General features: G+C 45.3%; 48 protein-coding genes (1 of these 48 only partly in view). 14 read left to right on the plus strand and 34 right to left on the minus strand.

Features of this window, described 5'->3' with window-relative positions; all coding sequences use genetic code 11:
• The coding region (locus tag AS888_RS19280) for a peptide deformylase (RefSeq protein WP_155645561.1) at positions 1-449 on the minus strand (449 nt) is incomplete at its 3' end.
• Positions 450-697: 248 nt separating this feature from the next.
• Between AS888_RS19280 and AS888_RS19285 the strand changes: the two genes are divergently transcribed.
• Positions 698-2,431 carry an AAA family ATPase gene (locus AS888_RS19285; RefSeq protein WP_061143768.1) on the plus strand — a complete coding sequence of 578 codons (1,734 nt, stop codon included), beginning with the start codon at positions 698-700 and terminating at the stop codon, positions 2,429-2,431.
• Between the two features lie 79 nt (positions 2,432-2,510).
• Here AS888_RS19285 and AS888_RS19290 read toward each other — a convergent pair whose 3' ends face one another.
• From AS888_RS19290 to AS888_RS19340, 11 genes are all read right to left on the minus strand, one after another.
• The gene (locus tag AS888_RS19290; protein WP_061143769.1) at positions 2,511-2,762 is read right to left on the minus strand and encodes a hypothetical protein; all 252 of its coding nucleotides are present in this window, start codon (positions 2,760-2,762) and stop codon (positions 2,511-2,513) included.
• 44 nt (positions 2,763-2,806) lie between these two features.
• Positions 2,807-4,168 (minus strand): MFS transporter, encoded by a 1,362-nt coding sequence (locus AS888_RS19295; protein WP_061143770.1) that lies wholly within the window; start codon positions 4,166-4,168, stop codon positions 2,807-2,809.
• A 76-nt stretch (positions 4,169-4,244) separates the two neighbouring features.
• A complete protein-coding gene (locus AS888_RS19300; RefSeq protein ID WP_061143771.1) occupies positions 4,245-4,961 on the minus strand; it encodes a 4'-phosphopantetheinyl transferase family protein in 717 nt (238 codons plus the stop codon).
• 100 nt (positions 4,962-5,061) lie between these two features.
• A complete protein-coding gene (locus tag AS888_RS19305; RefSeq protein WP_061143772.1) occupies positions 5,062-6,510 on the minus strand; it encodes an MDR family MFS transporter in 1,449 nt (482 codons plus the stop codon).
• A gap of 8 nt (positions 6,511-6,518) precedes the next feature.
• The gene (locus AS888_RS19310; protein ID WP_061143773.1) at positions 6,519-6,740 is read right to left on the minus strand and encodes an MbtH family protein; all 222 of its coding nucleotides are present in this window, start codon (positions 6,738-6,740) and stop codon (positions 6,519-6,521) included.
• Positions 6,740-13,939, minus strand: coding sequence for an amino acid adenylation domain-containing protein (locus AS888_RS19315; protein WP_397252199.1), 7,200 nt, complete (start codon positions 13,937-13,939; stop codon positions 6,740-6,742). Before AS888_RS19315 ends, AS888_RS19310 begins: the two co-directional genes overlap by 1 nt.
• A 28-nt stretch (positions 13,940-13,967) precedes the next feature.
• Positions 13,968-14,864: an isochorismatase gene (locus AS888_RS19320; RefSeq protein ID WP_061143774.1), complete on the minus strand. Its 897-nt coding sequence runs from the start codon at positions 14,862-14,864 to the stop codon at positions 13,968-13,970.
• Positions 14,865-14,895: 31 nt separating this feature from the next.
• Positions 14,896-16,518: a (2,3-dihydroxybenzoyl)adenylate synthase gene (locus AS888_RS19325; protein WP_061143775.1), complete on the minus strand. Its 1,623-nt coding sequence runs from the start codon at positions 16,516-16,518 to the stop codon at positions 14,896-14,898.
• Positions 16,519-16,538: 20 nt separating this feature from the next.
• Positions 16,539-17,762, minus strand: a complete 1,224-nt coding sequence (gene dhbC, locus AS888_RS19330) for an isochorismate synthase DhbC (protein ID WP_061143776.1) — start codon at positions 17,760-17,762, stop codon at positions 16,539-16,541.
• A 55-nt stretch (positions 17,763-17,817) separates the two neighbouring features.
• Positions 17,818-18,603 (minus strand): 2,3-dihydro-2,3-dihydroxybenzoate dehydrogenase, encoded by a 786-nt coding sequence (locus AS888_RS19335; protein ID WP_061143832.1) that lies wholly within the window; start codon positions 18,601-18,603, stop codon positions 17,818-17,820.
• A 216-nt stretch (positions 18,604-18,819) separates the two neighbouring features.
• Entirely contained in the window at positions 18,820-19,689 is an 870-nt protein-coding gene (locus AS888_RS19340; protein WP_061143777.1) for an alpha/beta hydrolase, read from the minus strand.
• A gap of 480 nt (positions 19,690-20,169) precedes the next feature.
• Between AS888_RS19340 and AS888_RS19345 the strand changes: the two genes are divergently transcribed.
• From AS888_RS19345 to AS888_RS19360, 4 genes are read left to right on the plus strand one after another with little or no spacing between them, the layout of a single operon-like run.
• Positions 20,170-21,147, plus strand: a complete 978-nt coding sequence (locus AS888_RS19345) for an iron-hydroxamate ABC transporter substrate-binding protein (RefSeq protein ID WP_061143778.1) — start codon at positions 20,170-20,172, stop codon at positions 21,145-21,147.
• Positions 21,148-21,169: 22 nt separating this feature from the next.
• Positions 21,170-22,177 (plus strand): FecCD family ABC transporter permease, encoded by a 1,008-nt coding sequence (locus tag AS888_RS19350; protein WP_061143779.1) that lies wholly within the window; start codon positions 21,170-21,172, stop codon positions 22,175-22,177.
• Complete coding sequence (locus AS888_RS19355; RefSeq protein ID WP_061143780.1) at positions 22,170-23,192, plus strand: FecCD family ABC transporter permease; 1,023 nt, start codon at positions 22,170-22,172, stop codon at positions 23,190-23,192. The genes AS888_RS19350 and AS888_RS19355 overlap by 8 nt, the downstream gene beginning before the upstream one ends.
• A 15-nt stretch (positions 23,193-23,207) precedes the next feature.
• The gene (locus tag AS888_RS19360) at positions 23,208-24,035 is read left to right on the plus strand and encodes an ABC transporter ATP-binding protein (protein WP_061143781.1); all 828 of its coding nucleotides are present in this window, start codon (positions 23,208-23,210) and stop codon (positions 24,033-24,035) included.
• A gap of 47 nt (positions 24,036-24,082) precedes the next feature.
• Here the strand turns inward: AS888_RS19360 and nagE are convergent, their stop codons facing one another.
• Positions 24,083-25,999 carry an N-acetylglucosamine-specific PTS transporter subunit IIBC gene (nagE, locus tag AS888_RS19365; protein ID WP_061143782.1) on the minus strand — a complete coding sequence of 639 codons (1,917 nt, stop codon included), beginning with the start codon at positions 25,997-25,999 and terminating at the stop codon, positions 24,083-24,085.
• Between the two features lie 298 nt (positions 26,000-26,297).
• On the opposite strand from nagE, the gene nagA reads away from it, so the two are divergent.
• The 4 genes from nagA (at position 26,298) to AS888_RS19385 (ending at position 29,741) form a co-directional block, all read left to right on the plus strand.
• Complete coding sequence (gene nagA / locus AS888_RS19370; RefSeq protein WP_061143783.1) at positions 26,298-27,479, plus strand: N-acetylglucosamine-6-phosphate deacetylase; 1,182 nt, start codon at positions 26,298-26,300, stop codon at positions 27,477-27,479.
• The gene (nagB, locus tag AS888_RS19375; RefSeq protein WP_061143784.1) at positions 27,476-28,210 is read left to right on the plus strand and encodes a glucosamine-6-phosphate deaminase; all 735 of its coding nucleotides are present in this window, start codon (positions 27,476-27,478) and stop codon (positions 28,208-28,210) included. The genes nagA and nagB overlap by 4 nt, the downstream gene beginning before the upstream one ends.
• A 15-nt stretch (positions 28,211-28,225) precedes the next feature.
• Positions 28,226-28,948: a GntR family transcriptional regulator gene (locus AS888_RS19380; protein ID WP_061143785.1), complete on the plus strand. Its 723-nt coding sequence runs from the start codon at positions 28,226-28,228 to the stop codon at positions 28,946-28,948.
• Between the two features lie 67 nt (positions 28,949-29,015).
• Entirely contained in the window at positions 29,016-29,741 is a 726-nt protein-coding gene (locus AS888_RS19385; RefSeq protein ID WP_061143833.1) for an SIS domain-containing protein, read from the plus strand.
• Positions 29,742-30,086: 345 nt separating this feature from the next.
• Here AS888_RS19385 and AS888_RS19390 read toward each other — a convergent pair whose 3' ends face one another.
• Both AS888_RS19390 and AS888_RS19395 read right to left on the minus strand, forming a co-directional pair.
• The gene (locus tag AS888_RS19390; RefSeq protein WP_061143786.1) at positions 30,087-33,203 is read right to left on the minus strand and encodes an MMPL family transporter; all 3,117 of its coding nucleotides are present in this window, start codon (positions 33,201-33,203) and stop codon (positions 30,087-30,089) included.
• Entirely contained in the window at positions 33,204-33,668 is a 465-nt protein-coding gene (locus tag AS888_RS19395; protein WP_061143787.1) for a MarR family winged helix-turn-helix transcriptional regulator, read from the minus strand.
• Between the two features lie 168 nt (positions 33,669-33,836).
• On the opposite strand from AS888_RS19395, the gene AS888_RS19400 reads away from it, so the two are divergent.
• Positions 33,837-34,358 carry a hypothetical protein gene (locus AS888_RS19400; protein ID WP_061143788.1) on the plus strand — a complete coding sequence of 174 codons (522 nt, stop codon included), beginning with the start codon at positions 33,837-33,839 and terminating at the stop codon, positions 34,356-34,358.
• Between the two features lie 287 nt (positions 34,359-34,645).
• Here AS888_RS19400 and AS888_RS19405 read toward each other — a convergent pair whose 3' ends face one another.
• The 10 genes from AS888_RS19405 to AS888_RS19450 form a co-directional block, all read right to left on the minus strand.
• Positions 34,646-35,536, minus strand: a complete 891-nt coding sequence (locus AS888_RS19405) for a peptidylprolyl isomerase (RefSeq protein ID WP_061143789.1) — start codon at positions 35,534-35,536, stop codon at positions 34,646-34,648.
• A 217-nt stretch (positions 35,537-35,753) separates the two neighbouring features.
• Positions 35,754-36,827, minus strand: a complete 1,074-nt coding sequence (locus tag AS888_RS19410; protein ID WP_061143790.1) for an ABC transporter substrate-binding protein — start codon at positions 36,825-36,827, stop codon at positions 35,754-35,756.
• On the minus strand, positions 36,824-37,627 hold the full coding sequence (locus AS888_RS19415; RefSeq protein WP_061143791.1) for an ABC transporter permease: 804 nt from the start codon (positions 37,625-37,627) through the stop codon (positions 36,824-36,826). Before AS888_RS19415 ends, AS888_RS19410 begins: the two co-directional genes overlap by 4 nt.
• A 1-nt stretch (position 37,628) precedes the next feature.
• Positions 37,629-38,432, minus strand: a complete 804-nt coding sequence (locus AS888_RS19420; RefSeq protein WP_061143834.1) for an ABC transporter permease — start codon at positions 38,430-38,432, stop codon at positions 37,629-37,631.
• A complete protein-coding gene (locus AS888_RS19425) occupies positions 38,422-39,531 on the minus strand; it encodes an ABC transporter ATP-binding protein (protein ID WP_061143792.1) in 1,110 nt (369 codons plus the stop codon). Before AS888_RS19425 ends, AS888_RS19420 begins: the two co-directional genes overlap by 11 nt.
• A 74-nt stretch (positions 39,532-39,605) precedes the next feature.
• Positions 39,606-40,148: a helix-turn-helix domain-containing protein gene (locus AS888_RS19430; protein ID WP_061143793.1), complete on the minus strand. Its 543-nt coding sequence runs from the start codon at positions 40,146-40,148 to the stop codon at positions 39,606-39,608.
• Between the two features lie 166 nt (positions 40,149-40,314).
• Positions 40,315-41,700, minus strand: coding sequence for a protoporphyrinogen oxidase (locus AS888_RS19435; RefSeq protein WP_061143794.1), 1,386 nt, complete (start codon positions 41,698-41,700; stop codon positions 40,315-40,317).
• A 306-nt stretch (positions 41,701-42,006) separates the two neighbouring features.
• Complete coding sequence (locus AS888_RS19440) at positions 42,007-42,276, minus strand: hypothetical protein (RefSeq protein WP_185113136.1); 270 nt, start codon at positions 42,274-42,276, stop codon at positions 42,007-42,009.
• 56 nt (positions 42,277-42,332) lie between these two features.
• Positions 42,333-44,366: a Na+/H+ antiporter gene (locus AS888_RS19445; protein WP_061143796.1), complete on the minus strand. Its 2,034-nt coding sequence runs from the start codon at positions 44,364-44,366 to the stop codon at positions 42,333-42,335.
• Positions 44,367-44,741: 375 nt separating this feature from the next.
• Positions 44,742-45,641: a diacylglycerol/lipid kinase family protein gene (locus AS888_RS19450; protein WP_061143797.1), complete on the minus strand. Its 900-nt coding sequence runs from the start codon at positions 45,639-45,641 to the stop codon at positions 44,742-44,744.
• A 464-nt stretch (positions 45,642-46,105) separates the two neighbouring features.
• Between AS888_RS19450 and AS888_RS26935 the strand changes: the two genes are divergently transcribed.
• The 4 genes from AS888_RS26935 to yhfH (AS888_RS25290) are packed head-to-tail and all read left to right on the plus strand — an operon-like array spanning position 46,106 to position 46,738.
• The gene (locus tag AS888_RS26935; RefSeq protein WP_260320315.1) at positions 46,106-46,240 is read left to right on the plus strand and encodes a hypothetical protein; all 135 of its coding nucleotides are present in this window, start codon (positions 46,106-46,108) and stop codon (positions 46,238-46,240) included.
• A 27-nt stretch (positions 46,241-46,267) separates the two neighbouring features.
• The gene (gene yhfH / locus AS888_RS25280; RefSeq protein WP_081092533.1) at positions 46,268-46,405 is read left to right on the plus strand and encodes a protein YhfH; all 138 of its coding nucleotides are present in this window, start codon (positions 46,268-46,270) and stop codon (positions 46,403-46,405) included.
• Between the two features lie 27 nt (positions 46,406-46,432).
• Complete coding sequence (gene yhfH, locus AS888_RS25285; protein WP_081092534.1) at positions 46,433-46,570, plus strand: protein YhfH; 138 nt, start codon at positions 46,433-46,435, stop codon at positions 46,568-46,570.
• 27 nt (positions 46,571-46,597) lie between these two features.
• The gene (gene yhfH, locus AS888_RS25290) at positions 46,598-46,738 is read left to right on the plus strand and encodes a protein YhfH (RefSeq protein WP_081092535.1); all 141 of its coding nucleotides are present in this window, start codon (positions 46,598-46,600) and stop codon (positions 46,736-46,738) included.
• 135 nt (positions 46,739-46,873) lie between these two features.
• Here the strand turns inward: yhfH (AS888_RS25290) and AS888_RS19455 are convergent, their stop codons facing one another.
• The 9 genes from AS888_RS19455 to AS888_RS19500 all read right to left on the minus strand — a co-directional run.
• The gene (locus AS888_RS19455; protein WP_061143798.1) at positions 46,874-48,508 is read right to left on the minus strand and encodes a PucR family transcriptional regulator; all 1,635 of its coding nucleotides are present in this window, start codon (positions 48,506-48,508) and stop codon (positions 46,874-46,876) included.
• A gap of 227 nt (positions 48,509-48,735) precedes the next feature.
• Complete coding sequence (locus AS888_RS19460) at positions 48,736-48,951, minus strand: hypothetical protein (protein WP_057915016.1); 216 nt, start codon at positions 48,949-48,951, stop codon at positions 48,736-48,738.
• Positions 48,952-48,968: 17 nt separating this feature from the next.
• Positions 48,969-50,447: an NCS1 family transporter gene (locus AS888_RS19465; protein ID WP_061143799.1), complete on the minus strand. Its 1,479-nt coding sequence runs from the start codon at positions 50,445-50,447 to the stop codon at positions 48,969-48,971.
• A gap of 44 nt (positions 50,448-50,491) precedes the next feature.
• Positions 50,492-51,910 (minus strand): dihydropyrimidinase, encoded by a 1,419-nt coding sequence (gene hydA / locus AS888_RS19470; RefSeq protein WP_061143800.1) that lies wholly within the window; start codon positions 51,908-51,910, stop codon positions 50,492-50,494.
• Positions 51,911-51,924: 14 nt separating this feature from the next.
• Positions 51,925-53,211, minus strand: coding sequence for an NAD-dependent dihydropyrimidine dehydrogenase subunit PreA (gene preA, locus AS888_RS19475; RefSeq protein ID WP_061143801.1), 1,287 nt, complete (start codon positions 53,209-53,211; stop codon positions 51,925-51,927).
• A gap of 26 nt (positions 53,212-53,237) precedes the next feature.
• Positions 53,238-54,596: an NAD(P)-dependent oxidoreductase gene (locus tag AS888_RS19480; RefSeq protein WP_081092537.1), complete on the minus strand. Its 1,359-nt coding sequence runs from the start codon at positions 54,594-54,596 to the stop codon at positions 53,238-53,240.
• Positions 54,597-55,256: 660 nt separating this feature from the next.
• Positions 55,257-56,519: a GTPase HflX gene (hflX, locus tag AS888_RS19485; protein WP_061143803.1), complete on the minus strand. Its 1,263-nt coding sequence runs from the start codon at positions 56,517-56,519 to the stop codon at positions 55,257-55,259.
• Between the two features lie 375 nt (positions 56,520-56,894).
• Positions 56,895-57,626, minus strand: coding sequence for an anti-sigma factor (locus tag AS888_RS19495; protein ID WP_061143805.1), 732 nt, complete (start codon positions 57,624-57,626; stop codon positions 56,895-56,897).
• Positions 57,619-57,671: the 3' portion of an RNA polymerase sigma factor gene (locus AS888_RS19500; RefSeq protein WP_061143806.1), read on the minus strand. Its footprint extends 511 nt past the window's final position; only the last 53 of its 564 coding nucleotides appear in the window; its start codon lies off the right edge, out of view — the gene reads right to left on this strand; its stop codon occupies positions 57,619-57,621. The genes AS888_RS19495 and AS888_RS19500 overlap by 8 nt, the downstream gene beginning before the upstream one ends.

Genomic DNA, 57,671 nt, shown 5'->3' on the forward strand with positions numbered 1-57,671 from the left:
CGCAACTCTATTTCCTTACCATTACCATCCACCGCTTTAATTTTCACGCGTTCATATCGGGGTACATAGCCTTTGATGTCACGGTCTACAGAAAGGCAGCCTTCACTTTGGGGTAAATAGATCATTGTGGCCGAATGGCTGATGATCTTAGGATTCACAAGGGCGTATTCATACTGCTTCCCTTTTTCATCTGGAAAATACATGACGAACATGCGCTTGTTCAAACCTATCTGATTGGCAGACAATCCTACTCCTTCACGCAGGTTATACTTCTTTTGCAGTTTTGGATCCTGGCTATTTTTCAAATATTGCATCATACATTCCAATGTTTCACGATCTTCATCTGAAATCGGCAGGCTGACTTCCTCCGTTACTTGCCGCAGAATGGGATCACCTTCCCTAACGATATCCTTCATCGTGATCATATAGTCTTTTATAAATTTACTCATAGAAATTCACACTCTTCTACCATTTTATTTTTTCATCACTTAGACCATTACACTTTAGCATTTCAGATTTAAAAAGTCTAATGTGCAGGTTGGATGTCCCTAACGCATGACTTCACGCTTATCTCTTCAATAATAAATACTTTTTCTTGACTTTAACATTATTTACCTTTAATTTAGGGCATAAAGACCCATAGATTACAGGTTTAAAAATTTTATACTGAAGTTATATTCTTAAAGGAGATGAAAAATTGAATTCGAACTCTAAATTAGTTTCGAAGTTGCTGCCGTTCCTGACGGCTTTCATTGTGATAATCGGTGGTATCAGTTGGTATGTTGTAACTCAGTCAAAGGATAAGGTCATTCCCTTTTCTTCGGTTGAAAAGACGATCAAAGCCCAAGATGGGGCCCTGGTCTCCATAGAAGAAAAAAGAAACGGGACTCTCCACATCACGACACCTGATGGAGAATATGTTTCTAACATCCCTCCCAATAGTCAAATGATTAACAAACTAGTCGAAACTTATAATGTTCAATATTCTTTTTCATCAACCAATAAGTCGGCAATATGGATTCTAGGCGCATTGATGGCAGCTCTCGCCGCAACCGCGGTGATCATCAAAAAAAGAACCAAAGGCGGACTGCGCATCGGCAGTAAGAAACAAAGCCTTTCCGCCCCCAGGCCTTTACCAGAGATAACCTTGGCTGATGTAGGCGGCTTGCAGAACGAGATCAAGCAAGAAATCCTCCAGACCCTCACTACATTGAAGGAACCTGAGCGTTCGGAAAAGATTGGAATCAAGCCGCCTCAAGGCATTTTATTATACGGACCTCCCGGAACCGGGAAAACGCTGCTTGCACAGGCAATTGCCAAAGAACTGGGTGCCAATTTCTTCTCAACGAGCGGCTCTGCCTTCAACGAAATGTTTGTCGGAGTCGGTGCAGCACGGGTCCGCAGCCTTTTTCAAAACGCACGCAAGCAATCGCCGGCCGTCATTTTCATTGATGAGGTGGACGCACTGGCTGGCAAAAGGAAACCCCATGGCGGGGAGGAAGCCGAGAAAACGTTAACGGAACTGCTTGTCCAATTGGATGGAGGTCATCCTAATGAAGGCATTCTATTCATTGCCGCGACAAACCGCAAAGATATGCTTGATGAAGCTTTTCTACGGCCGGGCAGGATTGATTTCTCCTTCCAGGTTCCACTTCCTGATACTCAAGGACGGAAGGAAATCATCGATATCCATACGAAGGGAAAACGACTGGCAACTGACGTCCTTGCATCCCTTGATGAATTGGCTGAAAGTACATCCGGTTTCTCCGGCGCGGACTTATCCTCCCTGTTCGATACGGCATCACGCCACGCCCTTAGGAATGAACAGGATATGATCCGTAAACAAGATCTGGATTATGCAATTGACCGCACGATTCTAGGTGCCACATCACGGACATTGAACGATGTCGATACAAAACGGCGAGTGGCGATCCATGAAAGCGGACATGCCTTGATCGCCGCTTTGACAAAGCCCGGCTCTGTTCGAAAAGCGACCATCATTCCCCGGGGCGAGGCCCTTGGATATGTCGCACCTATACCAAAAGAGCTCCATTTGGCAACGGCAAGTGAATTGCTTGATCAAGTCAAAATGATACTGGCCGGTGGTGTAGCCGAAAGGATGTATTTAGGGGAGCACAGCATTGGTGTCGGCGGTGATGTCCAACAGGCGAAACAGCTTCTTGAGCAGATGGTCGATACGGGAATGCTTCAAGACGGATTTACCCTTACTTTCAATAAAAGCGATAAGGAACACAAGATGCAGGAATTATTCACCAGGGCGATTTCGGAAACGGAAATGTTGATTGACGCGAATCGCCCACAATATGAAGTTCTGGTTGAGGAGCTATTGAAAAAAGAGACACTCGAGGGATCGGTTGTACAGCGAATCGTTGATGCTTCCGAATTCACCAAGGCATGCTCCAACGCTTAATATTATACTTTGCATGACTAGGGGCCTGGACAGGCCCCTTTTTTTCGTTTCCCCTTATGTGTTCCATATAAGGGGGCATTCATTCAAACGGAACGCCTATGCAATCCGCTTGTTTATTGGCAGCTTTATTTTTCCTGCCGATATTACTGCATTCCAATGAACAATATTTACTGCTTGCCTTTCTTGGTTTAAACTCTTTCCCGCAATGTTCACATTTCTTCCATTGATATTTTATATAGGCTGTCCCTTTGCATGTTTGGGAACAGTATTTAGCATTTTGATTGTAACTTTTAAATTCACGACCACACACCATGCAATCGAATTGTGCCATTATCTTTCCTCCATATTATTAGTCTAATAGCAGGGAACCATCGATCAATCCACTTTTTCGTGTCGCTGCAGACGTTCACCATTAAAAACGTCTTCCTTTGCACTCCCGGAGCTTTTATACTTGTCCTGAATTAAACTTATCGCCACTGCCGCAATCACGGCTGGAATCGCGAAGCTAATGAAATTCATATAAATGGGTAGCTTTAGCTCGATTAACATACCACCCATCGCAGGTCCGAGAATGGCACCGAACCTCCCTATTCCGAGGGCCCATCCTAAAGCTGTTGATTTGATATCGGTAGGATAAAAGATCGATATAAATGCATTGTTCAAATTTTGGGACCCGATCGAGGCTGCTCCGGCAACGGCAACCAATCCATATAAAATGATCGTACCTGGTTTAAAGCCGAGTAAGGTCAAACAAATGGCGCCAAAGGTAAATAAACTAATGAGCACCTTTTTCGATCCAATCCTATCAGCCAGCCAGCCACCGCAAATCGACCCGATTATCGCCCCGATATTCAAACTGAAAAGGAACAGCAAGCTGGACCTTAATGGATAACCTGCTTCCATCATCAATTGAGGTAACCAAGTCCCCAATCCGTAAACCATTAATAACCCCATAAAACAGGCAATCCAGAACATGATGGTGGTTCTTCCTCTCCGATTTTCAAAGAGCTTGGCGACCGAAACGCCTGTCGTCGATAATTCGTTTATGAATCTATCGTTTTTTTGCGGGACGTAGGAAGGGTTCAAACGCTTCACTATCGCACTGGCTTTTTGATAATCCCCTTTTTCAACATAATAATAGAGGGACTCCGGTAAAAATTTAATTAAAAAAGGGATCGATAACAGCGGAATCGCCCCGATGAAGAACATCCATCGCCAACCTAAAGCCGGAATCACATTCATTCCTAATAGCGACACCAAAATGCCGCCTATCGAATAACCGCTAAACATGACGGCCACCATGATATTTTTTATTGATTTTGGCGAATACTCGGACGTCAGGACGACTAACAATGGAGGAATTCCGCCCAGTCCCATCCCGGCAATAAACCGGTATACAGCAAAATCAACCGGTCCCTGTGCAAAACCTGTCAATAATGTGAATGTGCCAAAAAGGGCCACACAAGTAATGATGACTGCCTTTCTCCCCACTTTATCCGCCAATATCCCACAGAAAAGAGAACCGATAAGACCGCCTACCAAAGTCAAACTTCCAATCATGCCCAAAACGCTTGGCGCTGTGCCCCAAGCTTCACCTACACTCGGGATGACGGCTCCATAAACGACTAAATCAAACCCATCAAAAAGAATGAGAAAAATGCACCATAATAAAACGGAAAGGTGAAAAGAATTAAATTTACTATTTTCGATGACGTGTGCAATATGAATATTCTGCAAGTTTATTCCCCCGTATATGTTTGGTATCCACTTCCTAAGGCCAGCTAGTGGTATCACCGATATGGAATCTTGCTCCTTATGTCTTGGGGGTTATTTTAAGACCCTCGCATATCCCTTCGATGGTGACAAATAGGGGCTGATCGATGAATCCTGCGGCACTTCCTTGATGTGCACAAACGGCAAGACTATATTCGCTGTCTACCCTATATTGTTTACAGGTATAATCAGCTATTGGTTTATTGCTATGTACATCTGTCAGTTGAATGTCATCCATGCCATTCCTGCTCACATTAAAAGCGCGTAAAGGCATGGATAAACCTTTACCGACTGCCTTGATATAGCTTTCCTTCAGGGTCCACATATCATAAAAGGCTGAAAGTCTATCTCCCGCTTCCCAGACCTCGGCATATTCTTCTTCTGTAAAGAAACCTTTTGCCAGCTCCAAATCGAACGGACCGTTTTTCTCGATGTCCACTCCAACCTCAGCATCATGGAAGGCACAAACCACATACTCTCCGGAATGGGAAATATTATAATGGATGGATGGATGCTTGGGTAAAAAAGGCTTTCCATATGCATTAGTCTCCACTTCCAAATTTCCCCTAACCGATCCATGCCGTTTTTCAAGAATGAATCTCAGCAGCAAGTCCCCTATAAGGGACCGGTATGCATCATCCACCTTATGGTATCTTTTCAGACGAACCTGCCTTTTTGTTGAAACATGGGCAAACAGTTCGTCCAAGTCTCCCTCACTTCTCTTGGCAGGCAAAGTACATATATACACCTCTACCATTCTTCTTCCTCCTTTCTCTCTTCTGGCAAAATGAATAGGAGGTCACTGTATAATCACAGCGACCTTCCCTTTAATGAAATCTCCAGGCTAACTGGATGAGTCACTCACTGACGCTTCTGACCTGTTTTACATCATGGGGCTTGGCAGTATCCTTTGCTGGCATGATGGCTTTGAAATCATCCTTCCTCAAACGCAGGGCCCACAATAATGCAGCGACGAGGAACAAGGCTGAGCCGAGGAGGGCGAATTGATAAGAGGCTAAATGAACCACCATATCCCCATTCGCTCCCGTCATGCTCGTACCGGCTGCCCCGAGAATGCTCGCCAGGATGGCTACACCAACGGCGGAACCCATTCGGTTTTGCACATTGAACAATGTCGTTGCCCTTCCCATGGAAGCCGAGTCGATATTTGTGAAAGTAGAGAATTGTACCGCAACGACCGTGTGTCCCAAGCATATCCCGACGCTGAATAATAAAGCACGCAGGACCCATGGGTTGGCTGTCGGCCCAACCAGGCTTATCACTGTGAATATGATGATCGTGCCAAGCAGGCCTATCCGGATCACCTGATGGATTCCCCATTTTTTAGTGGTCCAAGGCATCAGCCGCGACGCCACCATTAAACCCAGCGCTTCCGGAAAAGTTGTCAGGCCGCTTTCTAAAGCTGAAGCCTGAAGCGAACTTTGATACATTAACGGGAATACAAAGAGCATCCCCAATAACCCTGCCATTGAAAATAAAGAAATGATGCCCAACGTCCGAAATAATCGGTCGGATAATAAACGCAAATCAAGCATCGGTTTGTCCACTTTTAACTCCACTACAATGAATGTGCAAACAAGAATCGCTCCAGCCATTCCTGTATACAGGACCACGGGGGAATCCCACCCTTTAGCCGGCCCTGCGTTCAGTGCATACATCAGCATGGAGAATCCAGATGCCGAAAGCAAGAATCCCGGGAGGTCCAGCCTGCCTGCGGTTGGTTCCTTGTGTTCTTTTAAAAAAAGTAAGCCGAATAATATAACGAGAATGCCGAAAGGGACATTTATATAAAACGCCCAGCGCCATGACAGCTGTTCGGCAAAGAATCCGCCAACTATAGGACCAATGGCTGGCGCGAAGGCAATCGGCAGCACAAGCGACCGGGATACCTTCGGCCGTTCTTCAGGAGAGAATGTCCTAAATAAAAGCGCCATTCCAACCGGTGTCAGGACACCGCCCCCTGCCCCCTGCATAACCCGGAACAAGTTCAAGGTTTGGAGATCATTCGCGAATCCGCATAAAAGGGAGGCGGCCGTGAAGACACCCAAGGCCATCAAGAAGATTTTCTTGGTGCCAAAGCGATCACCAAGCCAACCAGCTACCGGGAGGAATACGGCCAGACTTACTAAATACCCGGTGTTGATTCCACTCGTCGACGAAGGCTCGATGTTAAATTCCTTGCTGATCGTTGGCAGGATCACATTGACGATCGTCCCGTCCATCGAAACCATGAACATCGCTATGACATAAACGATGCTCACTACTGCTTTAGGATCAAGCTGCATTCTTGCCTTCACTTTGTTCCGTCACTGCTGGCAACTAGCTTCAAGCTTTTTGGCTGCAAGTCCGTCCAGTTCGTGTTGATGTACTTCAAGCAATCCTGCCGGCTTTCCTCCTGGTATATGACGGACCAGCCGGATGGAATAACAAGAAAAGCGGGCCAAAGGGAATGCTGACCTTCTTCATTTATTAACACATTGTAGATGCCGTTTTCATTCTCGAAAGGGTTGGTCATCAGTTATCTCCTCCTTCATAAATCTTTGCTGACTTCTGCAGATTGATGAGTTTTTCAGCAATTACTTGGCCAATTTCAGCAAGCGGTCCTGGCTGACACATATCCTTATGGCGGCAATGGATATTATGCTGTTCTATTTCACCGTGAATGAATGGCTTCCAAGTCTCTGGGTGAATCGGATCGAACCAATCCGGGATGATCGTCGACCTAAAGAAGAGCACATCCCCTTTAAAGGTCTTTGGTTTATACTCACTCATGATCCGGACTGAATTCACATATGTCTCTTTCAGGTTCAGGATCGTTTCCTCTTCTAAACTGGCCAATGCACTTCCGTCACGACGCAGGATTTCTATGGCACTAGCATTATCCAACGGCTGGTCTCCTAATGTATCAGGATCGTATCCACCCAATGCAAGCAGCGCGATTAAAGCTTCCTCATCATCCGGCGCCTCATTTATAGGCAGGAAATGACTTGGATATGCATCTAGGATTGCAACAAGGCGTACGTCCTCTCCCTCATTTTGCAGTTGGGTTGCCATTGCATGAACGACATTGCCTCCGAGAGACCAACCCAATAGATGGTAAGGGCCTTTTGGCTGGATCGTCCGCAACTGTTCAATATAGTCGGCCGCCATTTCAATCAGCGTTTTCGGGAATGCCTCTTTCTGAGCTATGCCTCGTGCTTGTAACCCGTAGATTGGATAGTCAGGTCCAAGCGCAGTCATCAATCCAGCGTAGCACCAGCTAAGTCCGCCCGCCGGATGTACGCAAAACAACGGAAGTTCCCTCCCATTTTTCCTAAGTGGCAGCAGGACGTCCAATGCACTTTGGCTCGTGCCCATTTCCAAGCGTTCTGCCAGCCCCGCAACAGTCGGAGCTTCGAATAGGTTACCAATACTAAGCTCGACCCCAAGTGCTTCACGGATTTTGCTCATCAAATGGACAGCTAGCAGCGAGTGACCGCCTAGATCGAAGAATCCATCATCTATTCCGACATGAGGTAAATCTAGAACCTCCATAAACAGATCGCAAAGAATCTCCTCCTGCGGCGTTCTCGGCCCGCGTCCCGATTGTACGGCACCGAATTCCGGCGCCGGCAATGCTTTACGGTCCAACTTGCCATTCGGTGTCAAAGGCAGTTCTTCCATTTCAACGAAAGCGGAAGGAACCATATAATCCGGAAGGCCTTCAGCTACTGAACGACGTACATGTGCAGCATCGAAGGTCACATTTGATCCAGGTACGACATATGCGACCAGTCGCTTATCACCGGGGTTATCTTCACGAACCACTACCGCAACTTGTTCAATATCGGAGTGTTGGGCGACCGTTGCCTCTATTTCACCCAATTCAATACGGAATCCGCGGATTTTGATTTGATGATCGGCACGCCCCATATAATCCAATGATCCATCCTCGCGCCAGCGAGCCAAATCCCCGGTACGGTACATCCTCTCACCTGATGAACTGAATGGGTTGGCGACAAAACGGTCCGCCGTCAAGCCAGGGCGTCCCAAATACCCACGGGCAAGGCCTGGCCCGGAAACATAGAGTTCCCCCACTACCCCTGGCGGAACAGGCTGTAAGACGGCATCCAACACATACACCCCAAGATCGGGTATGGCGCACCCAATGAGGCTATTGGCTTTTATGGATGTAATATCACGATTAAGCTCTAGATAGCTGACATGAACGGTCGTTTCCGTAATTCCATACATGTTGATGAGATATGGTGCATTTTCCGGATGACGGCCATACCAATCCTCCAAACGGCTTAGTTCTAGTGCCTCCCCGCCATAAATCACATAGCGCAAAGCAAGTTGCTGCCCAATTTCCGGCATTTCCCGATCGGCCTGCATCAATTGATAAAATGCCGATGGGGTCTGATTCAGGACCGTTACTCCTTCTTTAACCAATAGCCCTAAAAATTCCATAGGTGATCGGCTGATCGAGTGCGGCACGACAACAAGCTTGCCTCCGTGGAGTAATGCTCCCCAAATTTCCCACACCGAAAAGTCAAAAGCATAGGAGTGGAACATCGTCCACACATCATTGGAATCGAAACCGTACCAATACTGCGTCGACCCAAATAGTCTGATTACATTCTGGTGCGGAACGACAACCCCTTTTGGTACACCGGTCGAACCGGAAGTATAGATGATATACGCCGAATTCAGGGGTGATAACGGGCGGATGCGGTCAACATCCGTTGGATTGATCGGCGAATGATGCTCTAATTCTTCAATGGTACTCGCTTCATCCAGGATGATTTGGCTGATATCTTTCATATCAGGCAGCTTCGATGCTACACTCGAATCGGTCAGAACACATGCAGGCTGGGCATCAGAGAGCATGAACGATAACCGGTCCGCCGGATACTCTGGATCCAGCGGCAGGTATGCGGCTCCTGCCTTGAGTACAGCCAGCAGGCCGATAACCATTTCCAATGATCTAGGCAAGGCCAATGCGACAAATTGCTCCGGTCCTATCCCTTTCGCAATGAGTAGGCGGGCAAGCTGGTTCGCCTTTTTGTTCACCTCTTCATATGTCAATGAAGTTTCACCAAATACCAAGGCAATATGTTGAGGATACTTTTTCACCTGTTCTTCAAGCAGTGAAGGTATGCTCGCATGCTCTATTTCATCGGAACTTCCATTCCAGTCCACTAGGATTTTTTGACGCTCTTCAGGTGCCAGTATATCCAAAAGCCCTATATGCTGATCGGGTTCCGAAAGGGCGCCGTCCAATAGTCTTAATAAACGATAGATTAGCATTTCGGCAGTTTCCCGTTTAAAGAGATCTGTACTATATTCAAGGAACCCGCTGATTCCATCTGGCCTGCCATTTTCAGCGTGCACTTCTCGGAATTCCATGGTCAAATCGAACTTCGAAGCACCTACGCTGTATAGCTTCAGGTTGGATTGCACCCCTGGAAGCTCCAATTTAGGATCTGGTGTATTCTGCAGCGCAAGCATGATCTGGAATAACGGATGCCTAGAGCGTGACCGGACTGGATTCAGCACCTCCACCAGTCGCTCAAACGGCAGGTCCTGGTGCTCATAAGCTTGTAAATTGACCCTCCGCACCCTGTCAAGAAGCTCCCGGAAAGTAGGATCACCTGATGTATCCGTCCTTAATACCAAGGTGTTGATGAACATCCCTACCAGGTCGCTTAAAGCATCATCACTGCGACCCGCTATCGGACTTCCGATCGGAATATCGTTACCGGCGCCAAGGCGAGTGAGAAGTGCAGTCAGGCCGGATTGCAATACCATGAATAAGCTGACGCCATTTTCACGAGCCAAATCCAATAAACGCCGATGCATGTCGGGATTTATCGAAAAATCGATCGTATCGCCGCGATAGCTGGATTCGAGTGGCCGCGGAAAATCGGTTGACAATTCCAATTGGTCTGGCAGGTTTGCTAATATCTCTTTCCAATAATCGATTTGTTCATTGGCTAAACTGGCTTCATCACGTTCGCTTCCTAAAAGATCATCCTGCCAGATTGCATAATCGGCATACTGTACAGGCAACGGCGGAAGGTTCGGTTCGTCACCTTTAATTCGCGAAGCATAAGCTGCGGTCAGATCGCGAGTAAGCGGTGTTAACGACCATCCATCTCCTGCAATATGATGTAATAATAAAACCAATACATGCTTGTCAGGGGCCATTGTGAAAAGCTGGGCACAAATGGCCGGTTCTTTCGCAAGATTGAAACTATATCTCGTAGCCGTCGCGATTTCCGCTTCAAGCTCGGCCTCTTTTATATGCGATACCAATAATTCCACTTGCGCCTCGGAAGGATCGAGCACATATTGATGAGCTGTACCCAATGTAACGGGAAAGAGTGTACGCAAAGCTTCATGGCGCTCGACTACATCATTGAGCGCCGCTTCGAGTGCCCCGGTATCGAGTTCGCCGGACATTTCAACCACGAGCGGAATGTTATACGTCGGGCTCGGACCTTCCAGGCTATGAAGGAACCATAATCGCCGCTGGGCAAAGGAAAGAGGCACCTGTTTTGGCCTTTTTGCCTTTTTAACAGGCAACCTTGCACTTCTCCCGTTGGAAAGCTGTTTGACAAGACCGGAAACGGTCGGTGTCTCGAACAATTTACCAATGCCTATTTCAACTCCGAATGTTTCTCTTATTCGAACCATCAAAGTCGAGGCAAGCAGAGAGTGACCGCCTAAATTAAAGAAGCTATCATCGATACCCACCCTTGAAAGGCCTAGGACCTCGGCGAAAAGATCGCTGACGATTTCCTCCTGCGGTGTTCTGGGAGCACGTTCGGAAACAAGGCCAGAAAGATCAGGCGCGGGCAATTCCTTCCTGTTGAGCTTTCCATTTGGAGTCAATGGCAACTCCTCAAGCTCAACGATAGCGGATGGGACCATGTATTCCGGCAAAACACTACCTACAAATTCCCGTATTTCCACAACATCGACCGTCACTCCCAAAGAAGGAACGATATAGGCAACGATCCGTTTCTCGCCCGGCTGATCTTCGCGTACGATGACTGCCGCCTGCTCGATGTCAGGATGCCGGGTAAGCCTTGCTTCGATTTCCCCTAATTCAATGCGGAACCCTCTTATTTTGATTTGATGATCGGCACGGCTGATATAATCCAGTGTGCCATCACTACGCCAACGAACAAGATCACCGGTGCGATACATGCGGCTGCCCTTTGGACCATACGGATTAGCGACAAACCGCTCAGCAGTTAAATCCGGGCGTCCTAAATATCCACGCGCAAGCCCTGTACCCGCGATATATAATTCCCCTACAGTCCCTTTAGGAACGGGCTTCAAGGCTGCATCAAGCACATATACCTGTGTATTCCAAAGTGGCTTGCCGATCGATGGCATACCGCTCTGTTCCGGATCAAGGGTAAGGGCTGAAGACCATATCGTTGTTTCCGTCGGTCCGTACAGGTTCGTCACTTCACATCCTAATTCATGTAAAGCGTTTGTCAGGCTGATCGAAAGGGCCTCTCCGCCAACTAACACCCGGAAATTCTTTATCACATCAGGATAATTCGCTACAAGTGAATGCCAAAGCGTTGGTGTGGCCTGCATGATGCTTATCTCATGCTGAACGATCATCTCGGACAAGGTCTTCGGATCTTGAATCGTTTCCTTAGCGGCAATGACACAGCTTGCCCCATTCAAAAGCGGCAGGAAGATTTCCAAACCGGATATATCAAAGGCAATGGTTGTAACAGCCAGGAGACGGTCGCGATGATCCAAGGAAAATTCGTTTTGCATTGAAGATAGGAAATTGATAAGGCTTTGCGATTGAATCACGACACCTTTTGGCTTCCCGGTAGAACCCGAAGTGTAAATCATATAAGCCGGGTTAAGCGGGGACATCGTTCCCTTCCTGTTTCCATCCTCCACATTTGCATCCGGCTGTTGCGCTAGCGCTAGAGCGGTCTCTTGCTCGTCCAATAAGATGCGCTCCGCTCCTTTGGCATCCGTTAGTTTCGAGGCAATCCCTTTACTGGTTATGATGGCTGCTGGCCTGGCATCTTCCAGCATGAATTCGATTCGATCTGATGGATAATCCGGGTCGATAGGCAAATATGCCGCTCCCGTCTTTAAAACCGCTAACATGGAAATGACCATATCCACCGAACGCGTCAAAGCGATCGCCACGAATTTCTCAGGTCCCAGCCCCTTCTGCAAAAGGAGGTGTGACAGTTGATTGACCCGCCTGTTTAAATCTTTATATGTAAGAACTTCGTTATCATCGATTACGGCCGTCCAATCAGGGGTTTTTCGCACCTGGTACTCGAACAATCGGGGTAAAGGTCCAGTTGGGAGCTCTGTTGCCGTACAATTCCATTCAAGCAGGACCTGCTGGTGTTCCTCGGGCAATAGAAGTTCAACTTCACCGATCGAACGATCTTCCTCTGCAATCGCAACCTTTTCAAGAAAGCTCAAAAACCGTGCATGATGGGTACCTAAATCTTCGAGGCCATATACTTTCGGGTTCGCATCAATATCGATCCTCAGCCCTTTTCCATCAGACTTGTCATAGATGTTAATCGACAAATCATCGACAGGACCGGTGGCAAGCTTATGTGTGATCGCCTTGATTCCTGAAAAATCGAGGCCATAGTCAAACGGCATGACATTGATTTGCGGTCCGAATAATCGCTGGTTATCACCCAGCAATTTAAGATCTCGGCGCAATTCCTCATGACGGTAGTTTTGATGGCGGCGGATATTGCGGACCTCCTTGGACACTTGCTGCACCAATTCTTTGAAGCTCATCTCAGGCTTTACAGACAAACGCAGCGGCAACAGATTCATGACCATGCTCGGGATGTTCAATGAGGAAGACCCCAACCGTCCCATCATCGGTAAACTGAGGATGACGTCTTCCGATCCTGTCAAACGGTTCACATAAGCGGCCGTCACCGCAATCACCACTTCATGCCAGCTTCCCGAATATGTATGGGCGTTCGCTTTTAAAGCTTGTGTAGCGGAAGGTGATAAATAACCCGTTTGGCTAAGAAAGCCTTTAGAGGTCCTGGGTGCACGATCCGCTAGGCTCATGACCTCCGGCTGATCGGCAAAACGTTCTAGCCAAAACTGGCGATCACTTTCGAACTTTTCGGAATTCCTATATGCCTTCTCTTCCTCAAGCAGTGTACGTAGGGGGGAAAAGGCAGCTTCGTTCACATTTCCCCCTTTTTGAAGTGCCGTATATAATTTGGCTACACGTTGTGAGATAAGGGAAAACCCAAATGCATCCATGACAATATGGTGAATGCGTTGATACCAGAAAAAGCGGTCCGATTCCACCTTGAATAAAACTTGATTGAAGAGCGGGTCATGTTTCAAGTCTATTGGATGAGCCAAATCTTCCTTCATCCATTGGATGGCCTTGTGCCGGGAGTTTTCCTCTTCGCTTAAGTCCATGAATGTAAAAGGAAAATCAAGCGATTCCCCACTCATTTGAAACGGACCTTCATGATCTTCGCCAAAGCGGACATGTAAAAACTCCGCCTCCTTGACCGCCTGCGTCAGTGCCTGTTCAAAATGCACGATATCAATTTGTCCGGCTATTTCTATGTATTCCCCTGTGTTATATATCGGGTTATCCGGCTCCAGCTGCTGAGCGAACCAGATACCGGATTGTGCGCCGGTCAAATTCCAGCGCACATCTTGATCCTGAATATTAAGCACTCCGAATTACCTCCTTCCTGTTTCTAATTCAAGCTAACACCTTTTGTGACGATAATAGTTCCCACCACGCGGCGAGTGTCGGTTTTTCAGCCATCTGCATGAAATTGATTTCCGCCCCTTTTCCTCTTAGGATTTCAACAAGGCTCATCATTCTAATCGAATCCATTCCTATATCCACTAGATCTTCATGGTCACCTATATCCGATGGCGATTCGCCCAGAAGGTCAGCGATGGTAATCCTCAGGCCATCCAACGTCAAACCTTGATCTTCTTTTTCTTGCTCTCTGCCGTTATTCAATTGTTCGAGCAATCGTGCTGTCGATGTTGTGACGGCACAGCGTTCAGCTGCGTATTTGATCGCCATTTTATGTTCATCCAACGAAAAGTCCGCTACTGCATCGGTTATCAGGAATGGCTCGATATCCTGCATGAAGGCCTCGCTTGCCGTCAGAAGACAGCCGATATGTGCATAGACCCCGCAGATGATAAGTTGATCACGTCCCTGCTCCCTCATCATTTCAAGGAGATTCGTCCGTTTGAATGCACTGTAGCGCCATTTAGTAAGGACAATGTCATCCTCGCTTGGAGCAACCTCGTCAACGACTTTAGTTTGATTGATATCGTCATCAAGTCCCGGGCCCCAGAAATCGGTAAGCAGTGCACGATCGTCAGGGTTCTGATTGCCAGGCTGAGCTGTATAGACAACAGGGATTCCCAGGTCCACGCAACGGCTTTTTATTGCCTGTATATGCGAAATCAGTTCCGTTATCGGTGATTCGGTTACTGTATAGTAATCGAGGAAATATTGTTGCATGTCATGAACGAGAAGCACCGCACGCGATGGATCGACTTTCCACGAAACTTTATTCTTTGGTAACTCGGATTCTACAGGCATTGCGTATGGTGTGATAGCAGGAATAGCCATCATAATCACTCCTTCTATATAGGTTATTTAGTCACTTCAGTGTAAGTTGATTGTTCAGTTTATCTGATATGATTTGCCGCAAGGCTTTTTTACTCACCTTACCTAACGGCGTTTTTGGAAAGGACGCGGTGAACTCAATCCGATCAGGAATTTTAAAAGCGGCAAGTCCCCGCCCCTTCAGGAATAGTTTAAGTTCCTTTGCCGTCGGAGCCTTCTCGCGCGGTATCACGAAGGCGCAGGATCTTTCGCCTAAATAATCATCGGACATGGAAACGATGGCGACATCATGTACAGACTCATGTGCCAGGAGATGGTTTTCCACTTCCTCGGCGGCGATCTTTTCACCGCCGCGGTTGATTTGATCCTTATCCCGCCCTTCAACGACGATATAGCCCGTCTCGGTCATACTTACCAGGTCACCCGTTCGGTAAAATCCATCTATCGTGAACGCCTTCGCATTATGCTCTTCCGCTTTGTAATAGCCACGGATGGTGTAAGGCCCCCGCGTTAACAAATGCCCCACCTCACCCTGCTCAACATCTCTGTCTTCCTCATCGACAATGCGCACTTCATCATATTTTGACATTGGCCTGCCTTGAGTATTGACGATGATTTCTTCCGGATCGTCCAATCTTGTATAGTTAACCAGTCCTTCGGCCATGCCGAATACTTGTTGCAATTTACACCCAAAAGCTGGAGATACCCGACGGGCAGCTTCCGCACTGAACTTCGCTCCCCCCACCTGCAGCACCTGGAGACTGGATAAATCATGGTCGCGGGTGGATATCGCATCAAGCCATCTCAAAGCAAGGGGCGGTACAAGTGCCGTAATCGTCACGCCTTGTTTTTCAATTAGCGGAAAGGCTTCGTCAGGACTAGGGCCTGGTGAAAGAACCACTCTGCCGCCTGCATAAAGGGTTCCGAGGGTCCCAGGCGAGCTCATTGGAAAGTTATGGGCGATCGGCAGCACAGCGAGGTAAACACTATCCTTGTCCAACCCGCAAACTTCGGCGCTAACCTCCAAGCTGTACATATAATCATCATGTGTTCTTGGAATCAGTTTGGAGAGCCCCGTACTTCCTCCGGATAATTGAAGAAAGGCAATGTCACTTGAAGCCACTTTTGCTCCGGTTTTTTTGGGATCGATATATAAATCAGCCAAATTCACAAATTCCGCGGCATCCCCCGTGACAATGACGTTTAATTTTTCATTCTTACGTTTTGCACCTCTTGCCAGCGTACGGTGGTCGAAACCAGCGTGCTTATCAGGGATGATGTAGGCAACCGCCTCAGCGAATTCGCAAAAATAGTTAATTTCACTGCTTCGGTGTGATGGAAGGGCAAACACTGGCAATGCGCCTAATCTGAATAATGCAAAACAAACTTCAAAAAACTCGATTACGTTGGGGAGCTGGACGACTACCCTGTCCATTTGCTTGATTCCTAGTTCCTGGAAACCAGCAGCCAACCGGTCGGCGCGATCATCCAATTCCGCATAGCTCATGTTTCTGTCCCCGCTGGTAATGGCGATCTTGTCAGCTTGTTTTTCGGCACGATCACGCAACATTTCCCCGAAGGTTTTCCCTTTCCAACACCCCTCCCGTTTATATAAATCCGCATAATCCGCAGGCCATGAAGAACACCCTGTTAACATTCTTTATCCCCCCACACTCTTTAGTTTAATGACTTTGCATCTATTCCCATTGCACGCAGCATCGTTTGGAATTTAGCCGATGTTTCCGCCAATTCCTCTTCTGGCTTGGATTCCGCAACGACTCCTGCCCCAGCAAATAAGCGAAGAACCTGTTTTTCTACCTCCGCACACCGAATGGTAACGATCCATTCGCCGTCTCCTTCTGCATTGCACCAGCCGACCATGCCCGTAAAGAAGCCACGATCAAACGGTTCGATTTCCTGAATGGCCTCCCGGGCCAATTCGGACGGAGAGCCGCAAACGGCCGGAGTCGGATGAAGCGCAATCGCCAGCTCCAACGAGGAAGTTTCAGGATCTTGAAGCTCTCCTCTTACTTCCGTAGATAGGTGCCACATGGTTTCTGTATGTATCACTGATGGTTTTTCCGGCACGTCCATCTTTTTGAAAAATGGGCGCAGGGCCTCTGCCACAGCTTGGACGACAACAGCATGTTCATGTAAATCCTTAGCGGAGGAGAGTAACTCTTCCGCCCGTCGCTTATCCTCGATTGGATCGTCACTCCTAGGCCTCGACCCTGCCAAAGGATTGGCCACCACTTGTAATCCCGTTCTTGAAACAAGCAATTCAGGACTAGCCCCGATTAGTGTTTTCAGGTTATCGGGATCCGCGTTTTCCGTTTCCGGCTGCGGTAAATCCACGGCAAAGGTATACCCGTTCTTATTGTGCCGCGCCAAATTTTGAAGCAACCGATTGATATTCACCTGCTCCGATGAAGTGAGATGCAACGATCTTGATAGGACGATCTTGTCAAGATGGCCGCTTTTAATATGAGTGAGACCTTGTTCCACACCATCCATATACCGAGAAGGTTCCGGTACGGATTCGATTTCATAGTCCGGCTTCGAAGTTCCAGCTTGCTGACTTGTGCCTAAGTCTTGCAAAGGTACTGATGTCCATATCATTCCTGGTACGATGAGCTGGGCATCCTTTTCATAATCGAATGGTACGGCTCCCGTTACCATTGGATTGGGGTGACCTTGCTCTTTTGCAGTTTTTAATGCAGCCGCCACTCGTGCTGCAAGGCTTGTCATTTGATCACGGTTTTCCCTATCATTTGGAACTGTCAGAAAGGAACCTTTTCCCAGTATTGTTTGAGAAGGCGATGCCAGAAAAAAGTCCCCGACCTCATAATCGTCCAACAGCTGTTTTTCCAATACGGTTGAATTCTCTTTGCTCTTGATCATATATATAAAACCTCCAAATTCACGTAATATTCAGACCGGAAATGAATGTGCTGCATCAAGCCCCTAAAGTGGCCCCGCCATCCACACATAAATTACTCATCGTAATATGATTTGATTGATTGGATATGAAAAACAGAATGGCGTCGACTATATCGGAAGGAGCAGCTATTTTGTTCAGTGGTATTCCCACTTTGAATGTCTCAGGCATCCCATTTATAACCGCTTGTGCACCATTTTCGTCATTCCACATCGACCACTGCATCTCCGTATCCGTTGATCCGGGCGAGACGATGTTACAGCGAATATTATATTGGGCCAATTCCAGCCCTAAACATTTAGTGAACATGACGGCAGCTGCCTTTGATGCTGCATATGCACCCAGTGAAATTCTTGGGACGCTTGCTGCATTGGATCCCACCGTGACGATCGAACCTCTTTTTCTCGTCATCATGTATGTGCTCACTGAACGTGAGACATTAAAAACACCAGTGGTATTGACGGCAAAGATCTTTTCCCAATCCTGATCACTGAATGATTCGATCAACCCTGTGCGAAGCACCCCTGCAACATTGACCAGTGTCTCTATGGGACCGATATCACGTTCGATTTCATCGACTATGCCAACGATTGCACGACCCTCACTTACATCAGCCGCAAAGGCATGTACATCCAAACCTTGAGACTTCCATTCACTTACTTGGCCATTAAGTTTTTCGGCATTATAATCAATTGCCGCAACGACCATACCCAGCTTTGCCAAAGCCTGGACGACTGCGGCCCCGATTCCTTGGGCACCTCCCGTTACAAGTGCAACCTTCCCACTGCATTCCAAAAAGTCCACCATGACACTCCCTTTCTTACTCCAAGATCTCAATATATAGTAGCCCGAATACCATCTCCCTCGAATATGGGGAGGTACTCACGGCTTAACCCATTACGCTGCAAAACGCAAGATTCCAACTAATAATGATAATCATTATCAACTGGAATCTACAGGTAATGATATATATTAAAAACTTGGTGGTCAAGTACCATTTGGCGATTTACTCAGATAGTCCTATTCCTCATCAGGAATATTTCGCTTCAATGCAAAACGCAGGCCCCTGTTAATCAAAGGCGGCAAAACGGATAAGTGACCTTCCTCTTCGAACTCCTTGAATTGAACATTTATTCCGCTATCGATCATCGATAAACGTGTTGATAACTTCCGTGCATTTTCATTCATGCCGCTTTTATGCGTGCCTTCCTGCTCCCCTACTCCCAGCATTAAGGAGATATCCCCGTTTCCTTGTTTCAACCGGGAAAGGAACCTCCCCTCTTCCTCGTGGAACCAATTTTTGTTCCAATGAAGTGATGGACTTCCAGCTATGTAATTTTGGAATGCATATGGATTTGTATAAAGAACATATAAAGCGAAAAGGCCACCAAGGGAATGCCCGAAGAGGGTCTGGCTATTATGGTCGATCTTGAATCTGTTACCGATTTCCGGTTTTAAATCCTCTTCAATGAATTTCAGGAAGTTCTCCGCACCCCCATGTGCAGGCCATGGACTTCCATCCGGTCTTTCAGGTAGCTCGGCAGCTGCAACCGGTAATGTAAAATCATAATACCGTTCAGAAGAAAATGGTCCATTCGTGTGATAACCAATGCCCACGATGATGGCCGGAACTACACCCGACTTCTCCGGCCGGCGCGATTGCAACCTCACCGCCTCAACCATTGTTCCAAACACCGAGTTGGCATCGAGTAAATAAATGACCGGATATCCTGACGGAGGCGGCTCTTCCTGCGGCCGCGATACAAAGATTTGAAACTCACGATTCCCATTGCTTGAATGCATGATGCTCCGTTCGGTGCCTTTAATCGTGACCTCTCCGCTGCCAGCCGTTATATCCGTTGCATTTGTATCGATTTTTTTATGTATCATCCTATCGAATTCCCCCACCCATTATTACTAGTAATCTAATTTTCACTTTTCGGAATGATATCTGCCAAACCATAGTTTGGTAGAATCAAATTGAGAAAGATTACCATGACTTCGATAATGATAATCCTTCTCAATGAATATATCAACAGTGTATCTCTACCTTTTTACAATCTCTTACAAAAAAACCGCTATATCCTCACTCTCCGCGTTATTCTTCACAGTGTTTTTTGGGGGAAATTCCAAACGAAATATATTGTTTGGAAAATTATTCTTGAATTATTGGAAGTTTAATTATATATTTAATATCGTGTGGTGATGATAATGATAATCGTTATCACTACCACACATTATTATGTTAAGCTAATATTAATTTGGGCAAAGGAAGTGAAAATACATTTTCAACCGATTAGGATTGATTTTTTTGGTCCTTTGAAGCAGCGATAAATGATTTTTAATATATTAAAAAAGGGGAATCAACTTATGAAAAAGCAATTATTCGTACTTGGAATGGCAACAGTATTCAGTTTAGGACTTGGAGCTTGCGGTAATGCCGAAAAGTCTTCCGAGGATGCTTCACAGAAAAACAACGCGACTGAAACCACTGCAAAAAAAGAAGCGAAGACCCAAACCGTTACATATTTGGACAAGGAGTATACAATTCCAGCCAAAGTTACCAGTATCGCGACTGCTAGTTTGGAATCCATGGAGGATGCTGCCATATTGGGGGTTAAGCCAACAGGTGTCGTTACTGTAGGCGGAGAAATTCCGGAATATTTGGCGAAGGACCTTGCCGGTGCAAAATCAATCGGGGAAAAAATGCAGCCAAACTATGAAACTCTTCTTGGATTGAAACCTGATGTGATCATGTGGTCTTCTAAATCACCAGCGAACGTAACGGAGCAATTAGACAAAGTGGCGCCAACATTCCCCTATTCACATATCTCGACAAATTGGGAAGCGAACTTGCGGTTGATGGCCAGCCTAACAGGTAAAAAAGACGAAGCTGAAAAAATCATCACGACTTATAATGATGACGCTGCGAAAGCAAAAGTGGAAATCGGTGAAAAATTGAAGGACAAAAAGGTATTAGTGGTGAGAATCCGGAATGGAAGCCTCTTCCTATATCCTCAGGATGTTTATTTCAACCCAGTCGTTTATAAAGACCTAGGCTTGACTGTTCCTGAAGAAATTAAACCTATTAAAGCACAAGAAATGATTTCATTGGAAAAATTTGCAGAACTTGATCCAGATTATGTTTTCTTGCAGTTCTCTGAAAGTGAAAATGCACAAAAACCGGAAGCATTAAAAGATTTGGAAAACAACTCCATTTGGAAGAGCATCACGGCAGTGAAAGAAAACAAAGTGTTCGTCAACTCGGTTGATCCTCTTGCTCAAGGTGGAACGGCTTGGAGCAAGACTGCTTTCTTGAAAGCTGCAACGGAAAAATTAGCTAAATAAGCAGTAAGGTGCGTTGATTGATATGGCCAAAACAAATTCATTACCAATAATAATCCTTTGTATGGCACCTCTATTGATTTGCTTTTCCATCGTTTTATCGATTTTATATGGTGCCAAAAATATAGATTCCATGACGGTATGGAATGCCATTTTCCACTATGACTCTGGTAACGTTGATCACACGATCATCATGACTTCCCGTTTGCCCAGAGTTTTGGGTGCCCTTATCGTCGGGGCATTTTTAGCCATATCAGGAGCACTCATGCAGGGGATGACAAGAAATTATCTTGCATCCCCTTCAATCATGGGAGTGACGGATGGCTCTGCGTTCGTGATTACACTATGTATGGTATTTGCTCCAGGTATGTCTTCATTCCAAATGATCCTCTTTTCCATGTTAGGTTCTGCAATGGGTGCCGGAATTGTCTTTGGTTTTGGTTCGCTGCTTCCAAATGGACTGTCGCCTGTTCGGCTAGCCATAATCGGGACTGTGATCGGGACATTTTTAAGCAGTATTTCTGCTGCCATAGCATCCTATTTCCAAATTTCCCAAAATGTAAGTTTTTGGTACAACTCCAGGTTGCACCAGATTGATCCCAATGTACTCAAATTAGCGATACCGTGTGGAATGGTGGGAATCATCCTCGCCCTTTCCATCTCAAAATCCGTTACGATATTATCTTTAGGCGAAGAAATTTCCATCAATTTAGGCCAGCGCACGAAATTAGTAAAAGCCGTGGCCCTCCTTTCCGTGATCTGCTTAACGGGAATTGCCGTGGCGCTTGTAGGGAAAATTGGCTTTGTTGGCCTTATCATCCCCCACATCACCCGGTTTTTGATCGGGATCGATTATAAGTGGATCGTTCCATGTGCCGGGGTAATTGGTGCGGTTTTTCTAGCTCTGTGTGATGTCTTGAGCCGGTTTGTCAATTATCCATTCGAAACCCCCATAGGAGTCGTGACCTCCCTGATCGGCATTCCTTTCTTCCTGTACTTAATAAGAACGAGAGGAGGAGAAAAAAATGGATAAGAATACTCGGTGGCGCTTCACCCTCACGATGACCATCATTTCCTGTTTAATTGTTGTTACAAGCTATTTCAGCTTGATTTCCGGGACATTCGACATGACCGTCAAGGCTGTCCTTCAGACCTTATTCAGGGTGAATCCGGTACCCGATTTTGATTTGGTCATTTTTGATTTCCGCCTCCCCCGCATCGTGATCGCCGGTTTGGTGGGAGTGAGCTTAGGAATTGCGGGCACTGTCATTCAAGGTGTTACGAAAAATGGCTTGGCCGATTCGGGCATTCTCGGCATTAATGCCGGTGCCGGGACAGCCATTGTCATTTTCATGTTTTTCTATCAAGGTCAAACCAGCAGCTCGGACTGGTTCTCGATCATGAGTTTACCGCTATTTGGTCTTTTTGGCGGACTTTTGGCAGCCCTGGTGATTTTCCTTTTCGCTTGGAAGAACGGGACCCTGGACATGGGCCGCCTTTTACTGACCGGAATCGCGATAGGCTCGGCATTCGGCGCCCTTTCCTTATATTTGTCATTAAAAATGAAATCAACCGATTTTGAAATGGCAACGGTTTGGCTCTCGGGTACGATATATGATGCAAACTGGAAATACATCGCATCCATGTTACCATGGATGTTAATCCTGATCCCGATCATTAAGAAAAAGGCTTATTTACTTGATTTGTATCAGTTGGAAGAATCGAGCGTTAAAAGTTTGGGGATTTCCGTAGAAAAGGAAACGGTCATCCTTTTACTCTGCAGCATCGGATTGGTGGGCGCCTCCGTTTCGGTGTCGGGGAATATCGGTTTCGTAGGTTTGATGGCTCCCCACATCGCAAAGCATCTTGTAGGGATTCATCATAATCAGGTCATCCCGGTATCCGGGGCAATTGGCGCACTGCTGGTGATCGCATCCGACTTCATTGCAAAAACCGTTTTTGCGCCGGCAGAATTACCGGTCGGGATCGTCATCTCCATTATTGGTGTCCCTTATTTTCTTTATTTACTCATTAAAGCTAAAGCATAGAAGGAGAGATGATCGGTGAGTATTCTCCGTATGGAAAATTTAGAAACGAATTACGAGAAATTGACGGTATTCAAAAACTTGAATCTGGAAATAAAAGAAGGCCTGGTCACGACCATCATTGGACCCAATGGCTGCGGTAAATCGACATTATTAAAGACAATCGGCCGGATTTTAAAACAAAAAAGCGGAAGCGTTTTTTTACAAGGGCAGGACCTGCATAAGATCCACACAAAGGAGATTGCCAAGCAGCTGAGTTTGCTCCCCCAAAACCCGGTCGCACCTGCACAATTGAAGGTCGAGGAACTTATTTCATATGGAAGGTATCCACACCGTAATAATGTAAATAAGCTGACGAAGGAAGATAAAGAAACGATCGAATGGGCCATGGATATTACCAAGACCGTTTCATTTCGAAACAGGCAAATCGCCAATTTATCTGGCGGTCAAAGACAAAAGGTATGGCTGGCAATGGCTTTAGCACAGAAAACGGATATATTATTATTGGATGAGCCAACCACCTACCTTGATATGGCTCATCAATTAGAGGTTTTGCAAATCGTTGAAAAGCTAAATAAAGAACAGAAAATAACGACTGTCATGGTTTTGCATGATATTAACCACGCGTCCCGGTTTTCACATGAAATCATCACGATGAAAGAAGGAGAAATCATTAAGATCGGGCCTCCTTCGGAGATCATTACGCCTGCCATACTGGAAGAAGTGTTTCGTATTGATGCAAGGGTCATGATTGATCCTGCCAATGGGGCCCCTGTTTGTTTCGGATATGACAATCTATCACAGCAAGAAACATTTAAAGAAGCCGTTTTATCAAATAACCAATGAAAAAGGCAGTCGACATTGTCGACCGCCTTTTTTTTCCACCCATCCACTCAATGATTTTCCAAACGGATGATGTCTGCTGTATTTTGATTCTGAGTTCCCGTTTTTTGCAATTTCACTGCCGTTCCTTCAGGTAAATTAGTGAAGATGATAGGTGTGATCGCAGAAGGAGCATTCCGTTTTACGAAATCAAGATCGATATCCAAAAGCGGCGTACCTTTAGTAATCTTCTGGCCTTCTTGGACAAGAGATTTGAAACCTTCTCCATTTAATTTAACTGTATCTAACCCTACATGAATCAGAATTTCCAGTCCATTATTCATTTTCAATCCCAGGGCGTGCTTAGTTGGGAATACATTAAGCACTTCCCCATCGATAGGTGAAACAAGTTTTCCATCTACAGGATCGATTGCGAAGCCATCCCCCATCATTTTCATCGCAAACACTTGATCAGGGACTTGTTCGATTGGTAAAACGGTCCCTTCGATCGGAAGCACAAAATCATCGAAGCCTAACTCTGATGCTTTGTTTTCTACTACACGTTCATCCACAACTTGTGCTGCTGGTGCTGTTTTCACTTGGCTTGGACTAACTCCATTTTGAACAAGCTGTTTCATCGCATCTGCAACAAATTCGACGTTCGTTCCTACTATGACCTGAACGCTTGTTTTATTTAACTTCAGCACACCTCGTGCACCATGTCTTTTTAGAGCCGATTCATTCACATTATCTGCATCAGCCACTACTAAACGTAAGCGTGTTGTACAATTATCTATAGATTTCAGATTTTCTTTACCGCCAAGATCTTGAATGAACAGAGAACCCATATCGGTATATTTATCACCTGTTTTCACAACCGTTTCTTCTTCTGGGCCTTCCTCATCGTCTTCACGTCCTGGTGTTTTCAAATCCATGGCCTTGATGACAAAGTAGAAAATCACGAAATAAATGGCTCCATATACCAACCCGATCGGTATGATCCATAATGGTTTTTGAGCTATCCCAAAGTTCAACAAATAATCGATGGCCCCTGCCGAGAATCCAAAACCGTGATGGATATCCAGCATAACAGCCAGTGCCATGGAAACCCCTGTTAAAAGGGCATGTATGACATATAACACCGGCGCAATGAACATAAATAGAAATTCGATTGGTTCCGTGATTCCGGTCAAGAAGGAAGTGAAAGCCAATCCGACCAGCATTCCCGTTACCAATTTACGTTTCTCTTTCTTGGCCGCTGCAATCATGGCTAATGCCGCTGCCGGCAGACCAAACATCATGATTGGGAAAAAGCCGGTCATGAAAGGTCCAGCACTTGGATCGCCTGCGAAGAAACGATTAATATCTCCAGTTGCTCCATTATATTCTCCAAATACAAACCATACCAAGCTGTTCAGAACGTGATGCAATCCTACAGGAAGCAATAAACGATTCAATACGCCAAATACACCAGCGCCTAAAGCCCCTGCACCTGTGATCCATTCGCCAATGTTATTGATGACATCTTGAATCGGCGGCCATACAATCCCGAATATTCCCGCCAGTGCAATCATCGCAAGCGAAGTGATAATCGGGACAAACCGTTTTCCTGAAAAGAATCCAAGCCATTCAGGAAGCTTTATATCAGAGTATCTGTTATATAGGAAAGCTGCCACGATACCAGATATGATACCGCCTAAAACAGCCATGTCGATTTCTTTATTAATGGCCTGTGTACCATTGGTTAATACAAAATAACCAACAAGACCAGCTAATGCCGCGGCACCGCTTCCGTCTTTAGATAACCCGATTGCAATACCTAAAGCGAAAAGTAAGGCAAGGTTATCAAAGATCGCTTTACCCGCGGCTGCCATGAATGATATATCCAGCAAATCTGGCTGACCCAGGCGAAGCAATATAGCCGCTGCCGGCAAGACAGCAATCGGTAACATTAGAGCTTTACCAATTTTTTGTAAATAATTTAACATCGAACTCATCTCCCTTGTTCCTAACTTCTATTGATAAGGCTAAATGACAAGAAGTGTAAAAGCGTTTTCATTTCATTAATAACTTTTCATTGGCTTATACTAGCACAAAAAATATATAGATGTCTATACCAATTTTATTGAAATTCTTCGGAAATAGCCCGATTCGTTCTTTTTCGTTGCTTGTACGAAGCAACTGGTCTAGACAACTTTTAATAAAAGCGATAAAATTAGAACAAAATATGTGAGACTCAATTCGTGACTCATTCATTACGTTTCACTTTCATAAAGGAGATTATGTATGAAAACATTCATTATCAATAATCTAATGGTTCATAGCGAAAAGGAAACCTACAAGGACGGGTACATTAAAGTCGTGGACGGGAAAATTGCCGAAGTGGGCCCAGCCAGTCAATGTAAACAGGATGACGATGCCACGGTAATTACGCTTCCATCGGAGTATCAGATCATCCCCGGTGCCATCGATGTTCATATCCACGGCGCGGCCAAGGCCGATGCAATGGACGCCACTAGCGAAGCATTGTCGACGATGGCAAAGACTCTTCCAAAAGAAGGCACGACCAGCTTTCTGGCAACCACGATGACCCAATCTGCTGATGCCATCGAATCAGCACTGCTTAATGCGGGTACCTATATTAAAGAACAAAACGAAGATCATGCTGAAATAGTCGGGATTCATTTGGAAGGCCCGTTCATTTCACCAGCACGTAAAGGGGCACAGCCTGAAGACTTCATCGTCGATCCCGATGTTTCGCTCTTCAAGAGATGGCAATTGCTTGCCCATAACCATATCAAGCTTGTAACGCTTGCACCTGAACAACCAAATGGACTGGAGCTTGCGCGACACCTAAAGGAAACAGGCGTCGTCGCTTCCATTGGACATTCCGATGCAACATATGACCAAATCAGTGAAGCGATTGAAGCTGGCACGACACATGTGACACATCTTTATAACGGGATGCGGGGCCTCCATCACCGAGAGCCTGGCGTTTTGGGCGCGGCCTACCTTCGTGACGAGTTATTCGTTGAACTTATCACGGACGGCATTCATTGCCGACCGGAAATGGTGAAATTGGCTTTTGACCAAATCACCAGCAATCGCATGATCCTGATAACCGACTCGCTTCGTGCCAAATGGCTTGAAAAGGGCACTTACGACTTGGGCGGCCAGGATGTGAATGTTGATGAAACGAAAGCAACGCTTCCAGATGGGACACTTGCGGGCAGTATACTGAAAATGAATGATGCGATTAAGAATACTTTGCAATATACCGGTTGTTCCATGACTGACATTATAAAAATGACGGCAGAAAATCCTGCCAAGCAACTTCGGATTTTTGATAGGAAAGGCAGCATTGAAGTTGGAAAAGATGCGGACCTTGTCATCTTAAATGAAGAATTGGACGTTGAAATGACGTTTTGCAGAGGTAAATTAGCTTATAAAAAGGAGAATGTAAAATGAATATCATCAAAGTGCAGGACTATGCAGAAATGAGCCGGACGGCTGCAGAAATCGTTATTGGAAAGGTTAAAGGAAATCCGGAAGTCATCCTTGGCCTGGCAACGGGCGGTACACCTAAAGGAATGTATGATTCCATGATCGAAGACCATGTCCAAAATCATACTTCTTATGAACATGTAACATCTTTTAATCTCGATGAGTATATCGGCTTAAAACCAAATGATCCCAACAGTTACCATTTTTATATGAATGACTCCCTATTCAACCATATCGATATCAATAAAGGGCAAACCTTCGTACCAAACGGCACACCGGATAATTCAGATGAAGAATGCAGACGGTATGACGAAAGAATCGATTCCTTGGGAGGGATTGACCTGCAAATACTTGGAATTGGCCAAAATGGACATATCGGTTTTAATGAGCCTGGAACTTCTTTCAATTCCGGTACCCATGTAGTAACGCTTGAGGATTCAACACGCCAAGCGAATGCCCGTTATTTCGACTCCATTGACGAAGTTCCCACACAAGCAATGACGATGGGCATTTCCACAATCATGAAAAGCAAGGAGATCCTTCTTCTGATTTCCGGCGAAGAAAAAGCCGAAACCTTGAAGAGGCTCTTCGATGGAGAGATTACGGAAGAATTCCCTGCATCTATCCTTAAAAAACATAATAATGTTACAATTATCGCAGACCAAAAAGCGTTATCCGGCGTGGTAATGCCCTAAAAGGAGCGAAAATCGATGATTGATAAAAACTCACCTCTTCCGATTTATTTTCAAATCGAAGAACAAATAAAAAGGCAAATAGAAAACGGTGAGTTCCAAGCGCACAATGCCCTGCCGTCTGAACGTGAATATGCCGAGCAATTCGAAATTAGCCGGATGACCGTGCGGCAGGCGATAAATAACTTGGTTAATGATGGATATCTATACCGGCAAAAAGGCCGGGGAACCTTCGTCGCCGACAAGAAGCTCGAGCAGCAGCTTAACGGTCTGACCAGCTTTACAGAAGATATGAAGGCCAGGGGCCTCAATCCCAGCAGCAGGCTTCTGAGCTTCGAAATCATACCGGCTACTAAGAAAATCGCCAATGAATTGCATATTTCCCTATATGCCCCCGTTTATGAAATCAAACGGATTCGATTGGCCGATGATGTCCCAATGGCACTCGAGACGGTATACATGTCTGCGAATTTAATTAAAGGATTAACGGAAGAAATCATTAACCTTTCGCTTTACCAATATGTCGAGAATTACGTTAAACTTAAAATAGACTATGCGACACAAACGTTGGAATCATCGATTGCTTCCGATTTGGAAATCGCCCATTTGGCAATTCCCAAACACTCGCCCATTTTATTCATTCAAAGGAATACGTACCTAATCGATGGAACTCCCCTTGAATTTGTCAGATCAGCATATCGGGCAGACAGGTATAAGTTCACCATCACCATCAACAGATAACCTCGATTGTTTTGGCTGATATTCGTATAGAGACAATTTCATCACTATGATCAATGGAGGGTGTCATATAATGAACTCATATTTCAAAGAAGTGCAGGCTCTACTTTCCACTGTTGTAGAAAAGGAAAAACAATCATTGAATGAAGCAGTGGAAAGGATCTCAGCATCCATCATGTCTGACGGAATCGTCCATTTATTCGGAAGTGGGCACTCCCACATTTTGACGGAAGAGGTGTTCTACAGGGCTGGCGGATTGGCAGCCATCCGCCCCATTTTCGTTGAAGATTTAATGCTTTTCAAAGGCGCATCAAGAGCATCGCAACTTGAACGGCAAAATAACCTATCGGAAAAATTCATGCAGGATGAAGATATCCGTCCGGGTGATGTCTGCATCGTCATCTCATCCTCTGGTGTAAATCCCGTACCGATTGATGTCGCTGCAATCGCTAAGGAAAAAGGCGCCTTTGTCATAGGTTTGACATCACCGGCTTATGCATCCAGCTGTCCTTCCCGGCATAAAGAGAAACTTTACCTCCATGATGTCGTGGATATGGTCATCGACAATCATATTTCCAAAGGTGATACTTTGCTGAAATCAAACAATATTACATTTGGATCCGGATCGACCGTAACCGGTGCCGTCCTCCTAAACATGATCTTCACCCAAGTCATCGAAACGATCATTGATTCAGGAGTGACCCCCCCGGTATTCCTAAGCAGCAATATCGAAGGGGCCGACGAACACAATCAACGCCTCATCGCAAAATATAAAACAAGAATTCCCCAATTATAAAATGCACTACATAGTTAAAAAAGGCATCCGAATGGATGCCTTTTTACTGTAGCCAACCCGAATCAACTTCAGCCTTTCACGCAGTTTTTCGGCCTTCCATTCACTTTTTTCGACCGTCGCAGGTTTTCCGACCGTTCATGCAGATTTTCTGGCCTTCGACGCAATTTTCCCGACCTTCCTCTCACTTTTCCCGCCCTTCCAGGCAACTTTTCCGACCTTCGTCGCAATGTTTCCGCCCATCCACTCACTTTTTCCGGCCGCTCATGCAGTTATCACTATTGCCTTCAAAATACAGGGCGCACACAAACTGAAGGCATCCGAATGGATGCCTTCTTTAATTTACGTTTATTCCTTATCTTTCAAAAATGGCCACCAATTCGCGTTTCCAAATGTTGCAACCATTACGGGTATGAACAATGGCAAGATGACAAACGCATATAATCCAAGGCCAACCAATATTAAGGTGGCAATCTCCAAGAGTGATAAAACCCCTGCTGGCATCATGGCCGCAAATGTCCCGCCCAGAATGACAGCCGCTGAGATGATCACCGTTCCCATTTTTCTCATCGACAGCAGCATCGCTTCCTTCACCGGCTTTTCTTTCATTTCGTTAAAGCGATCCATCAAGAAGATGCTATAGTCAATGCCCAGGGCCATCAGGATGACGAAGGCAAAGAAAGGAACGGCCCAGCCGATACCTGCATAACCAAGAATGTTAACAAAAATCAACTCTGTTATCGCTGCCGCCGTATAGTATGTCAAGACGAGCGACACAATCAGGTAAATTGGCATCACCAGTGATCGCAGCATGAAAAAGAGGATGATTGCAATGCCTGACAGCATCAAGATGACGGTGCGTGAGAAGTCCGCCTCGGACATTACGCTCAAGTCATGATGCGTACTTGTGATTCCCCCTATCGCCACCTGCGCATTTTCAAGCTTTGTACCTTTCGTGACTCGCTCTACCGTTTCCTCAATCGAGTCGATTTGCTCGATTGCTTCATTGGAATATGGATTCTCCTTGAAGACCACATCCATTGTCATCACTTTACCATCTTCAGATAAGTACGCGTTCAATGCTTCACCAAATTCTTTGCTTTCCACTACTTCTTTTGGAATGTACATGCCCGTTACCGTTTTATCCGTTTTTGCCAACCCGGATAAATACCCCTGTGCAGACGATAATCCATCATGCACTTCATTCAGGCCATCTGCGCTTTGATTCAAACCGTCTTCCAAATCGGTAAGCTGCCCTCCAAGACTTGAAAAACCATTCAGGAGTTCTTGCTGCCCATTGTTAAGGCTAGTAAGTCCCCCTTTGAATTGTGATAGATTATTGATGACTTCACCTTGACCATTGGCCATCGTGCCCAGGCCTTTTTGTAGCTCATCAACACCAGCAATCAACCGGTTCAGGCCGCTCCCTAGAGCTTTCTGTCCGTTTACGATTTCTGCCATATTTTCGTTTGCGGTATTCAAGCCGCCCGACACCACACCGAGATTGCGATTGAGCTCGGAAAGACCTGCTGACATGGGCTCCAACCCATTCTGGGCCCCTTGTACGGTTTGCTTGATTTTTTGATAAGATGCATCTGCCTGTAATTCCGGATGTGCGCCTTCCACTTGCTCAAAGGAAGGATTTAAAGCAGCCAGGCTTTGTGACACAGCCGTCAGATTCGTTTGGATCTGTTTGTAACCATTCTTGAGTTCCGTCAGACCATTGGTTGATTGCCGATAGCCCCCCAGGAGCTTCTCGCTTCCGGCAGACAGCTTCTCCAAATTGGCCTTCACTTCATTCAGACCTACTTTGATGTCACCTGTACCGGAAGACCCATCACGAATTCCTGCTTCAATGCTCGTTAACGCTTTCTCTACCTGACCTACACCGCTCTTTAATTCATCAGTGCCAGAAATGAGTCCCCCTATCCCGTCAGTCGCTTGCTTCAAGCGCGGTCCTGAATCGGAGAGCTCATTGCCTGCCGTTTTTAACCCGTCACTGATTTCTTTAATCCCGTCATTCCCTTCCCCGATTCCTTTTTCCAGCGTTTCAGCTTGATTGGAGACAAAAAGGTCCTTGATGGGCTCACCTGCCGGGCGGGTCATGGCTCGGACTATATCGACTTCATCGACCTTGGCGACTTCCTGACCGATTTTTTCTGCGAGCGCGACGTATTCCTCCGAGTCCATCCGTTCGTCATTTTTTATGACGATCTGTGTTGGCATCGACTGTCCCGGTCCGAATTCATCGGAAATGATATTAAAAGCCATGATCGAAGGAACGTCATCGCCCGCTTCCTCCAGGGAGTTATAGGATATGTCCCCATCGTATACGAACAAAAAAGGCACACAAATGATTGCAACGATCACTAACGCCAATAAGGGACGTTTCAAGGAAAAATTCCCAAGGATTGCCCATATTTTGCTTTCACTATGCGCAAGCTTCCCTTTAGCAGGCCAAAATAACCTTTTGCCTAAAATCGCCATGAAAAATGGAACGATCGTATATAGGGCAAGCATCAATATGAAAACCCCGATGGCAACCGCTGCAGCAGATTGATAGAGCTTGAAAGTGGAAAAACCAATTGCCGCAAAGCCAATCATTACAGTCAGGCCGCTGAAGAAGACCGTCTTGCCAGCCGTTCGATATGTCTCCACGATGGCTTCGACCAATGATTCCTGTGACGACAGCTCCTCCTTGAAGCGACTAAGCAGCAGGATGCAATAGTCGGTGCCGATACCAAATAAAATCCCGACTAGGAATATTTGCGTATAAGATGAAATCGGAAAGTCCCATCGATCGACCAGGAATGAAACGATGGATTGTGAACATAAATACGTAAAGCCTACGGTGATCAACGGAATGATCGGTGTCACCACCGATCGGAAAACGATCAGCAATACCGCCAAAATGAAGACAACCGTAATGCCTTCGGTTTTTTTCAGCCCTTCTTGGGAATTGGTATTAAGATCTTCATCGATCATCCAGCTGCTAGTGTAATAATGTTCGATATCGACTTGTTCCAATTCCTTATAAAGGGTATCGATCACTTCCTTGGCTTCCCTGTCCCCTAATGTCATCGTGATGGATATCAATACCGTCGATCCATCCTCCGAAACCAATTGATCCTTAAGCGATTTCTCTTTGAAATGTGTCATGATTTCCGTGATGCCTAACTCGGATTTATCCTTTTCCAGCTTTTCGATGGCTAGCTTGATTTCCTTCAATTCCGAGGAAGTTAGCTTCTTATCACCATGGAATACGAGAGCTACTTGGGACTCATCTTCATCTTGTATCTCTTTCATGAGTTCATTGGCTTTTCCAGAGGAATACTCTGCCGGTACATCAAGCTGGCCCTTATCACGGACAAGGTTTGCGATATTCGGAGCCGAAAACATTAAACCGGCTGTAATGGCAACCCAGATGATCAGGACTAACCACCTTGCCTTTATTATCCCTCTCATTTACAGTTCCTCCTGTTCGCCATTTTTCATTTCTATGAAAATTTGTGAGAGCTTCTCATATGTATCAAGGAATTTAACAATCTCTTCATATTCGAATTTAGTCATGATGCCCTCGACCAATTTATGAATCTTATGCTCCGTTTTATGCAACAATGCCGCTCCCTCTTCGGAAAGCTTCAAATGAAAGACCCTCCGGTCATATTGGTCCTGCTCCCGCTCAATCAGCCCTTTGCCTTCAAGCCTGTTGATATTGGAGGTGACCGCGCTCTTATTTATATAAAAGGCTTCGCTGATATCCGTAGAGGTACATAATCGTTGTTGTTCAATGAATCGTAATGTGTAGTATTGCTCGTTCGTCAGCACATCACATATTTGATCTTTAATCAATAGTTCCCCCATCTTATTGACATAAAAGGAAACTTTCATATATCGGTCAATTAAAATGGATATTTTTTCATCATTCATCGAAACACCTCGCAAAATTAGTTCACTCACTTAACTATATGTAGCTTACTACTAGTTTATTTATTATGTCAATCCTATGACAGTTTATTTTTTCCAGTTTAAATTATGGTAAATAAGGGAAAACCCGAAGTAAGCAAACAATCTACTATTCTTAAGGAGGAAATATAAATGACTCAATCGACGATCGAAACTCAATCGAACAGCAAATTATTAAAAGGCATTCTCATCGGAGGACTTGTCGGCGGCGCCTTGACCTTGCTGGACTCCACAACAAGAAATAAAATGAAGCGTTCTGCGGTCCTTTTAAAAGATAACTCCATGAATATGATTGAACAGGTTAAGGAAAATCCCGGAGAAGTGAAGGACCAGATGGTATCAGGCGTCAAAGGGGCTACCGAGACGATCAAAGAGGCCATTCATGATGTTGAGGCTTTATATGAAACCGTCAATGAAGACGTGGTAGGTAAAGTTTCCGAAGTGAAGGATATCTCGACTGATGCCCTTGGTACAGCCAAGGAAGCTACAAGTGAATTGAAAGACATCAGCTCAAAAGTTGTCGTTGCCGGGAAACAGCTAAAAGAAACGCCATCTTCATCCGTGAAATCGAATAAAAAAGGGGAAAAAGAAAGTGATGAAATCGTAACGAAATCGGAATTATCCAATCAAAAATCGATCTCATCGAACTTCTAATGATTAAATAGCTGAAGAAACGACTCAGCTTCAAAGCTGCAGGCAAACTCGTTAATTGGAGTTTGCCTGCAGCTTTTTTGAGTTCTGATCGTTTGGCACTCGCTTATCCAGGGGCGGTCCGTTGAGACCCCGCCAAGCCACAGCGGCTGCATGGTCGCAGATCTAAATAATCGCTTCTGCCAACAGTCATTTGATGGCCATGTGAACGTGGCTGTGACCGAATAAGGAATGATAAAAAATAAAAAAAGGTTTCGGGATGCTGCTAGCATTCCGAAACCTTCAAGACCTTATTCAGACTCCGTTAATTCATTCGTTATATCGTGGTCTTTTTTCACTTCCGCCAACCAAGCGGGATATTCCTCCTGCAATCGTTCAGTGATAAGCGTTTCTTTAATCGCATCTTTACTATCTTCCAAATTCGCTTTTTTCGCTTCCTTCTTTCCAGTGACTTTAATGATATGGTAGCCGTATTCGGTTTTGACCGGTTCACTGACCTTGTCCACATCAAGATCGAAGGCAACATCCTCAAATTCGCCGACCATATCACCTTTTCCAAAATACCCTAAGCTGCCGCCGTTACTCGCCGTTTGCGTATCGGTGGAATACTTGGCGGCCAGTTTGGCAAAGTCGCCGCCATCCGCTATTTCTTTTGCGACTTTTTTAGCCGTTTTTTCGTCTTCGACTAAAATATGGCTAGCCTCGACTTGCTCCGCTTGTGCAAAGGTATCTTTATTGTCTTCGAAATAGGTGCTGATTTCATCATCTGTCACGGTAATTCGCGGTTCGACCAGCTTTCTCGTTTGCAGATAAACAACGATATCCTTTTTCAAGGCGTCCATGGAAGATCCGCTTGCTTCCAATTGCTCTTTGAACGCTGCCTCCTCGCCATAGGATGCAACCATGTTATCGATTTCCTTCTGGATCTCTGCATCCTTTATTTTGATTCCCGCTTTTTTCGCTTCCAATTCGATCAACTTATTCGTGATCAAAAGGTCTAATGTATCTGCTCCATATCCTGCAACAAGGGCATCGTGCAGCTCATCCTCATTGATTTTCTCGCCGTCGATGCTCGCCACTGCCTTACCCATCGACGATACCATCGCAAATGCCATGATACCGGCAATGATTAGAATGGATCCTGCCCAAACATATGCCTTCGTACTTCTAAATAGTTTCATGAATACTCTCCCTCAATTTTTCTATAATGATAGTGATTAAATATTAATTAATCCTTAAGATAAACTGCCCGCGGCTATATGAATGAACCGACCAGCCATTATACTACCATACTTATCTTCCCACTAATATTTTTGTGCCTTTCGGATTCTCCCCGTTTGCATACGAAAAAAACATGGTGTAACGGGATTTCTCCATTACACCATGCTTTTTCATTTGTTATTTACGATGCATCTTGAATTCGAGGAAGAGTTCATTATAGCGTGCCAAGTTTTTCTTCCCGAGGTTTTCATACACTTCAAGCTTCTCTGTCAGTTCTGGTGATGGATAGAAGCGTTCATCCTTCACCACTTCTTCTGGCATATATTTCAGCGCTTCTTTATTAGGTGTCGAATAGCTTACATATTCGGCATTCTGTGCCGCCACTTCAGGGTCAAGCATGAAGTTGATGAACTGGTGGGCAGCATCGACATTTTTGGTCGTCCTAGGAATGACCATATTATCAAACCAAAGATTCGACCCTTCCTCCGGAACCACGTATTCGAGATCTTCATTTTCAGCCATGATTTCGGAAGCCACTCCCGACCAAACAAGGCCAATCGCCGCTTCCTGGGCCTCCAATAGCATGCGGCTTTCATCCCCGACGATCGCTTTAATGTTAGGAGTGAGCGCATCGAGCTTGATCTTCGCCTCTTGAAGGTGCGCTTCATCGGTATCGTTCAATGAATAGTTCAAGGAGTTCAGACCCATGCCCATGACTTCCCTGGCTCCATCCGTCAGGAGGATTTCATTTTTTAAATCCTTATCCCAAAGATCGGCCCAAGCTGTGATCTTTTTACCGCCGAGCATCTTGGAATTGTAAACAATGCCAACGGTCCCCCAGAAATAAGGGACGGAATATTTATTCCCCGGATCGAATGGCAGATCGATGAATCGTTGGTCAATATTTTTCAAATTCGGTAGCTTGGAATGATCCAAGGGAACCAATAAGTCTTCCTGCCTCATTTTATCAATCATATATTCAGACGGAATGGCAATATCATACGTCGTACCGCCCTGTTCGATTTTCGTCATCATCGCCTCATTGGAATCGAACGTCTCATAAATGACCTTGATGCCCGTTTCTTCTTCAAAACGGTCGATCAGGTCGGCATCGATATAATCTCCCCAATTATAAATGGTGAGTGTATTGCTGCTCGTAAAACCTTGTGAAGAATTCAGCTTGGATATCGCATATAATAGCAAAGCGGATACAAGGGCAATGACTAAAAACAATTGGATGAGCTTTTTCATCGTTTCCCCCCCATTCCCGTCTGCCTAACTCGCTGGGTGATGAAGTAATAAACGATGACCAGCAGCAATGTCACGACAAACAGCAGAGTCGATAACGCATTGATATTCAATGAAATCCCGCGGCGGGCCAATGAATAGATTTCCACGGAAAGAGTGGAGAATCCGTTGCCGGTCACGAAAAACGTCACCGCAAAATCATCAAGTGAATAAGTGAGTGCCATGAAGAATCCCGCAAAGATACCTGGCAAAATGTACGGTAGGACGACCTTCGTCAATACATCCCACCGACTTGCCCCTAAATCACGCGCCGCATCGATCAGGGTTGGGCTCATTTCCTGAAGCTTCGGCAGGACAAGCAGCACAACGATCGGGATGCTGAAGGCGATATGCGACAGCAGCACCGAGTAGAATCCAAGCTTGATTCCGGCCATCGTGAAAAGAATCAGGAAGGAAGCACCGATGATAACATCAGGACTGACAATCAATACGTTATTCAGTGACAATACCGTATTCTTTGCCTTGCTGCTCGTAAACGACCGAATCCCGATCGCTCCAATCACCCCTATGATCGTGGCGATGAGAGCCGATAATAACGCAATGACAAGGGTATTCAATACGATGATCAGCAGCCTTGTATCTTTGAACAGCTCCTTGTACCACTCCATGGTGAATCCTTTAAAGTCATACATCGTTCCACCGCTGTTGAACGAGTAAAACACTAAAAAGAAAATCGGTGCATAGAGTATGAGAAAAATTAAAACGAGAAACGCCTTTGATAATGGCGATAATTTATTGCTCATTTTACACACCCTGCTTTCGGTTACCCGTTACAAACATAATCAGGAACATGATAATAATCAAAAACACAGCAATCGTCGAGCCCATTCCCCAATCCTGGGTCACGAGAAAATGCTGTTCAATCGCCGTACCAAGCGTGATGACACGGTTACCGGCAATCAACCTTGTAAGCATGAACAATGAAAGCGCCGGGATGAAGACGACTTGGCATCCCGTCTTTACACCATCAAGCGTCAAAGGGAAAATGACGCGGCGAAATGTCATCCACCGGGACGCACCCAGGTCATTGGCCGCATCCAAAAGGGTGGGATTCAGTTCATCCAGCGCATTGAAGATCGGCAGGATCATGAATGGGATGAAGATATAAACCGAAACGAATATGAAACTGAAATCAGTAAAAAGAATTTGCTGACTGCCGATTCCGATTACCTCGAGAAAACCATTCGCCACACCATATGTGCCAAAAATCCCAATGAAGGCATAAGCCTTCAAGAGTAAGTTGATCCAGGAGGGGACGATGATCAGTAAAAGCCACAGCTGCTTGTGCTTGGTTTTCGTTAACAACAAAGCGGTCGGGTACGCGACCAAAAGTGATATGGCCGTAATCAGGAAGGCATACCAAAATGAGCTCAATGTCATTCTTAAATAAACGGGTGTAAAGAACTTCTGATAGTTTACCAAGGATAGATTTCCTTCGATGTCAAAGAAGGAATAGTAAAGGATCAGCAGAATCGGTGCAATCACGAATAAGGCGATCCATAAGACATAGGGTATGAAGAATATATTCTTTGATAGTTTATTCTGCATGGCTTTCCTCATCATGATACGCTTCCAAACGCTTATCGAATTCTTCTTCCGTCTCGCCCAATCGCATGACATGGATTGCTTCCGGATCGAAGTGCAGGCCTATTTCATCGCCAACGGTCGCCTTTTTGGTTGATTGGACAAGCCATTCATTTCCATCATGATCATAGCAGCTGATTTCATAATGAACACCGCGGAATAGCTGGGAATCGACCCGGACTTGGAGCTTTCCGCGATCGACGGAGGTAATTTCCAAATCCTCCGGACGAATGACAATATCGACAGCTTCATTACTGTTCAATCCCTGGTCTACACATTCGAACTGCCTTCCGACGAACTCCACCAGGTAATCTTGGATCATTTTTCCTTTTACGATATTCGACTCACCGATGAAATCGGCGACGAATCGATTCAGCGGTTCATCATAAATATCCGTAGGAGTCCCGCTTTGCTGGATCTTCCCTTTGTTAAGGACAAAGATCTCGTCTGACATCGCCAACGCCTCTTCTTGGTCATGCGTAACGAAGATGAACGTGATTCCCAGTCTTTGCTGGAGCTCACGCAATTCATATTGCATTTCAGTACGAAGCTTCAAATCAAGGGCAGAAAGCGGCTCATCCAGGAGGATGACCTCAGGTTCATTGACAATCGCCCTGGCAATCGCGACCCGCTGCCGCTGTCCGCCGGACATTTCCCTGATCTCCCGTTTTTCATAGCCGTCCAAATTGACAAAACTGAGAGCTTCCTTCACCTTTTTTTCCACTTCCGAGTTTTTCATTTTTTTGATCCTCAAGCCGAAGGCCACATTTTCAAACACATTCAAATGGGGAAAAAGGGCATAATCTTGAAAAACCGTATTCACTTGCCTCTTATTGGCTGGTACATTATTGATCTTTTTTCCTTCAAAATAAATATCGCCTTTGGACGCTTCCGTAAATCCCGCAATCAAGCGAAGGATCGTTGTCTTCCCACAGCCGGAAGGACCCAGGAGCGTATAGAACTTCCCTCTCTCGATTTCAAAGCTTACGTTATCAAGTACTACCGTATCATCATCAAATTGCTTCGTAACCTGCTCAAAGCGTATTATATTCTCGTTAGCCATTGCTACTCCCCCTCTTTCCATTACCATACTTATCTATCTTTACCCTAAACGGACGGTTGCATTTGTTTAAAAGCCTATAAATATGATTTCGTCACCACAAGCAGTAATTCGGAAGGACCCTCGAAATCGTTGACGATTTGATGTTCGTCAGAAGCATGGAAGTATATCGATTCCCCGGCATGGGCGAAATAGGAATGTGTGCCGAGCTTTACAATGACTCTTCCGCTCAATACATAACCGAACGTTTCCGATAAGGACGGCTCGAATTGTTTGAATTCGCTTTTTTCCTGAAGAGTGAGGCGAATCGGTTCCATTTCCTTCTCATTCGATTCGGGGACGAGCCACTGAATCTGATAGCCCCGTTCCTCATCGATAAAGAATGTTTGGGCTTCTTCTTCATACACCACTTTTTGGACCAGTTCCTCTTCATCGAAGAACTGCGTCGGCTTGCAGCCAAGAACTTCCAAAATATTAAAAAGAGTTTCAATGGAAGGGGAACTTAGATCTCTTTCCAATTGCGAAATATACCCCTTGCTTAGGTCCGTTCTTTCCCCCAGTTCCTCCTGGGTCAGCCCTTTTTTCAAGCGAAGGTTCTTTATTTTCTTTCCAATTTGCATCGTATTACCCTCAATCGGTTTACTTATAGTAAACCTACAGTCATTAAAGTTTGATATAAGTAAACTTTCAGTTTAATTTAACGAATTTTATTATACAGGAAATATAAGAAACTTCAATCGAAATTTCAGCTCAAAAAAAAGGGCCTGCATGTTGGCAGCCCTTCATTTACAACTTCGCATAAATTGCTTGTGCTTTCTTTTCTCCATCCGCAATACAGTCCGGTATTCCGACACCATTGTAAGAACAGCCCGCAAGCAAAACATTCGGATAATCCTTGGCCATTTTCGCTTCTAAAGATTGAACGATTTGAGGGTGTTTCATATGGTAGTTCGGCATATTTTCATGCCATTTGGTCACTTCACTCGTTATCGGCGTTCCGGTAATCGCCAAACTATTTTTAATGTCGTGTAAGGCCACTTTGATTAACTCCTGTTTTGTAAGAGAGCGTAACCGTTCATAGTCAGGACTTGAGCTTTTATAGAAAAGTCTTACCAAAAGTTGACTTTTTTCAGACGTATGTTCCCATTTCCGGCTCGTCCAGGTGCAGGCATTGCAAATCAAGTCACTATTATCACCAGCAATGAAGCCAGTCCCATCATTAGGAAGCATGCTGTCCGGGATATCGAATCCGAGATAAATGCTGATCATCGAGCTATCGACCAAGCCAGCAAAGTCTTGATCCAGTTCCTGATCACCCAATAGTTTCCGGGCAACGGTGTGCGGCGTACTCAATACGATGAAGTCCGTTTCAAGCGTTTCACCATTTTCCAAGGCGACGATATACCCTTGTCCATCCTTGCTTATTTTTTCCGCTTTGACCCCTTTTATGATTTCCACCATCTCAAGGCATTCCTCCATGCGATCAATCAGGACCGACAGGCCGTTTTTGAATGAAAGGAACTTCTTATTTCCCTTGCTTTGGTATTTATCCTTATTTTCCGATAGGCCGCGGATGATGCTGCCATATTCATTTTTATAATCAAGCATTTCAGGAAGTGTTTTCGCAATGGTCAATTCATTTAATTTCCCAGAATACACACCAGATAGGACAGGAGAAATCTGTTTATGCACCAATTCCTTGCCTAAGAAGCTTTCAAGAAATAAGCCGATCGAGTCATTTTTCGTAAACGTCTCATTTTTTGTATAGAAATCCTTTAAGGCATCGACCTTGCCTTGTGCTGAGACCAATTCACTGCTCGCCAAGGACTCCAGGCTCATCGGGATGCCGAATAAAGCATCTTCAGGAATTTTTTTTAGCACGCCATCCGTATGGATGAATGATTTTCCCGTCGCATTATAGACCACTTGATCTTCCAGGCCCAACTCCTTGAGAAAGGGCTTTATATTCTGCTTCCTCGCTACAATGGAATCGGCCCCTGCCTCTATTTTGAATGGACCGTCATGGACCGTCCTGATTTTACCGCCCAATTTTTCATTGCCTTCTATTAAAATTAATCGTACGGATTGGCTGGCCGTTTTTACTGCTTGCTGTAAATGATACATGGTTGATAGGCCGGTAATGCCCCCACCTACGACTACGACTGTTTTCATCTATGAATACACCTCGATTAACGAAATTTACATTAAATAAAGTGTACCATAATGGAGCCGAATAATTAAAAACGGCCATTCAAATTGGCCATTTTCCCTTGAAGGCATGTAACAATTTAGACAAAGAAAAAAATCCCAACATGGATTGAACCCTTATTCCGAATCCAATGCATTCAATCATCACTCCATGAACTGCATCCACCAGCTTCTGCCTTCCTTCCTGGTCCCTGTATCCCGAAAAACCGATTTCTTATAAAGGATTTTCGCAATCACATTCATTTAAATAAGTGATTCCTTGTCCGGAAATCACGCTCGGAGGGAGCCGCAAAGTCTTCTTCGCAACCCTTTTCCTTGATATTTTCGATCAATAAGCAATCCGCGAAGCAAAATCGCTTCCCTTTCATTGGTGAAGGAGCTGATGTTACCGCCAACATGTAAAACGAAAAAGCAGGCCGGAATGTCACCTGCCATGTTAACGAAGGGATGCCCATCCTCAGGATTATCTGATCCCGTCTCTCTTAAGGTACGCTCTTCATCTTTAATTATTTTAGGGTCATTCGATGCCGCCTGGAGCATTCCCTCCATATACCAAAGAAGCGCCGCCGAGGAAATCGGCAGCGCTCCTTAAGTTCTTATTGATGTGTGTTTTCATTGATCGTCAATGCTTCACGCAAATTGATTTGATGACGGAGAATATTGGCAACTTCACGGGAAATTTGTCTTGTTTCAAACATCTCCTGTACTTCATCACGCTCTGCCTGAATCGCCTTATAAAATAGCTCTCTTTCATATTCGACCATTTTACTAGGGACTCGGCCTCTATTTTCCCGTTTGCATTTCAAAATCAACACTTTATATTCTTCAATGATCATCGAGGATGTCTCATGGTTTTCGGCATTAATGCCGGCTTGTATCTCTTGAATGGCAGCTTTATACATCCTGACTTTAAGGTCCCTCACCTTTTCCAGCCGCTCAATGTTGAATCTTCTTGTTTCATTTTTATTAGGGAAAAATAATTTAAAGATTCTCAACATACTTCTTTTGAAAAGTGTTACGGATCTCAAAAGGCGGAATTTCATCAGGTTAGTCACCGCGCCCTCCATCCGTTGGATATATTCCTTGCATATAAATGCCGTTTCTTTATCCACTTTCTCATCCTTGATAAGCTTATCGAGGAATCTTTGTTCTGCCTCAAGTGCCTTGAAGCGAAGAACCTTTTCTTCTTCTCTTAATACAGCGGGCTCTTTCTCTTGTTCTACATAGGAAAGTGCATTGATTTTCGTATGGTATCTCGATATGATCGATAACGCCGCTTCACGGTTTTCATCGGTCATTTGCGATTCTATAACTTTGATTGCCGCTTGATGTGTGTGAATCGCAGCCGCTTTCGATTTGTCAGCCTGTTTATCCACGACCTCCTCTTCGTCCGTTCGTGCTACAATCGGCAAAAACACACTTGCGACAACCAATGTCAGCAATATGACCCCGGCTGCAATGAAGATGATCAACGAACGCTCCGGGAAAGGAGTTCCATCTGCCAATACATACGGAATCGAGAATGAACCCGCTAACGTTACAGCTCCTCGAACTCCGGAAATGGTGATGATTCCGGCCGCCTTCATATCTGGTTTTTGAGCTCCTGCTTTTTTCGTGAACCAACCGATCGACCAGGCCGCCAAGAGCCAAATGAATCGTAAAGCGAAGAGGAAAAGTGTGATGATCACGATATAAATAATCACTTGTCCGTTATTGAAGGCTGGATCTTCGAATATGGTCTGCGCCACGCTTGGGATTTGCAGGCCCAGTAATACGAAAACCAGTCCATTCAGTACATACAAAATAACAGACCATGTGCTTTTGGAAACAACCTGCAACTCCACCGTCGGTGATATTTCCCGATCCCGTTCTATTGCATGGACAATCCCCCCGGCGACAACTGCTAAAATACCAGAAAGGTGAAAATGCTCCACAGCGAGGAAAATGATAAAAGGAGTCAGGATTTGGATCAGCATGTGCATCGTAACATCTTCCATGCCAAGGCGGCGAAGGAACACACGCAGTCTGATAATGATGAAGGCAATGAGGGCACCTCCTGCAAAACCGCCGATCGCAATCCATATGAAACTAAACGTTGCATCCACCAAGGAGAAAACACCAGTGACTGTAGCTGCCACAGCGAACTTAAATGCGACAAGGCCCGAAGCATCATTCATTAGCCCTTCCCCTTCAAGAAGATGCAGAATGCTCTTCGGCAGCTTAACACGGCTTGCCATCGCGCTGACCGCCACTACATCCGTAGGGGACAAAATCGCAGCTAAAGCGAATGCAGCCGGCAATGGAATCGAAGGGATCAACCAGTTAATTAAATAACCGCCAGACCAAACCGTCAAGAATACGAGGCCCAATGCAAGCATGAGAATGGGCGCCCTCAGCTTCCAAAGCGCTGTACGCGGCACGTTCTTCCCATCATTGAATAAAAGGGGTGCGATGAACAACAGCAAAAACAGCTCTGTCTCCAACTCGACGTGGATCCCAAGCAGGACCTCCAGCAAAACCCCCAATGAAATTTGAATTAATGGTACAGGTATAAAGGGTATAAAATGGTTAATTACATTGGACATTCCAATTAATATTAGAAGGGCCAATATAATAAGAAAAAACTCCATACAAACATCTAACATCCTCTCTCATCTATTTTCATACCTATAAGCGTAACATATTTAGAGCGATTCATTCATGCAATTACTATTCTTGCCTAGAATCGCCCGGAATAAAGATGCCATTTTCCCCGCCTAATCAACCGTCATCGAAGTCAGGGAAATGACGTCCTGCCCAACAGCTAAATCTCGCTTTTTTGTCCCGCTCATAGCGTGATCGAGACGAATTAAATTGGACACAGGTCGAATTATTGCCGGCGGTGGACGAAGTATTATCAGTATAAGCCGAAAAAAGCTGAGCGGGCAGCATCGGCCCGAGCAGCTTTTCCAACATTCATGATTCGTGTGATACATATCCAGGATTCCAGGCGGGTACACATTTCCTCATTCAGCTGATGCCGTATCCGGGACAAGCAGACGAAGATGTTTATGCAAGACAGTTGCCTGGACAGGAAGGAGGAAGCCTTCATCTCCATCAATGTTGACTTTAATGTCCTCGGGAGTGGATAAGTGGAGCTTGGATGTTTGAATATATTCGACTTCATCATGTTCCTTGATCTCGCCCTTTATTAAACTAGGGATGATCTTGAGGAGAAGGGGGAGAGACAAGTCTTTAATGATGAAGGTGTGCAGCTTTCCATCATTCACTTCCGCGTCTGGTGCAAGCCGCTCGAAGCCGCCGACAGAGTTAGTCATTGTCGCGATTAATAAATGGGCCTCACCGATCCATCTTCCTTGGTCATGTTCAACCGTTAACGGAAATGGATTCTTCTTGATGACGGCTTTTGCTCCTTCCATGAAATAAGCAAAGGAGCCGAGGCGGGTTTTTTGTTCAACGGATACATTATAGGTAGCCTCGGCGATCGGACCGACCGCCAAAACATTCATGAAGTAACGATCATTGATTTTCCCGATGTCGGATTCTTTCATTTTCCTATCCTTAATGATGTCTATCGCCGCTTCCGGATTCAGGGGGATACCTAATGATCTAGCGAAATCATTAACGGTACCAAGCGGGATGATCCCGAATGCCGGGCGATGTTCCTGTTCCGCCAGCCCATTCACGATCTCATTCACCGTTCCGTCCCCGCCCATCGATATGACAGCATCGTACCTTTTGGCACATGCCTCCTTGGCAAATTCCGTAGCATCTCCTTCTCCCTTCGTTTTAAGAACGGTCACCTGATCGTACATCTCCCCCAGCACCTTTTCTGCATTCGGCAAAATCTTACCTGCCTTTTCCTTACCTGAAGATGGATTTATGATAATCATCACTTTCGACATAAGCTACCTCCCATTAATTCACTTCTATTAGCAAGTTACCTCTTTATTGAATTACTAAAACCACAATGGTCATATTCTGATTGCCTATTTTTTTCCTCCTTGAAGCTCCTTCATCCAAAGCAAGCCTGCTGCCGGTCACATTCACCTATAAGAAGCATTCCTTTACCTTCTCGATTAACTTGCACCATCTGTTACAGTACTGGCGGTTAAATGGTCTCGATTCCGAGCATTTCTGCATTGGTTTTTCATTTATTAGATTTATTTTTTTGTAATTTCTTGATCTCCGTCAAGAAGAACGAGGAAAACATCGTGCAGTGAATCCTTGTCATCAAAGGGTTTTTACCTTTCCGCAAAATAAATTTGAAATTTTCTGTAAAATACCTATACATTTTCCAAATTCGGGTATATACTGTATTATAACAACAAACAAACAACTTAAACTGTACTACAAGGAGGATCATGACATGCAAGCAAACCAAACAAATTCATTGACGATCGATTCCGTTACACATTGCCCCGAATGTGGTGAAGCACATGTCGACCATTCAAATTCCTATCTATTGGAATGCGATCGCTGCCTTTCCAAACGCGAAGACTAATCGATCGAAATATGAGGAGGAATCATGATGCAAACTAAAAACCCTATGGGGTTTTTCAGGAGCCTGCCACCTAAACAATGTACGGAGTGCGGAACCACCATCACCGAGCAAGCTGAATCGTATCTCTTGGAATGTGATCATTGCCTTTCCAAACGCGAAGACTAATCGACCGAAATATGAGGAGGAATCATGATGCAAACTAAAAACCCTATGGAATTTTTCAGGAACCTGCCGCCTAAACAATGTACGGAGTGCGGAACCACCATCACCGAGCAAGCTGAATCGTATCTCTTGGAATGTGATCATTGCCTTTCCAAGCGCGAAGACTGATCGGTCGAAATATGAGGAGGAATCATGATGCAAACTAAAAACCCTATGGAGTTTTTCAGGAACCTGCCGCCTAAACAATGTACGGAGTGCGGAACCACCATCACCGAGCAAGCTGAATCGTACCTCTTGGAATGTGATCATTGCCTATCCAAAAAAGATGAGTATTGAAAAAGGATGCTGACATCCCATTGCCATATCCCCTATTATGATGTCAGCATTTCCCCCTCCATTCATCAGTATATGAGCTCCCATTACATTTACCATGCCAAAAAGGATGTCCCTTGGACACCCTTCATGTTTATTTCACTTCCCCATATATTTATCCACATAATTCCCAGTGACGTCCCTGCTGCTGTACTGAAGGAAATCCAATGCAAAAATCATGAATTCCAGGCCAAGACGCTTATCCGATCGCATGAAATCGGAGCCTAACAGTTTCTCTAGCTTTTCCAGTCTATGATATAGAGTTTGCCTGACAATGAATAGTTGTTTGGAAGTCTCCTGTTTAGATCCATTACATGCAAGATAGGACTTCAGGGTAGGCATTAGCTCTCCATTGTTTTGCTTGTCATATTCAATGACAGGACCTAAGTACTCGTGCACCGTTTCCTCCAGGTTTCCATGCTTATTCAAGAGCGAAATCATGCGATGCATATGTAAGTCCTGATAAAAAATGCTCCTGCTCTCCTCTGGTAAACTATCCTGAAGCAGCAGGGTCTCGCGTGCCGTTTCATAGCTTTTATAAATCTCGTTTAATCTTTGTACATGCTTTCCAAAACCCATCGAAAGCTGCCCCATACGATTCCGGCTTCCCAGATCCATTTTCATCATGCGATCCACTGCGCTTGCCACCCTCGATTTCCAATCTTCAGATGAGCGATTATCTCCTAATATGAACACAAGCTGCTGGTGAATCTCCATGGAAAAAACATGAAATCCATACTGTTCAAACACCGTCCTAAACATGATTTTAAAATAGGTTCCATCCAATTTGGCAGCACTTTTATTATTCCTTGAATGCTGTTTGCAAATGCAAACCATTCCGCCATCGAGCTGCATCTTCGGGTCGATATAGGAAAGCCTCTCCCGGATCGCTTCATCGCCTATCTCCCCTTCGATCCAGTCGGTCAGCCATTTACTCTCTTCCGACATTTTTTTCTCTTCTATATATAATTCCCTTAATAGATGCTGTGCCAGCGCTGTAGCCGTCCTATCCAAAATAAGCGAATCAAAGTCCGTCAGCTCTCTATCATCACTGTATATGTACAGTTCCGCATAATTCTCACCGAGCACTTGAATCGCCTGTTTAAGCATCGTTTTTTTCAGTTTCGTTTTTTCATCATAATCGTCCGCTATCATTTGATAGGTTAATTTTTTCTTGGTTCTTGGAATGGTCGCTATGTCATTTTCATTAAAGATCAGAATGACCTGTACATTCAAATAACTATGGAGAAATTTTAGAATTGGTTCATAATGGTCCATTTCGAGGAGATTTTTATTTAACTGCTGGGAGTAGTTTTCTAAGTTGGAGATCATCTGGTATTGTTTATTGATGATTAAGGTATGGATATCCTGTGTGATTTTCACAAAAGGCACTTCTTCATGAAATAGGATGATAGGGAATTGGTGTTCATTTGCAAAATCGATGGCACTTTGCGGCACTGTCAGCATGTTGGAGCCCATTTCTATACAAAGTCCGGCAGCGTTGCATTGAATCAATTGCTTTAAATAGGAAAGAAAGGTGTCATCGCATTTTTTCCAACCCAAGCCGGTGGTCAGAATCAATTCGTTTCCATTTAACAAATGGCTGATTTGGGTGACTTCCATACAGTGGACCCACTTCACTTGACGCTTTATTCCACTGCTTCCAGCAATTATATCGGTCAGGTTGAAATACTTTCGCATAAGAATTTCCTCGATCGTAATCGACGTATTCATCCATTCACATCCTTTCCTTTTATAAAACTGCTTTAAAACCTATTATAAACGGACGTTCTTCAAATCTCCAGTACTTGTCAGAAAATCTAACGTCAAAATTCTACAAAAGTTTTGCCTTTTTCCATCTCCTTCTGCTTTCCTATCCTTTAAATCTTAAAAAATGAACGGGACAAGAAAAAGGACCCATTCATCAAGGAATAGGCCCAGGTCAGATAACTATTTCATGTTCAATTCAACTTCCTGAAAAGCAATGTAGAGAAGTATTTTCTTCCTTCAGGGGTTTTGATATTCAACTGCTTCCATTCCTGTTTCGTCCCCTCGATCAATTCAAAATCGAGAAACGCACCACTTAAATTTTCCGAAACCCGGGTGATTCGATATCCTCTTTCAAGCAAGAAATCGATTTGCTCCCTTTCCAGGCGATACTCTTGATATTCGGACATTTGCACTCCCCCTTTTTTTATACGTTTTCCCCGCCGGTTGCAGCTGTAATGACCATGTCTTCTTCAGATTCTAAATCTATTTTCCAATCCCTTCCCACTGATAGGCCCAAATATTTCTCATCACTGGGATCAATGATTTCAGCTTGTTCATATTTGTTGAACCACCAAAACTTAGCCAATACATAATAGCTTGCACCGCCAAGGACAAAACCGATGATAAAGGAGTAATTCGCATAAATCGTGGCACCGATTCCACCAATCACCCAAGAAATGATTCCTGCCCAATTCACTCCATTTAAGTATCTATATTGACCATCAGCTTCATAGAGATCTTCTACATGAACCCGCCTTTTGCGGAGTAAATAATAATCAGCTACGAGTATACCGACAATGGACGCCAGGATTCCGCCAATGATCAATAAAACTTCTATTATGATACCGAACAGGCTCCATGGCTGAACCACTATCCCGATGACCCCCGCTACAACGACCCCAGCCCAAAATGGCATCCTCGGACCCATGACATTGGAAAAAATGGTAGCTGCGGGAATGACATTGGCTGTCGTATTCGTCGACCATTGTGCAAAAACGATCATGATCAAGAGGACCCCGAGTGCCATTCCGCTTGCCGATCCCTGTATGGCAACTACAGGGTCATAATTGGAAACGGCCATATAAGAAACAGCTCCGATGATGACCATGAACGTTTGAGTGATGGGATAGGTGATAATATTCCCAATGATTTGCCCTTTATTGCGCTTGAACCAGTTTTTTTCATTTTTCGGTGCCTTTATAAAACGGGAGAGTGTAGGCATATCAGCCGTCAACGTCCCCCAAAAACCCATATTTGCCATGATGACGACCATGAATGCTGTCCCCGCGGCCCCGCCGCTTACCGGGCTTTCGATCCAGGTCCATACTTCCCTGCCTTGGGCTATAGCTTGATCGGAAAGGGTGAAATACATCCAGCCGGAAATCAAAATGATAACGGGCGCTGCCAAGTCGGCAAACCGTTCGATCGACTTGATCCCCATTGCCGTGTTCACCAATTGTAAAACGGCAAAAACGAGAAAGCAGATGAACCAATTATCAAAATCAAAGAGGGTTGCAAAGATGGCATTCATTGCAGTCGCCCCAAAGTAGGTGTTAAGGCCAAACCAGCATGAAGCGACAAAACCCCGCACAACCGCGGGAATGTGGGTGCCGATCGTTCCGAAAGGAGCCCTCATGTAGACTGGGAAGGATATGCCATGCTCCACTCCAATATCTCCTGTCATTGTCATCAAAAAACCGAGAACCACACAGGCGATGACCGTTGCAAGCACGACCCAGCCCAGGGATAAACTTTGGACGCCGTTCCCGCCAATCGCGAAGGCAGCCAACACCACTGCCATCCCCACCCAAATGAACCCAAATCCGGCTGCACTTATGTTTTTCTCATTATGAGGTATGGGCAGCAAATCGGGAGACTTTAGATAATCTTTCTTCACACTCATGGAAAAATCCCCCTCTATCCATTTGCCTTCATTTTACCGAAGCTTCAAACCGGCAGCTTTTTTCCTGAAGCGGACTTCAAATCCGCATTGTATTTTGCCCTTTTCAGGAATTGCCCTTTTCCTGCCTCACCTACAAACTGTTTATTTTTAATCACAAATTCCCCTCTGGAAAGGACCGATACCGGTTCTCCAGTAATCTCCATGCCTTCAAAGGCATTATAATCCACCGCCATATGATGTGTATCGACGGATAGCGTCCTTTCCGCCTCCGGATCAAAAATGACGATATCGGCATCCGACCCTACAGCGATCGTCCCCTTTTTCGGGAATAATCCAAAAAGCTTGGCCGCACGTGTAGAAGTCACGTCGACGAATTGATTCAAGGTGATGCGCCCTTTCTTGACCCCTTCGGAAAAAACGATGCTCATGCGGTCTTCAATCGTGGGGCCGCCATTCGGTATTTTCGTAAAATCATCTCTTCCTAAATCCTTCTGACCTTTGAAATCGAAGGAGCATTGATCGGAACCTACCGTTTGCAGCTGACCCATTTTCAAGGCATTCCATAGCACTTCCTGATTCTTCTTCTCCCTTAACGGTGGTGACCACACATATTTTGATCCCTCGAAATGGGGCTTTTCAAGATAAGACTGGTCCAAAACCAAGTATTGCGGACAAGTCTCGCCCCAAATATCAACCCCTTTATTTCTTGCCTCGGTAATCTTTTCTACCGCATCTGCACAAGTGACATGAACGACATAGAGCTGCGCGTTCGCCATCTCCGTCAATTTTGCGGCCCGTCCAGTAGCTTCCCCCTCAAGCTCGGGAGGCCTTGTTAGCGCATGGTAGATCGGATCTGTGTTTCCTTTTTCAAGCGCCTGCTTCGTAAGATAATCGATGACATCGCCATTTTCAGCATGAACCATGACAAGCGCACCAAGCTCTTTCGCCTGCAGCAAAGTGCGGTATAGCGTGGCATCATCGGCTTGAAAAACATTCTTGTACGCCATGAAGACCTTGAACGAGGAAATCCCTTCATCCGCGATGATGCCCGGCAATTCCGCAAGAACCTCATCATTGATCTCGCTGATCATTAGATGGAACCCATAATCTATCGCGGCCTTTCCATTTGCCTTTTTGTGCCATGTACCAATCGCTTCCTTTAATGGTGCCCCTTTTTCGGTCAAGCAAAAGTCTATGATCGTCGTCGTGCCTCCATAGGCGGCAGCAATCGTACCTGTTTCATAATCATCCTTTGTGGTCGTCCCGCCAAACGGCATATCTAGATGGGTATGCGGGTCAATGCCTCCCGGAAAAATATAGGCGCCTTTAGCATCAATGATTTCGGCACCCTCTGCGGTCAAATCCTTGCCTATCATGGCAATCTTCTCATTTTCAATTAATATATCGGCTTGATACGTATCCGCAGCGGTTACAATCGTTCCGTTTTTTATGATTTTCTTCATATTCTTCCCCTCCATCATTTTGCGAAATCAACACTTTCATTTTCAATGCCGCCAAGATAGGCTTGGCGTTCATTCCACGTCATCGGCGGTAATTCATTTGTCAATTCGATCATATCGATTGCCCCATCGGCCGGACATACGATAGAGCAAAGATTACAGCCTACGCAATCTTCTTCACGCACCCTCAGGAAGGAGCTGCCTGCCGAGTCCTTTAACATATCTATACACTGGTGTGAGGTGTCTTCACACGCAATATGGCATTTATTGCAGTTGATGCATACATCATTATTGATGCGGGCCACTACCTTATAATTAAGATCCAAGTTCCCCCAATCGGAATATCTCGGTACGGATCTACCGACAATATCCATCACTGAGGCCATCCCTTTTTCATCGAGGTAATTGGACAAACCTTCAAGCATGTCCTCGACTATCCTAAAACCATGATGCATGGCAGCCGTACATATTTGCACCCCCGTCGAACCCATCAATAAAAATTCCACGGCATCCTGCCAATTGGAAATCCCCCCGATTCCGGAGATGGGAAGATCGATCCTTGGATTTCTTGCACACTCTGCCACCATGTTCAAGGCGATGGGCTTCACCGCCGGACCACAATACCCCCCATGTGCTCCCTTACCGCCAACATGGGGAATCGTATTCCACGAATGGATATCCACACCTGCCAAAGAATTGATTGTGTTGATCATGCTGATTGCATCCGCTCCCCCGCGAACTGCCGCTTCTGCAGTGACCGTAATATCGGTTATATTCGGCGTAAGCTTGACGATGACAGGTTTCGATGCAGCTTCCTTTGCCCAATAGGTTTGCTTTTCCACAAGTTCAGGAACCTGTCCTGAAGCAGCTCCCATCCCCCGTTCAGCCATACCATGGGGGCAGCCAAAGTTCAACTCGTATCCATCAACCCCTACATCTTCTATGCGCTTGATGATCTCATGCCATTTTTCCTGTTGCGGCTCCACCATGACCGAGGCGATGATTGCATGATCGGGGAACCTCTTTTTCGTTTCATATATTTCTTTCAAATTCACTTCAAGGGGACGATCGGTAATTAATTCAATGTTGTTGAAACCGGCAACTCTCTGTCCATTAAAACTAACCGCCGCAAAGCGTGATGAGACGTTCAGGATGGGATCGCCCAACGTTTTCCAAACGGCGCCTCCCCATCCAGCCTCGAATGCCCGCTGGACTTGATACCCTGAATTGGTGGGCGGTGCCGAAGCAAGCCAAAAAGGATTGGGTGATTTAATACCTGCAAGATTTATAGATAAATCAGCCATGATAAGCCTCCTAATTTTCATTATTATTAAGCGATATCCACTGCCTCGCCCATTATGGCCAGATCAATTTCATAAGCCGTATCCTTCCCTTGCTGGGCAGCCGAAACGACCATCGCCTCCCCTTGACCTTTTCCGAAAATCACGTCCCCGCAGGCAAATACTTTTTCATTCGACGTTTTATAGGAGTCTGCCTCCAGCAAAACCACGCCATCTTCATGTTCGATCCCAAATTGTTCAATCAGCCCAATATACCTGGATTGGCCTATGGCACGGATGACCCCATCGACCGGTATCACGAACTCCGATCCAGATATAGGCACGGGCCGGCTACGCCCATCTTCCCCTGCCTCGCTAAGCACCATCTTCACACATTCGATGCCCGTTACATGACCGCTTTCATCCGCTAAGATCCTTGAGGGGGTAGTCAGCCAGTGAAACCCGACCCCTTCTTGTTTGGCAAACTCGAATTCAAAATCATAGGCAGTCATTTCCTTTTGGGTCCGACGATAAATGATCGACACCTGTTCGGCCCCAAGTCGAACCGAACAGGTCGCAGCATCAATCGCTGTGTTCCCGGCCCCAATCACCGCCATCTTCTTCCCAATGAATTTTTCGCTGATGGCTCCCGTTTTCGTCTCCTTAACGAAATCGATTGCATCGTAGACCCCAGCGAAATCCTCTCCTTCGATCCCTAGCTTCGGAACTTCCGACATACCGATCGCTAAAATGACCGCATCGAATTCGTCAACCAGCTGGTCAGCAGAAACATCCGACCCGACACGTGTATTCGTTTTAATTTCAACATCCAGGCTTTTGACCTGTTCGACTTCCCAATATGAAATGCTCTGTGGCAACCGGAAGGATACGATTCCGTAAGTATTCAATCCGCCTGGATTTTTTTCCGCTTCGAAAATGGTTACACTGTAGCCAAGCAAGGCTAATTCCCTTGCTGCAGATAAGCCTGCCGGACCGCTTCCTACAATGGCAATTTTTTTGCCATTCTTTTTCCCGGCCTTGAACAGGGCTTGTTTATTTTGGATGGCCCAATCTGTGGAATAACGCTGGAGATTGCCAATCATGATTGGCTTGGTCGAATGGTTGAGGACACATGCGCCCTCACATAACTCTTCGGTCGGACATACCCGGGCGCAGCTGGCACCGACGGGATTGGCTGTCATGATTGTCTTTGCCGACCCTTTATAATTGCCTGACGCAATTTTCTTAATGAAGGTTGGAATGTCTATCCCTGTCGGACAGGCCTGAATGCATGGGGCATCATAGCAGTATAAACATCGATTCGCTTCTTCCAGGGCTTCACGGCGGGACAACCCCCTCTCCGCTTCCTGAAAGTTCATCTCAAGTTGATCTTTTAACGGACTTGTCATACTCATCCACTATTCTCCTTCCAAACATTTATTTGTAAAAATAAAAAAGGGAGGAATTGCATGCATTTCTCTACTTCATATTTTCTTGGTTTACATGTGTGGATTCTGCGCAGCGCATGTTTCAGCCTTCAGTCCTTCAATCCGTCTATTCATATCTATCATTCTCTAAATTGGCCAAGCCGCGGTCCCTGTTTCCTCCGGCTTTTAACAGCCCCCCCTAACTAAAAAAACTCAAAAACAGATCCTGAACCTGATAATTGAGTATTCTTTATTTTATAACGGTAAAACGCCAGATACATTATACAAAGTGTAAAGTATTACCAGTCAGAGGTTGTGCAAAATGTAATATCCATGTTATATTTCCTAACAACAAACGCTAAAGCTCGTCATTTTTCTACAATCAACCTCATAATTCTTCACCTATCCGGATGAATATTCATGCAACGGACTTATCAACATTTTGTCCACATAAAAAAAGCCCCAAAACTTTATTCAGGGTTTTTTCGGGCTTTTTTATTTTATCCACAACTTATGCACAAATCTGATCATTCTAATCTCAGTTCCTTAGCGGAACAAAAGCATTTTCACCAGAGTTATCCACAAAACCATTTTTGTTTTTCCACTTATCAACAAACAACAAACAACTTATCAACAGCCCCTTCATTCGGACTTAATGATGTAACGAATATATTTCTCATAATCCGCTTTCTTGCACTCAAGCTTAATTCGATATCCGCTCTCCTCATATTCGGTATCCGTTATATGACCATTTTCATTGAAGAAAGATACGAGCTGCCCTTGATCAAAGGGAATCAACATCTCACAGCGAATATAGTCCGTAAAAATTTGCTCGCGAATTTGTTCAATCAATTCCTCGAGACCTGCTTTCGTTTTCGCTGACATATAAACAGAATTGCGATTCACCCGGGGAATCTCCAAATCGGTAAGATCAGCTTTATTATAGGCGAAAATCGTCGGTATCCCTTTAATGCCAATCTCATTTAATGTCTGTTCCGTAATATCCATTTGTTGCTCATGATCCGGATTGGAAAAATCGACAACATGAATCAATAGGTCCGCTTCCACCACCTCTTCCAATGTTGACCGAAATGCCCTCACAAGGTGGTGGGGCAATCTTGAAACAAAGCCCACGGTATCGGTCAGCAGGAATTCCTTCTTATCCGGTAACGGAATGTTTCGCACCGATGTCTCAAGCGTAGCGAACAGCATATCTTTTTCCAAAACCTGCTTCTCCGCATTCGGATGGAACATTTCGATTAAAGCATTCATGATTGAAGACTTCCCTGCATTCGTATATCCGACCAATGAAACGACAGGGATGGCATTCTTTTTGCGCTGCTTCCTCTGCGTTTGCCGGTGTGCCACAAGGAGTTCGAGTTCTTTATTCAAAACGCTAATATTTTCCTCGATTCTCCTGCGGTCAAGCTCTAATTGCTTTTCCCCGGCTCCTTTGTTTGTGCCCACCCCGCCGCTCTGACGTCCCAATGACTCCCTTAAGCCAACGAGACGCGGGAGCATATACTGAAGCTTCGCCACCTCTACCTGGAGCTGAGCTTCCTTCGTTTTCGCCCGATGCGCAAAGATGTCCAGAATTAAAATCGTCCGATCGATCACCTTGCAATCCATATCCCTTTCCAAATTCCGCAGTTGCGAAGGAGACAGCTGATCATTAAAGATCACGACGTTCGCTTCTTTATATTCAACGAGCCTCTTCACTTCCTCGATCTTACCCGTCCCGATGAAATGCGATGAATTCACCCGATGCAAATTTTGGGTGATGGTCCCGACAACTTCCACATCACAAGCCTCCGTCAGGTTGGCCAGTTCCTCCATTGAATACTCAAAATCCCCCTGGCCATTGAGATTGACGCCAACAAGGATTGCCCTCTGTTCCATTTCCATCCCTTCAAATCCCTTCTGTGCATGCCTATTCCTTGAACCATTGCACCTTAAGGAACATATGCATGCCTCACTAAATGTCTGCCACATTGTAGCACATTAACCATTCCAATGCCTGCTGCTTCCTTATTAGAATCCCTTATGCCCGAAAGGACATTCAGCCAAAAAAAGGACAGGCTCCCGACCATTTGGATGTTAATCCTTGAATTTGGAGCGTTCACTCGCGAATTCGGATCATGACCTTGAAATCGTGCGTTTTTACTCGCGAATTTCATCCTCTTCAGGATCGTAAAAAACAAACAGGCTTCGGGAAGGAAACCGTTCCGAAGCCTGTTTGGCTACAAACCTCGGACGGGAGCTTATATCCCTGCCCAATTGCTATAATTCACTGCTCAAGATAATATCCCCTTTAGGAATTTTGCTATCATCCGAGGGCTCAAGCGTGATTGCTACGGTATCCCACTCATGCTCACCAGCTTGATCCAGGTGATACGTCACTACGCCCAGGCCATCGTCATTCGGCACGAATGTCCCGGCTCTGTAAGGCTTACCCTTCTCCAGGAGCCAAACCTGATATACCTGTGAGCCTTCTGGCGGTTCAAGATTTTCCGCTTGAATGATCATTTCCGTTTTATCATTTTTCTCTACCATCGTCGCCCTGCCATTGAAAGGAGCGCCTTCACCCGGTTTCAGGGCCACACTCGTCTGAAGCTTATCGATGGTTTCCCGTTTTTCCCCTGCATTGTTATCCGCTTCATCCTTAGAAAGCAAGGTATAGGCATTTCCAAGCAATGAAGCGAATAAGACGGCCGCCAACAATGGCTTCATCCATCCATTTCCTCTTCTTTTTTCAGCCGTTTGCTGTAATGCAGGCTGTTGCTCTTCTTTCTCCGTTTCAAACACATTTCCCAAAATCCGCTGTTTCATTTCACTTGGCGGATCAACCGGTTCAGCTATAAATGCCAAGTCCTTCGTTAGCATCGTTAGTTCATCTAATTCCTCACGGCAATTCTGGCATTGCGCAAGATGGTTTTCAAACTTCCTCCGAGGGACTTCATCCAATTGTCCATTGAAGTAATCTAACAGCCATTCACATGGATTATTATTCATCAAGCTCTCCCCCTTTGCTTAACTTTTGCGGGATAATCTTTCGTA

The sequence above is a fragment of the Peribacillus simplex genome (genome assembly GCF_001542915.1).
Classification (GTDB): Bacteria; Bacillota; Bacilli; order Bacillales; family DSM-1321; genus Peribacillus; species Peribacillus simplex_B.

Bases quoted from the DNA above. Each gene is read 5' to 3' on its own strand.
- AS888_RS19405 (WP_061143789.1), bottom strand. From the start codon at position 35,536: ATGAAACTATTTAGAAGTACGAAGGCATATGTTTGGGCAGGATCCATT.
- AS888_RS19420 (WP_061143834.1), bottom strand. From the start codon at position 38,432: ATGCAGAATAAACTATCAAAGAATATATTCTTCATACCCTATGTCTTA.
- nagB (WP_061143784.1), top strand. From the start codon at position 27,476: ATGAATATCATCAAAGTGCAGGACTATGCAGAAATGAGCCGGACGGCT.
- AS888_RS19455 (WP_061143798.1), bottom strand. From the start codon at position 48,508: ATGAATACGTCGATTACGATCGAGGAAATTCTTATGCGAAAGTATTTC.
- AS888_RS19345 (WP_061143778.1), top strand. From the start codon at position 20,170: ATGAAAAAGCAATTATTCGTACTTGGAATGGCAACAGTATTCAGTTTA.
- AS888_RS19410 (WP_061143790.1), bottom strand. From the start codon at position 36,827: ATGAAAAAGCTCATCCAATTGTTTTTAGTCATTGCCCTTGTATCCGCT.
- nagA (WP_061143783.1), top strand. From the start codon at position 26,298: ATGAAAACATTCATTATCAATAATCTAATGGTTCATAGCGAAAAGGAA.
- AS888_RS26935 (WP_260320315.1), top strand. From the start codon at position 46,106: ATGCAAGCAAACCAAACAAATTCATTGACGATCGATTCCGTTACACAT.
- preA (WP_061143801.1), bottom strand. From the start codon at position 53,211: ATGGCTGATTTATCTATAAATCTTGCAGGTATTAAATCACCCAATCCT.
- AS888_RS19355 (WP_061143780.1), top strand. From the start codon at position 22,170: ATGGATAAGAATACTCGGTGGCGCTTCACCCTCACGATGACCATCATT.
- AS888_RS19445 (WP_061143796.1), bottom strand. From the start codon at position 44,366: ATGGAGTTTTTTCTTATTATATTGGCCCTTCTAATATTAATTGGAATG.
- AS888_RS19390 (WP_061143786.1), bottom strand. From the start codon at position 33,203: ATGAGAGGGATAATAAAGGCAAGGTGGTTAGTCCTGATCATCTGGGTT.
- AS888_RS19440 (WP_185113136.1), bottom strand. From the start codon at position 42,276: ATGCTCCAGGCGGCATCGAATGACCCTAAAATAATTAAAGATGAAGAG.
- AS888_RS19290 (WP_061143769.1), bottom strand. From the start codon at position 2,762: ATGGCACAATTCGATTGCATGGTGTGTGGTCGTGAATTTAAAAGTTAC.
- nagE (WP_061143782.1), bottom strand. From the start codon at position 25,999: ATGTTAAATTATTTACAAAAAATTGGTAAAGCTCTAATGTTACCGATT.
- AS888_RS19435 (WP_061143794.1), bottom strand. From the start codon at position 41,700: ATGAAAACAGTCGTAGTCGTAGGTGGGGGCATTACCGGCCTATCAACC.
- AS888_RS19400 (WP_061143788.1), top strand. From the start codon at position 33,837: ATGACTCAATCGACGATCGAAACTCAATCGAACAGCAAATTATTAAAA.
- AS888_RS19320 (WP_061143774.1), bottom strand. From the start codon at position 14,864: ATGGCTATTCCTGCTATCACACCATACGCAATGCCTGTAGAATCCGAG.
- AS888_RS19465 (WP_061143799.1), bottom strand. From the start codon at position 50,447: ATGAGTGTGAAGAAAGATTATCTAAAGTCTCCCGATTTGCTGCCCATA.
- yhfH (WP_081092535.1), top strand. From the start codon at position 46,598: ATGCAAACTAAAAACCCTATGGAGTTTTTCAGGAACCTGCCGCCTAAA.
- AS888_RS19395 (WP_061143787.1), bottom strand. From the start codon at position 33,668: ATGAATGATGAAAAAATATCCATTTTAATTGACCGATATATGAAAGTT.
- AS888_RS19310 (WP_061143773.1), bottom strand. From the start codon at position 6,740: ATGACCAACCCTTTCGAGAATGAAAACGGCATCTACAATGTGTTAATA.
- AS888_RS19325 (WP_061143775.1), bottom strand. From the start codon at position 16,518: ATGTTAACAGGGTGTTCTTCATGGCCTGCGGATTATGCGGATTTATAT.
- AS888_RS19350 (WP_061143779.1), top strand. From the start codon at position 21,170: ATGGCCAAAACAAATTCATTACCAATAATAATCCTTTGTATGGCACCT.
- hydA (WP_061143800.1), bottom strand. From the start codon at position 51,910: ATGAAGAAAATCATAAAAAACGGAACGATTGTAACCGCTGCGGATACG.
- AS888_RS19340 (WP_061143777.1), bottom strand. From the start codon at position 19,689: ATGATACATAAAAAAATCGATACAAATGCAACGGATATAACGGCTGGC.
- yhfH (WP_081092533.1), top strand. From the start codon at position 46,268: ATGCAAACTAAAAACCCTATGGGGTTTTTCAGGAGCCTGCCACCTAAA.
- AS888_RS19480 (WP_081092537.1), bottom strand. From the start codon at position 54,596: ATGACAAGTCCGTTAAAAGATCAACTTGAGATGAACTTTCAGGAAGCG.
- dhbC (WP_061143776.1), bottom strand. From the start codon at position 17,762: ATGATCAAGAGCAAAGAGAATTCAACCGTATTGGAAAAACAGCTGTTG.
- AS888_RS19495 (WP_061143805.1), bottom strand. From the start codon at position 57,626: ATGAATAATAATCCATGTGAATGGCTGTTAGATTACTTCAATGGACAA.
- AS888_RS19460 (WP_057915016.1), bottom strand. From the start codon at position 48,951: ATGTCCGAATATCAAGAGTATCGCCTGGAAAGGGAGCAAATCGATTTC.
- AS888_RS19415 (WP_061143791.1), bottom strand. From the start codon at position 37,627: ATGAGCAATAAATTATCGCCATTATCAAAGGCGTTTCTCGTTTTAATT.
- AS888_RS19300 (WP_061143771.1), bottom strand. From the start codon at position 4,961: ATGGTAGAGGTGTATATATGTACTTTGCCTGCCAAGAGAAGTGAGGGA.
- AS888_RS19380 (WP_061143785.1), top strand. From the start codon at position 28,226: ATGATTGATAAAAACTCACCTCTTCCGATTTATTTTCAAATCGAAGAA.
- AS888_RS19450 (WP_061143797.1), bottom strand. From the start codon at position 45,641: ATGTCGAAAGTGATGATTATCATAAATCCATCTTCAGGTAAGGAAAAG.
- yhfH (WP_081092534.1), top strand. From the start codon at position 46,433: ATGCAAACTAAAAACCCTATGGAATTTTTCAGGAACCTGCCGCCTAAA.
- hflX (WP_061143803.1), bottom strand. From the start codon at position 56,519: ATGGAAATGGAACAGAGGGCAATCCTTGTTGGCGTCAATCTCAATGGC.
- AS888_RS19305 (WP_061143772.1), bottom strand. From the start codon at position 6,510: ATGCAGCTTGATCCTAAAGCAGTAGTGAGCATCGTTTATGTCATAGCG.
- AS888_RS19430 (WP_061143793.1), bottom strand. From the start codon at position 40,148: ATGCAAATTGGAAAGAAAATAAAGAACCTTCGCTTGAAAAAAGGGCTG.
- AS888_RS19425 (WP_061143792.1), bottom strand. From the start codon at position 39,531: ATGGCTAACGAGAATATAATACGCTTTGAGCAGGTTACGAAGCAATTT.